We start from the raw sequence: 57,135 nt of genomic DNA on the forward strand, positions 1-57,135 counted from the left end.
TGGTATGTCGGGCAATGCAAGACGTTGCATTTTCAAGCGTACGATCAAGTCGTCAGTTTGTGCCTCAGCGCCCAGCGCGCCCTGCAACTGGAGACGGCCGAGTTCAGTCTTTCCCACATACGCACCGATGCCTGGTTGGACAATCACTACGGCTTGACCGCTGGGGATGCGCTGCGGCTCGATCTGTTGCGCATGGAAGCCGACTATTTGCTGCGTTATGAGCGACGTCTTGAACTGGTCAAGACCGTGTCCCTGCGCAAGCTATTCGATAGTAGAACCCAGTTGGCCTTCGAGAGTTGGGAGGAGGCCCGGGAAGATTTGCAAAAAAAAGGCACACTGGAGTTCGAGCTTTCGCAGGTGTTGTTTGACCGAGATTATCACGACCATTATTGCCGCCAGATCAGCGCCGTGGATGTCACCTTGCCGACACTTCTCGGCCCTCATGAAAACATCTGCGCAACGCTGACCCAGATCAGCAGCGCCACGGCCATCGAGCCTTCGCTTCAGTCCCTTGAGTACCTGTATGGAAATGGCACTGCGATCGCTCCGCCCGATGTGTTGCTGAACATCGGCAGCGGCGAGCAGATGGCTATTTCCCTGGGCATCGATGATTTCGGCCTGAACGCAATGAAACCTGACGAGGGGTTGCGCAACCCATTTGAACATACCGGTGCTGTTTCCCGCTGGACGCTGGCCTTTCCCTGGCCTGGCGAATCACGTCAAGAGCAGCAACTGGAGGCGTTGAGCGACATCATCCTGAGGGTCCGGTACACGGCGAAGGTGGGAGGGCCAGCGTTCTCCAGAATGGTTCAAGGCAAAGTAACCAGCGCCCCTGGCGCCCGTCCTAGGAGGTCATGATGAACATCGAACCTGTCGATATCCGGACCAATGTCCTGCCCAACGGACGTTTCGATTTGGGAACCCGCTTTTGGGAGTTCACCGGCCCGTCAAATGGCTGGGCGTTGAAAGGCGACACTTGGGAAAACGCCCCCATACAATATATGTCGCTTTACCAGGGGGCGGGTATTACCCAACAGGTGGCCGCTCCCGCGCCACGATCGGACCGGGCGCGTTACCGCTTGAGTTTTCTGTACAACAACCGAAGTGCAGAAACCGTCACGTTTAGCTTGCGTCTGCTTGGATCCGAAGACAGTCTCGAAATAGAGTTGCCAGGCACAGGTGCCGTGGCGGAGGAAGGAGAAAGGGCTCTGAGCCTGACGCCCTACTCGGCACTGATTGAGTTCGATGTCACGCAAGAAGACATTTTCGACTTCGTCATCCTGAGCCCAAGCGAGGCGACACGCACCAGGGACTTCCAGATTGCCCGAATTGATTTCCACCTGGAATTGGATGACCTGGAGCTGACGGCAATCGTCAACGATGGCCAGACCCACTCCATAACCGCAGATCCAGTGCTTTACCTGTGTCATGGTGCGACCGGCGAAGCCGCCCACAGGGTTTCTTTCACGCCCGCTACGGGCAGCCCCTGGGCTGGAACCGAGGCGTTGCTGTGGAGCCAGGACAATCCGCAGGAAAGGGTCGTCGTGACGCCTGCGTGGGGCGAGAACCAACTGATCGATGATCAGTGGGAAATCGATTGCCCGGCTCTCGTCCAGGACGAAACACTGTTGTTCAACCTGTCGATCTACAGCAAGTACCACGCTGACCCTTATCCGATTGCGGTGTCGCTGGGGCATCATCGGTTGGTGGTCGAGACTGTGCTGCAGCCTGCCTATGAACCGGTGATCGAGTACGACCAGTCGGTCAAGTTGGGCGTTCAGGTGAAGTCGCATTATCTCGGCATCCCCATGGCCGGCGTGTCGGTTTCCTGGACGCGGGGCAGTACGGCGCTCGGGGTCACCGAGACCGATGGGAATGGCTATGCCGAGTTTGTCTTTACCCCCGACGCCGCGGGATCGCTGCAGATAGACGCCCGTGTCGACAGCCCGTTTTATGCCTCGGGCAATATTGCGGGTTCGTTTGCCGTGAAAGCTCATGCGTTGGATCCGTTGAAGGCTGTGCGGGTCAAGTTCCCCGACATGGAGGCGGCCCCATGGGGAGAAAAAACCGGCTATCCCGATCGGGGCGCGACGTATCGGTTAAGCGTGATATTGACCGATGACAGCCCTCTGCTAAGCGGTAACGTTTGCCTGGCGTGGGAAGGCAAGGATCCCGATGAGTTGGGCGTCACGGCCTCCCCCGATTTCTTGCAACCGGTACCGGTCAATGGGACAACGCTGAACTGGACGCTCGATTGTGCGGATATCATCGATGGTGAGTTCAACTTGCGCCTTGTCAGTGCCGATTTGTTGGAGCCAACCGTCAGCAACGTCATGTCCCTGGCTCGCCACAAACTGAAAATCGGGGACGTGCGCGAAGCCAATCGGGTCCCGGTGGTGGATGAAGAGGATTACGTCTGGTGCATGCTGCAGGTGACGAGCCTGAGTGACGAGCCGATTGCGGGCGTGCCGGTGGAGTGGGAATCACCGGGAGGTACCCAGCAAACCTTTACCGGTCTGGACGGCTGGGCCAGCGTGATTGATCGGCCTGAGGAGCATGGGGATTACAGCCTGGTGGCGCGGGTCAATCCGCGGGAGGATGGGCAGGTTCTGTCGCACGAATTTGCCATCCAGACGCTGCCGACCAGTGCATGGAAAACGGCCAGCTTCAAGCTCGATGAGATTGCGATCGATCGGGTCGGGGCGGGTGCGGTGTGCCGCATGGGGCAGCAGTATGTTCTTCACTTGATGGTCGAGTCCGGCAGTTTACTAATAGGCAAAGATGTTTCCCTGCGATGGCAGGACCCGGCCGGTACAGGTTTAATCGACATCGCCGACATGGAAACCCCGATCACCGTCACGCCCGACGGGGTGCAATGGAACGTCGACGCGAAGGTGGCTGAAACCAGCGATGTGTTTGACTTGCAAGTGATGTCGAGCGGGATGGAACCGCTCGACCTGGCGTTTCGCCTGCTGCCCGAAGACCTGTCCGCCGAAGTGGAGCTGCTGTTCGACCAGATGCCGAAGAACTGGGACGTCGATGTCGAGTTGTTCCCCTGCCTTGGCGCGACCCACGACCTGACGGTACGGCCCGTCAACAACTTGGGCGGCTTGCATGGCTTATTGCTCGAGGCCGCTTCGACGCCGGCGTTGCCGTCGGATTGGGTCATCAGCCCTTCGTTGTCGGAACGTCCCGCCATGACGGCGGGCGGCGTTCGCTATCGCTGCGATTTCAGTGAGGCGACCACCGCTGCGCAACGAAACTGGACCATCAGTTTTTCGGACATTGGCGCGTTCACCCAACCACCTGCATTCGGATTGCAACTGGCCCACAACAAAGTGACCGGTACACCGTACGAGGTGGCGACCGATCCGGTGCTGAGCAAAGGCGAAAGCGCGCGGCTGGCCTTGCGATATGTGTCGGCGTTCACTGGCCAACCGGCGAACCAGGTCGACGTGGAATGGGATGATGGAGACCGTTCCACCAGCGGAGCAGAGGGTATTGCCCAGCGCAGTTACCTGCCCGTGGCTGCGGGCGATAATGCCGTTCAGGCACTGGTCCGCAATTTCTATGATTCCACTCAGGTCGAGCACACGTTTGCCGTGCATGCTTATGAAAATAGTCCTTGGGATGACCTGAAGGTAAAAAACAGTCGGGGAGAAGAACAGCCTTGGGGTGGACAAACTTTTTTCCCCCGGCGAGCAGACAGCTTGGAATTGGAACTCTGTGCTGCGCCGGATAGCTCGTTGCTCGGCCAGACGTTGACGCTCGGGCTCAGTGGCGCCCATGAGCTGGACACGAAGGTCATTTTTTCGCCGGTATTGGGTGTGTCGCAGCCATTGACCGACGACGGTTTGCCGATTCGCCTTGTTGCAGGTGATCAGACCGACGCAGCCTTTCACCTGCAGTTGTCAGCCTCGCGCCTGCTGGAGCGCTCACCGCTGAACGCTTTTTCTCTGGGGAGCTATGTTCCAGTGGATGTCGCGGCCAGTACCCATGAGGAGATGGTCGCCGATTGGGGCGAATCGCTGTCATTTGAAGTCACCCTGACCAATGTCCTGACCGGCCAACCCGCCAGGAATGTTCAGGTGACATGGGAGGGGACGGATGAGGCCATCGAGCCGGTGGCCACGGTCACCAATTTCTACGGTGTAGCTCGTTTCAGTTTCGTTGCGACACTTCCCGGTCCGGGAAAATTGACTGCCCGCGCCGTGGGCACAACGCAGGTCATCACGTTCGATTACCTTGTGCATGAGGCCTGCAGAATCGACAGCCTGACTTCCGACAAGCTTGAAGGTTTTCCAGGGGAAACACTCAACGTGGAGGTTGCGGTGGTCAGCGTTGCGACCGATGAGCCGGTTGAAGGGGTGCGGGTAGACTGGTATTTAAAAGGCGTGGTGTCAGAACCGGTTTTCACCGATGCGCAGGGCAAGGCGTTGATTGTATTTGAATTGCCAACGCGGATTGGCAGTTACACGCTGAGTGCATCGGTGCGCGGGGAGCGTGGATGGGAATCGGATTGGCTATCGGTGAGGGTGTTGGGGACTCAAGATAGCTGGTGGCAGGAATTTACGCTTTTGCTGGGTGATGAGCCAATCATCGGAGCAGGTTACATAAGGGAGGTGAAACTGCCGGCTCTTAGCGATCATTTCTCATACTTGAAGTTAAAAGCCAAGAAAGACAGTAGTTTGATCGGTCAGGCCTCGGTTCATATTAATGGGGACCCAGGGGTGAGCTTGGGTGTACGTTTTTCACCTGGATTTCTTCAGCAACGGCCAATAACGAAGGATGAACTGGAGTGGGCCATTTCAACTGTAACCGGCGCTTTCGGCAATTTCACATTATGGTTTTACGTGCCTGGGTTGCCGGACCTGGAACTCCGTGCCTCCACGAACGCACCCTCTTGACAGCCCGCTACAAATCTCCCGCCTTCTTCCACCCCAGATACAACGTCACCAGCTCGGCCCCCAACTCCCCGGGCCGGGCTTGCAACACGACCACCCCATGGGCGTTCAGCCGCTCATGCAACGTCGCCCGCGCATTCAAATAATCCACCGTCCCGCAATAGGCCAGCGCCTCGGGCAAGGTCTGTACCGGCGCCTGGCGCAATCGATCGAGGGCTTCTTCGCGCAGGCTCGCTACCAGCACCCGATGCCGTTGGCCCAGGCGCTTGACGGCGACCAGCAGTTCTTCATCGTCCTCGTCCCGCAGGTTGGTCACCAGCACCACCAGGGCCCGGCGTTTCTGTCGGGCCAGCAATTGGGTGACGGCGGCCGGGTAGTCGGCGGGGTGTTGGCTGCTGTCGAGGTCGTAGACGCTGTTGAGCAGCACATTGAGCTGATTGGTGCCCTTGACCGGGGCGAGGTAGCGCGGCTGTTCGCTGGCGAAGGTGCTCAGGCCCACGGCATCGCCCTGGCGAAGCGCGGTGTAGCTGAGCAGCAGGCAAGCGTTGAGGGCGTGATCGAAATGCGACAGCTCGTCGTCCTGGCTGCGCATGCGTCGACCGCAGTCGAGCATGAATATGATCTGCTGGTCGCGTTCGTCTTCGTATTCCCGGGCGATGGGCGTGCGGTGGCGTGCGGTGGCTTTCCAGTCGATCTGGCGCAGGCTGTCGCCTTCGCGGAATTCGCGCAGTTGATGGAATTCCTGGCCCTGGCCGCGGCGTTGCCGCTGGCGGATGCCAAGTTGGCTGAGCCAGTTGTCCACGGCCAGCAATTGACCGTCGTAGAGCCTGGCGAAATCCGGGTAGACGCGGGTGCTGTCGAGAGCCGTCAGCAGGCGTTTGTCGGTCCAGAGGCCCATCGGGCTGGGCAGGTTGATTTCGCAGTGTTCGAAGCTGAAGTGTCCGCGCTTGAGCGGGCGCACTCGGTAACCGAGCCGGGTGAGCTGGCCGGGTTGCAGTTCGGCTGACAGCGGCAGGTGTTCGAAATCCAGGCCGTCGGGTACGTGGTCGAAGAGCTGGCTCTCCAATGGCTGGGCGAGATCATGGCTGATTTCCAATCGCACTTCGCTCCAGCGGCCGAGGGCCAGGCTGCCGGGCAGCTGTCGTTGGACTCGGGGCGAGGGCAGGCGGCGGGCGCGTACGGCATCGAGAATCGACAAGGCCAGCAGGGCGAGCAATAACCCCCAGTTGACCGACAACAGCGCCTGGGGCACTGCGAGGCCCAGCGCGCGCAAGGCGCCCAGGACGATGCCGACGGCCAGCAAAATGGCGAGCCAGATCAAGAGCAGGCGGGAGGGTTTCATCGGTGCAGTTTCCCCGTGGCGAGGGTGCTTGCCCCCGCTGGAGGCACAGCCTCCCCTTGCGGTGTGCCAATCAAACCCAGGGGGCTACTGCGTAGCCCAGCGGGAGCAAGCTCCCTCGCCACGGAAAGCGCTTTCGTCAGGAAAAACTTCATCACAACCTTGGCGCCGACACTTGATCGAGCAACTGCCCCAGCACCTGATCCACCGAAAGCCCTTCGATGTCCAGCTCCGGCGCCAGCCGTACGCGATGGCGCAGCACGGCCAGGGCGCAGCCCTTGATGTCGTCCGGCACTACGAACTCGCCGCCGCGCAGCAATGCCCGGGCGCGGGCGCAACGGACCAGTGCAATCGAGGCGCGAGGCCCGGCGCCAATCGTCAGGCCTGGCCAGGTGCGGGTGGCCCGGGCCAGGCGCACCGCGTAGTCGAGCACCTGGTTGTCCATCGGCAGGTCGCTGGCGATGCGTTGCAGCGCTTGCACGTCCTTGGCTTGCAACACCGTGCGCAACGGTTGCACATCGAGCATGTCGGCGCGGGTCGAGCGGCTGACCTGGCGCACCATGTTCAGCTCCTGGTCGGCGTCGGGATAATCCATGCGCACCTTGAGCATGAAACGGTCGAGCTCGGCCTCCGGCAGCGGGTAGGTGCCTTCCTGTTCGATGGGGTTCTGGGTGGCGAGCACCATGAACGGCTGGGCGATCGGTAATGCGCGGCCTTCGAGGGTAACCTGGCGTTCCTGCATGGCTTCGAGCAGTGCCGCCTGGGTCTTGGCCGGCGCGCGGTTGATCTCGTCAGCCAGCAACAGGTTGGTGAACACCGGCCCCTTGCGCAGCTTGAATTGCTCGCTCTGCAAGTCGTACACCGCATGGCCGGTTACATCGCTGGGCATCAGGTCCGGAGTGAACTGAATGCGTGCGAACTCGCCCCCGAAACAGCGGGCCAGGGCGCGCACCAGCAGCGTCTTGCCCAGCCCGGGAACGCCTTCGAGCAGGACATGACCGCCCGCGATCAGTGCCGTAAGCACATCGTCGATCACCGCGACCTGGCCGACCACGGCCTTGTGCAGCTCGGTGCGAATTGCCTGGGCCAGTTGGCTGGCGCGCTGGCGTTGCTGGGCGGCATGGGCCTGGCTGTCTGAGGGTTCTTTCTGTTCAGTCATCAATTCTGGAACTCTTCTTAACGATTGAGTTTTAGGGCGCTGGAAAAATCGCGTCGACAGCTGAGTCGGTAAAACCTAGCCCATTTGGATATGCAGGTTCGTAAATATCAAGCCGGCAAAGTGTGCGGGCAAACCCGCTTCCACAGTGCGGGACCTCGGCGTACTACTGACCACAATTCCCGCTTCGATCAAGCGGCTCAATTCTTCCGTTGCAAGCCGATCCTTCAAGCCCGTGAACACCTTGAACTCCGCACGCGGCATAGCGCCTTGAGTCAGAAGGGCCAGCACGGCGCCGGCACTGGTGGGTCTGATCCCGGCACGGTGCAGGTCAGCATCCGTTGAGAACACATGACTGACCTGTTCGCGCAGCCTGGCTGGGTTCAGTGAGGTAGTCATGTACTCGATCTGGTCGTGACACACATCGAGCATGAACTCGATGAAGTTGAAGTAATGACGTTGTGAAAGTTGGCCACGCCCGTCGCAGTCACCCTCGCGAGGACGATCAGCCAAAGCCAGGAAACGATAGTATTCATCCTGTCTTCTAGCCAAACCACGGGACAGCGACCATAGATAAGGTTTTAGCCCAAGGTGAACAAGTTGCAGGTGGGTCAGCATCCGTATCACTCGTCCGTTGCCGTCAAGGAAAGGGTGGACAAGCGCCGCTCGATGATGACTAGCCAGTGCAGCGATCAGTTGGCGCCGAGGGTCCCTGATACGTCCGTAATGCAACTGCAAATGTTGAAGCATGGGCAATACCGCTGCAGCAGCTGGAGCAATATGTGCTCCGACCTGTACTTGTTCGTTCTCTTCGGCTCGCAGCCTGCCTGGCTCCATCAAGCGACCATCGCTCAGGGTCAATTCCTCGGTGGAGGCATTTTTGAATAGTCGACGATGAAGGGTGCTGACCAGTGTTGGATCGAACATGGCAGAGAAGCTTTCGGCTGGTCGCATTCGAAGCAGTCGCTCCATCACCTCCTGTTGCGTCATGTGCTGCACGGCCAGCTCTTTGAGCGCCTTTCTTTCCCGTTTTGGTGTCGTGCGAGCAACCTGAAGGTCGGCGATCTCGGTTCGATGCCCCTCGATCAGATTGGAGTAGTAGGTGTTGGTGATGCGCAATAGGCCCGCCAGTTGCCTCGATGTCTCATCGGCCAGCCGCCCGGCGAGAAACTCCGCTTTGCGCGGCAACCGATCCGCCGCCTGAATGATCGACTCGGGCAGATTTTCTGGCAGTACTGGGTCCAAGTATGTCTTTGAGGTAATCATCGTTTGCTTCCAGCTACGAACACTGCCTTTATTTCTTTGCAGTATCTGCGAAAATTTCTGCGGAAAAAAATCAGCATTGAAATGCCCGGGATCATTAGCTTTTGTCGCGCTACACGATAGGCGCTATTGAGTATTTCTGCGGATTTTTCTGCGAATAAATCTATAAGGCATTCCTGAGGGTTTGCAAAAGGGCGACCTGGCGGCAGAAGTCGGCGCTGGACAAGCGTTGTTTCGGTCGAGGGCTGAGGGCCTGGCTGATGGTTCGCGTGGGTTGGCGCGTCAGGCGGGCAAGCACCTGCCATTGTTCGGCAACGACCAATTGTTCGAAACCTGGATGAAGCTGGCGCGCCCGGCGCAGCACGTCCTGTTGGAGGCTGTGCAGCAGGTGTTGCTGGCCGTCGTGACGCAACTGGAAGGCGGCGCTGGCTTGCAGGTGCTCTTGCAGTTGGCGTCGCGCCTTGGGCGCGGGTTGTTGCAACGGGCCCTGGCGCACCGCCGACCGCCACAGCCACAGCCCGATCAAGGCCAGCAGCGCCACCAACGCCTGGGGGAAGTAGCGCAGCAGCAGGGCCAGCAGGTTGTCGTGGTCGGTATTGAACAGCAAGGTGACGTCGGAATCGGCGCTCAGGTACCAGAGCAGCCAGGCGTTGTCGTACTGGTCGATCTGGTCGTTTTTCCACAGCTCGGCGTCGGTGAGCACGGTGATCGTGCCCAGGCCGTGGTTCAGTTGCATCAAGTGGGTCGCCACCGCACTGTTGGCCCAGGCCTGGGCGAGGTTCAGCGGGTCTTCGAGGTGGAAGTCAGTGTCGAAACCGATATAGGCCGGGGCCTCTTCGTCCTCCAGGTAAAGCTTGGTCAGTTTGGGATAGGGATCCTTGATGAGCTTGGGATCCGGTTCCTGGAGGTCTTTGCTCAGCAGTTGGCGCAGGCGCACGCGGTCCAGCAGCAGGTCGCCGCTGCTCCCCGTGCTGTCGTCCCACAGGGCTTCGGCGACGAACAGCAGGCGCCCGCCGGCGCGGGTCCAGTTCATCAGTTGGTCGACGTCCCGTGGCGTCATGTTGCTGCGTTCGCCCAACAGCAACAGGCTGCGCTGGTGCGGTTCGAGGGTGGGCAGGACGTCCAGGCCGTTGGCGTGTTCGACGTTGAGGCCTTGCTGGCGCAGGAATTGTTCGGCGGCCAAATAAGGGTTTGCTTGCGCTTCGGGAGAGGGGCCGTGCTCGATGGTTTCCTGATAGGGCACGGCCTTCAGGTACAGGTAGATCGCCAATGCGCAGGTCAGCGCGGCGCCGACTGCACCCATCACCCATCCGGTGCTGCGGCTCATCGGGGCGCTCCCTGGCCGAACAGTTCACGCCAACCATCGCACAGTTCCTGCTGCAGATGGGCGGGCGGAGGGCGGTGTCCATAGGCGATGTTCTGCCAGTGCAGGGTCAGGTTCCTGCTGAACGTCATCAGTGATTCGCGCTGGAGCTGCTCAACCCGTTGCAACACCTGGCCTTCGGTGTCGGCGGGTTTGAGGGCCATGTTGAATTCATGGTGCAAACGGCTGAGCAGCGCTCGGTATAACAGGCCCAACGCTTCTCGCGGCGCGCTCGACCATAACTGTTCGGCGCTGGCCGCGACATCGTCCGGCAGGCTCTCTTCGCGAATATCCAGGCCGAACATCCGTGCCGGCACGGAGCGCTCCACCGGCAGGCGTTTGGTTGGCCGGTAGTTGGCGAGCGCCTTGAGCCTTTCACGATAGTGCCAGGCCAGCCAGGCAATCGCGCCCAGCAGGGCGGCCCAGAGCAGCGCCTGGATGATGGCTGCGATCGTTTCGAAGCGTTTCGCGCTCCAGTTGAACATCGATTTGAGCCAGCCGGGGGCTTCCTCGGTTCTGGCCGGCTCGGGGGCTTCTTCGCCGAAACGATAGCGCGTCACGGTTTCCTGGTTCTTGAAGGGCGGTGCGTCGAGGATCGCCTTGATGCGCTCGCGGGAGGCTTCGCTGGTGACGGGTTGGTTGAGCAGTCGAGGACTGTCGGGGGCGCTGCTGTCTGCGGCGGCCCAGGCGGGCGGCGACAGCGGCAGGAGGGTCAGGACAAGCAGCGCCAGGGCCGGCACCACGGCGCCCAGGCGTTGGCGCAGGCGTCGGAATACCAGCTCGATGTCCCAGGCTTCGAGCAGAGTGCGCCGATTCAGGTAGAGGCTGAAGCCGCAGGCGACGTAGATCGGCTCCCAGACAATCAACAACAGCGGATAGAGGAAATTAAGCAGGTGCTCAAGCCACAGCCACTCGTGCTCGGCGACGGCGATCAGGGTCTGCCAGTCCCATTCCAGTTCGACTTGTTGCGGCACGAATAGATAGAACAGGGCCATCAGGCCGAACCACAAGACTGTTTCCAAGTGAACACCGAGGATGGTCAACCATTGCGCCGCGCCGCCGTTGCGTTGCAGCAACACCCGCAGGCGCTGCTGCCGCTCCTCGCCGGCCAGCCCTTCGAGTTGCACGACGGGCATCAGGAAGCTGCGGCTCAGGCTCAGCCGGCGCCAGGTCAGGCTGGCCAGCAACTGTGGCCTGAGCAGCGCCGGCCATTGGCGCAAGGCCTGTTTCAAGGTGGGCGTCTCGCCAAACAGCGCCTTGGACAAGATAAACAGCGGCAGACGCTCGAACGCTGGTTTCAGCCACCAGAACAAAAACACCACCAGCGAGGGCGAGTCCCACAGCAACAGGGTCAGCAGTGCATACACCGGCAGCGTGACGATGGCCCAACTGGTCATCAGCAGCCGTCGGTGCCGTTGGGTCATCAGCACGCCGAGGTCCATGGCTTCCCAGGTGGTGCGTGGGCGGATCGCTACCGTGACGTCACTCAGGCGCATGCTGGCCTCGCCCGGCGAACAGCAGGTAACCGAGCACCAGCAGCCACAGCAATGTGCCGACGGTGTATTTGGTGGCCGGTGTCACGGCGCTGGAGGACCAATAGGCTTCGATGAATGCGGCGATCAGCAGGAAAAGGATAACGCCGCCGATGATCAATACGCTTTTGCCCGCGGCGAGTCGCAAGGCTTCGCCCCGGGTGAGGCGTCCGGGGGCAATCAGCGACCAGCCCAGTTGCAGGCCCGCCGCACCGGCCAGGGTAATGGCGGTGAGTTCGAAGGCACCATGGCCGATCACGAATGACCAGAACGTCCCGCCGGAGCCGATCTGGGTCAGGTGCCCGGCTACCGCGCCGATGGTCAGGCCGTTGAAGAACAGGAAGAACGCACTGCCCAGGCCAAACAACAAGCCACTGGCGAAGGTCTGAAAGGCGATGCCGATGTTGTGCATGATGTAATAGCCGAACATGACCCAATCCTCACTGGCGGCCCGCTCGACCGAGCGTCCCAGGTGTCCGGCCGCCGGGTCGTACATGCTGCGCATCTGGCTGACTTCATCGACGCCCAGCAGGCTGTAGACCAGTTCGGGATACAGGTAGACCAGCAACCCGATGCCGGCCAGGCTGCCGAGGAACATCAGGCCGGACGCGAGTACGAATCGCCATTGCTCCCGAACCAGGCGTGGGAAACCGGCGAGGATGAACGCTGACAAGCTCGCCGTCGGCCGACTCCGGTCCCGGTAGAGTTGCTGGTGGCCGCGTAGCGCCAGTTGCTGCAAGGTGTCCACCAGCAAGCTGCTGTAGCCCCGTGCCTGGGCCAGCGCCAAATGATGGCAAAGCCGTCGATAGGCCTGTGGGAAGTCGCCGCTCTGGGCAACGTTGCGGCGGCGCTCCAGTTGGTCGAGCAGACGGGAAAGGTGCTCCCATTCCCCTTGGTGGCGAGTTTCGAATTGGCTTTGCTTCATGTCGGCCCCAGCAGGCCGCGCGCGATGCCATTGAGTTCAGCAACGGCTCCGGTGGGGTGAACCTTTAATGGCGCGGCCAGGATCGCCGCCAGTTCGGTGGCCCTGGCGTCCGACAATTGTGCCTGGCGCTCGGCGAAACCCAGCACGGCGCGCTGTTCGACCAAGGTGAGGGCAAAAGGTGAGTGCAGCGGCCGGGCCATGGGCAGCTCGGGACGCTTGACCGGTTGCTCGCGATAAACCACCAGGGTGCCTGCGGCCAAGTCGCCCAGGCGCTTGAAGGTCGGATGTTGCAGGCAGCAGATCGCTCCGAAGGTGTAGCCGAACGGCAGCATGTCGACGAAGCGCAGCAGGTTGCGGATCAATGAGGCGGACCACCCGATCGGCCTGCCGTCGTCCTGCACCACGCGCAACCCCATCATTTGCTTGCCGGGGGAGCGGCCTTGGTTCAGCACCTCGAACAGCACCATGTACCACCAACTGACGATGAACAGCAGGATCGAGCCCAGGCCGATCCCAAGTTTGCCGAAGAACGCCAGGATCAGGAAGAACAGGCCGAGCACCAGCCCACGTATTCCCAAGTCGATGGCGAAGGCCAGCGCACGGGGCATCAGGCCCGCCGGGCGCAGCGGAAGGTCGATGCCTTCGGGCGTCTCGACCTGGTAGCGCGTGTCCAGTGGCGGCGGCAGCGGCGCGTTCCTTTGCAGTGCTGGTGTCTCGAGCATGGGCAACCTGTGATGGGCCGTTCGAACGTTCGATCTCGGCGCAGATGCTAGCAGTCTTCGGGCGGGCGCACGATATGGCCGAGTGTGTCATTTCATGGCCTGCAACATGATTCAAGGCCAGAATGCTGGCGGGGGCGGGGTTCGCCCCCCTAGACTTCGCCAGTCCCCAACCCAGGAACACCCCGTGACTTCCATCTTCTGGTACGACTACGAAACCACCGGCATCAACCCGCGGTGCGACCGCCCCTTGCAAGTGGCGGGGATCCGCACCGATTTCGAGCTCAACGAGATCGACGAGCCGGTGAACCTTTATTGCCGGCCCAGCGATGACGTCCTGCCTCATCCGGCGGCCTGCGCGATCACCGGCATCACTCCGGCGCAACTGGCGGAAAAGGGCTTGAGCGAAGCTGATTTCATGACCCGCGTCCACGCGCAATTGGCTGCCCCCGGGACCTGTGGCGCGGGTTACAACACGTTGCGCTTCGACGATGAAATGACCCGCTACAGCCTGTATCGGAATTTTTTCGATCCCTATGCACGGGAATGGCAGGGCGGAAACAGCCGTTGGGACCTGATCGACCTGGTGCGCGCCGCTTACGCGTTGCGCCCCGAGGGCATCGTCTGGCCGCAGGAGGAGGGTCGCGTCACCCTCAAGCTCGAACGCCTGACGGCGGCCAACGGCATCGACCATGGCCAGGCCCACGACGCGCTGTCGGATGTGCGCGCGACGATCGCCCTGGCCCGGTTGATCCGCGAGAAACAACCCCGGCTCTATGATTGGTTGTTCCAGCTGCGCAGCAAACAGAAAGTGATGGATCAGATTCGCCTTTTGCAACCGATGGTGCACATCTCCGGGCGCTTCTCGGCGGCGCGAAACTACATCGGCGTGGTGTTGCCGCTGGCCTGGCATCCGAAGAACCGCAATGCCCTGATTGTCTGCGACTTGCACCTGGATCCCCAGGGCTTGCTCGATCATGACGCGCAAATGCTGCGTCAACGCTTGTACACCCGTCGCGAGGACCTGCTCGACGGTGAGCTGCCGGTGCCCCTCAAACTCATCCACATCAACAAATGCCCGGTGGTTGCGCCATTGGCCGTCTTGCGCGCCGAAGACCAACTACGGCTGCAGCTGGACATGGAGGGCGTGCGTGAGCGAGCGCTGCGGCTAAGTGACGCACAGCAGGTGTGGCAAGACAAACTTCACATCATTTATGGGCAGGAAGACTTCGCGGCCAGCGCGGATCCCGAGCAGCAATTATATGCAGGGTTCCTGGGCGACCGTGACCGTCGTTTATGTGAACAAGTTCGCATGGCGGACCCGGCTCAATTGGCGCAAGGACAATGGCCTTTCGACGATGAACGACTGCCGGAATTATTGTTTCGATATCGTGCGCGCAACTTTCCGGAGACCTTGGATCCAGAAGAACAGGAACGCTGGAAACTATTTTGCCAGCAGCGCCTGTCATCCTCGGAGTGGGGCGCACCTAATACGCTGAACAATTTTGATGAGGCGATGACTGAGTGGATGGGGCTATCTACGTCTTTGCAGCAAGACGTACTGATGCAATGGCAGGCCTACAGCCAACAATTGCGCAAACGTTTTAGCCTCTGAGCCGCGCCAGTGTGATTCAAGCGGCTAGATAAAAACCAAGGTATAAAAAAACGCCAGCAATTGCTGGCGTTTTTTTGCTTGCAAGCTCCGTGCGTAAACGCGGTGCCGGCGGGCGAGGCTTAGCCCAGCAGGGTTGCCCAGCCTTCTACTACGTCACCGCCCCACTTGGCTTTCCACTCTTTCAGCGTCTTGTGGTTGCCACCTTTGGTTTCGATGACTTCGCCATTGTGCGGGTTTTTGTATTGCTTAACTTTACGGGCGCGCTTGGTGCCGGTGGTCTTTACGGCGCCACGAGGGGCTTTGCCCGACTTGGCTTCCGGATCCAGCAGGGCAATGATATCGCGCAGGGACTTGGAGTATTCGCCCATCAGAGTGCGCAGTTTGCCTTCGAATTCCAGTTCTTTTTGCAGTTTGTCGTCTTCGGACAGATTTTTCAGGCGGGCTTGCAGTTCTTTGATTGCTTCTTCTGTAGCACGGTATTCGTTGATCAGGGACATGGGGACTACCTTATGTAGGACACGGATGACAAGGAGACAGTGAAGCAATAGTAATCAGACAGTTTCATCAAGTAAACATTTAAGCCGTGTTTCTTTAATTAAATAGTGCAGTGCCACAAAATTGGCGGCGCAATAACTAAGGGGTGCGCCCTGACATCTGTTCAAACATATAGCGGTGCCGCCGCAGTCCGGGCCATTTTCCAGCCTCGGCTGATCACGCGGGGGGGCGGGTGTGTCATCAGTACTGCAGTTTTGCCGCGCAGTGGCTAGAATGGCGGCCTTTGCGAAAGTTCTGGAGTTCCCCTAATGCGCACTTTTCGGCTGGTGATCGCTTGCCCGGACCGCGTCGGTATCGTTGCTAAAGTCAGTAACTTTCTGGCGTCCCATAACGGTTGGATCACTGAAGCAAGCCATCACTCGGACAATCAGAGTGGCTGGTTTTTCATGCGTCACGAGATCCGCGCCGACTCGCTGCCCTTCGGCATAGAAGCCTTTCGCGAGGCCTTCGCCCCGATTGCCGAAGAGTTCTCGATGGACTGGCGCATCACCGATACCGCGCAGAAAAAACGCGTCGTTCTGATGGCCAGTCGCGAGTCCCATTGCCTGGCTGACTTGCTGCACCGCTGGCACAGCGATGAGCTCGATTGCGACATCGCCTGCGTGATTTCCAACCATGACGACCTGCGCAGCATGGTCGAATGGCACGGCATTCCTTACTATCACGTACCGGTCAATCCGCAGGACAAGCAACCGGCGTTCGCCGAAGTCTCGCGCCTGGTCAAGCAGCATGGTGCCGAGGTGGTGGTGCTGGCCCGCTACATGCAAATCCTGCCGCCATCCCTGTGCAGCGAATACGCGCACAAAGTCATCAACATCCACCACAGCTTCCTGCCGTCTTTCGTCGGCGCAAAGCCATACCACCAGGCTTCGATGCGGGGTGTGAAGCTGATCGGCGCGACTTGCCACTACGTGACCGAAGAGTTGGACGCCGGCCCGATCATCGAGCAGGATGTGGTGCGTGTGAGCCACAGCGACAGTATCGAAGACATGGTGCGATTCGGTCGCGACGTGGAGAAGATGGTGCTGGCGCGCGGCTTGCGTTATCACCTTGAAGACCGCGTATTGGTGCATGGCAACAAGACCGTCGTATTCTGATCCAACGCAAAATCCTGTGGCGAGGGAGCGAGTTCCCTCGCCACGATCAGCCTTGAGGAACACGTAAAACCATGGCCGATCCCTTGGACAAAGCTACCGCCAAAGCGCCGCCAACCGTGGGCGAGGGCTGCCTGAGCCGTTTCGATCCCGACGCGCTGAGCCCCGAGGATGGCACGGAGTTTCCCGACGCCGCGAAACTCTGGAAAGAGCTGAACGAGAAGCCTCAAGACGACTCCGAGCCCAAGCGGTAAAGCGGTCAGGCCTGCCTGAGCCTGATCAGCTTCCTGATCAACGGTCGCCCGACCATCAGGAAAAATACCGGCCCGCCGGCCAGCAGATAGAAGTAATAAGTCACCGCTCGCCAGATCAGGATCGCCGCCGCTGCGGTGGATTTCCCCACCATGGGCGCCAGCAGCGCCGCCGAGGTCAATTCCGCCGCTCCGGCGCCGCCCGGCAGCAGGCTGAACTGCCCTGCGCTCAGGGAGAGCATCTGGATCAGAAAACTCCAGGCCCATTGCAGATCCGCCCCCAACCCTTTCAACGCCAGGTAAAGCACGCTGTAGCGAAGAGCCCAGTGCAGGCAAGTCAGGCCGAACACCTGGAAAAGTGTCATTCGAGGCAACTTCAACGTATCGGTGAACGCCGCCAGGAAGTTGAGGATCTTGCGCCCCCACCGCCGCCGGGTGCTGGCTTTCACTCGCAGATGGCACAGCAGCCGGGCACCCAGCAGAATCAGCCGGCGATGGTAGCGGGCGACCATGGCGCAGCAGATCAGGCCGCCAAACAACGAAATCGCGCTCAACGCCAGCATCCACTCCATACGCTGGCTGAGATTCTGGAACAGCGCGTAGAACAGGATGCCCAGCAACGCACACAAGAAAAACAGCAGGTCGCTCAACTGATCCATCGCGAACACTGCGCTACCGTGGGCCGGGCGCACGCCGTTGCGCGCCAGCAGGGCCATCAGCGTCAACGGTCCACCGCTGCCGCCGGGCGTCGCGCACATGGCGAACTCGGTGGACATCACCACGCCCATGCTTTTGATCGCGCCGATGCGCCCGCGGTGTTCACCCAGCAGCAAACGCAACCGCACCGAGTTCAGCCCCCAGCACAGTACGATCATGCCCAGCATGACCAACAACAGCGACAACGGAAAACGCTGCACCCGCGACCACATTTCCCCGCCACCCACCAGCATTGGCACCAGCAGCGCGATGAGCAGGGCGGCGGCCAGCCAGATCAATCGTTTCATGCGGCGCTGCTGACCCGCAGGCCCTGGGTCGCCAGCCATCCGGCCTTGGTCATCGGCACGCGTCCGTCCTCGAGCAGGCGCTCCAGGGTACGCAGCCAATAATCCCGCGAATAGCCATGGCGCATGTCCACCGGATGCAGCCCCAGGCGAATCACCGAGGCCTGGCGCCAGCGTTGCTCGCGCTGGTCGCTGATGATTTTCGACAGGCCCCGGCGCCAGGCGCTGCGCGCGCTCCACACGAGGCCTGGCGCATCGATCCGGGTGAAATCAGGCAAGCGGTAGAGGTGCTGCGTATCGCTCGTGTAGCTCAAGGGCAACTGGCGCAAGGCTTGCCGGGTGCCTTCGCTCATCAGCCAGGCGGGCGCGACAAAACCCTCCAGCGGCCATTGATACCGCTGGAACATGTCGATACCGGCCCGCAGGCGGGTGAAGGCGGCGTCCTGCGACAACCCATAGAACTCGCCTTCATGGGTGTAGACCCGGCGCATGAACCAGTCCTTGGGATGGATAGCGGGCGGGCCGTCGTCGCAGTGGTAGTAGCCGTGCAAGACCAATTCATCGCCGCGCTCGACCCGGCTGTCGAGCAGGCGCCTGAAGCCGGGATGATCGTCCAGCGCATTGGCATGATGGAAATCCGGCACCACCAGCCAAGTCATCGGGATCTGGCCAAGGGCGTCGACGGCTTCGACGAAGGGTTGGTAATCCGGCCAGGTCTGGGGCGCGACGTCATGCAGCACCAACAGCAGGCTGGGGGCATGGTTCATTGCCATGGGTGTCGCCTCAACCATTGGCCAGCAGCGGCATTTCTGCGCCGAGCACGCTGTAGTAATGGCCCAGCAGGCTATTGACCACCGAGTCCCAGGCGTAATGCCGCTCCACATGCCGGCGTGCCCTGGCGCCGCGCTGCTCACACCCTTCGGCGAACAACTGCCGCACGGCGTTGGCCATGGCTTGTGGGTTGTCTGGCGTGCACAGCAGGCCGCAGTCTTCCTGGACGATTTCGCTGAACGCGCCCGCAGCGACCGCCACTACCGGAATGCCGCTGGCCATCGCTTCGAGGATCACCAAACCAAAGGTTTCCTGGTCGCCGGCATGCAGCAGCGCATCGGCGCTGGCCATCAGCCGGGCGACCTGGGGCGCCGGGCAGAATTCGTCGATGACCGTGACGTTGTCCGGCACCAGGGCCGGCATCGAAGAGCCGACCAGCAATAAGTGGTAGCGCTCGCCCAGGCGTTTCATGCACTTGAGCAGCACCGGCAGGTTTTTCTCCTTGGAACCACGGCCGGCGAAAATCAGCAGCCGCGCGTCTTCTGCGATGCCGAGCTCTGCCCGCAGTTCAGGGTCGCGGGCGGCGGGGTTGAAGGTTTGTAGGTCTACACCCAAGGGTTGTACATAGACATTCTTCACGCCCAGCCCGGTCAGCTTGTCTGCCATCACCTGGCTCGGCGCCAGGACTCGGTCGAAGTTGCCGTATAACTTGCTGACGTAGGCTTCGATATTAGGGGTGAACCAACTTCCCATCCGGTTGCTGACCAGCAATGGCAAGTCTGAGTGATAGAAACCGATGACGGGGACATCGAGCTGTCGTCGGGCATCGAGGGCGGCCCAGGCGGTCAGATACGGGTCGCCGACTTCAATAAGATCGGGCTGCAGATCGCGCAGGACGTTACGCCAGGGAGCCAGGCGCAGCGGAAAGCGATAGCCCTTGCCGAAGGGCAGCGGAGGGGCGGGTACCTTGTAGATGCCGTCCTGTTCACTCAAGTGCGCACCGGGAACCAACAGGCTATGGCGAATGCCGGGCCGATTGCCCAGGCGCCGATGCTTGGCATCCAGGTAGGTGCGCACGCCGCCGCTGGCGGGGGCGTAGAACATGGTGATGTCCGCTATGTGCACGATGAACGTCCCTCCGGTCTGTGTTCTCCTGTGTTGACCTTTAGTAAGAATAGATGTTCGGTTGGGGTTGTGGGGCGCGAAGAGGCCTGTCCCGGGTCGCAGACTATTATTCCTGGCGCCAGGGTCTTGAAGCGCTGGGCATGCTTTTATATAAGCGCGCAAAATAGCCTCATCTCGCAAACACCACGGGTGACGAAATGCCTGACTCATCGCAACTCATTATCGGGGCCGACCTTGCTGGCCAGCCTGTCGCCCAGGCCATGCGCCTGGCGAACCGCCATGGATTGGTGGCGGGTGCCACCGGCACCGGCAAGACCGTCACCCTGCAACGCCTGGCCGAGATGTTCAGCGACGCCGGCGTGGCCGTGTTCGCGGCAGACATCAAGGGCGACCTGTGCGGCCTGGGCGCGGCTGGCGCGCCCCAGGGCAAGATTGCCGAGCGCATTGCCGGCATGCCTTGGCTCGGCCACAAACCTCAAGCGTATCCGGTGACCTTGTGGGACATCCATGGCCAATCGGGCCATCCGCTGCGCACGACCCTGAGTGAAATGGGCCCGTTGCTGCTCGGCAGCCTGCTGGAACTCACGGACAGCCAGCAATCGGCGTTGTATGCGGCGTTCAAGGTTGCCGATCGCGAGGGGCTGTTGTTGCTGGATCTGAAAGACTTGAAGGCATTGCTCAATCACCTCAAGGACAACCCTGAACTGCTTGGCGACGACGCGGCCCTGATGACCACCGGTTCCAGCCAGGCGCTGATGCGACGCTTGTCCACCCTGGAACGGCAGGGCGCCGACGCTTTGTTCGGTGAGCCGGCGTTGCAGCTCGAAGACATCCTGCAGCCGGCGAGCGATGGCCGCGGCCGTATTCATCTGCTGGACGCCAGCCGCCTGGTCCATGAGGCACCGAAGGTCTACGCGACGTTTTTGCTGTGGCTGCTGGCCGAGCTGTTCGAACAGTTGCCTGAGCGCGGCGATGCGGACAAACCTTTGCTCGCATTGTTTTTCGACGAGGCACACTTGCTGTTTGCCGATACACCCAAGGCTCTGCAGGATCGCCTGGAACAGGTGGTGCGGTTGATTCGCTCCAAGGGTGTCGGAGTGTATTTCGTGACCCAGTCGCCAGGCGATTTGCCTGACGATGTGCTGGCGCAGTTGGGGTTGCGCATCCAGCATGGCCTGCGGGCGTTTACCGCCAAGGAACAGAAATCCTTGCGGGCAGTGGCGGAAGGTTTCCGACCGAACCCGCAATTCGATGCCTTGTCGGTACTTACCGAACTGGGCATCGGCGAAGCCCTGGTCGGCACCCTGCAGGAAAAAGGCACGCCGGAAATCGTCCAGCGCGTGCTGGTGGCGCCGCCGCAGTCGCGTATCGGGCCGTTGAGTGACGCCGAGCGCGCCGGGTTGATTGCCAGTTCGCCTTTGCAGGGGCGCTACGAAAAGCCTATCGACCGTGAGTCGGCCTATGAAGTGTTGATGGGCCGCAAGGGGTTGGAACCGCAAGTTGAAACGGCACCGGGCAAACCGGCGGCGGACGAGCCGAGCTTCACCGAACAGGCTGGGGAATTCCTCGGCACCGCAGCCGGCCAGGCGTTGAAATCAGCGATGCGCCAGGCGGCCAATCAATTGGGCCGGCAATTGGTGCGGGGGTTGATGGGGTCTTTATTGGGGGGCAGCAAGCGCCGGTAGTCGAGACCGAGTCGCCCCCATCGCGAGCAAGCTCGCTCCCACAGGAGATCTTCAGCGGACACAGATTTTGTATCCACCACGAATCCACTGTGGGAGCGAGCTTGCTCGCGATAGCCAGTTAACAGGCGACGAAAATCTCAACCCTTGGGCCGCGCATGCGCCGCCAATCGCTCCAGCGCCGCCCGCAGGTTGGGGTCGCTGATGCCTTCGGCGGTGGCCTGGATGGTTGCGGCTGCGTCGGTCGACAGGTCCAGGGTATGTCCCTTGGCGCCGCCTTGTACGGTCGGCGGCTGGACCTTGAACAGGATGCGCGTCAGGTTGGCGAATTCTTCGAACGCCTGGAGTTGGCGCAGCAGGCGCTTCTGCTGGTAGCGCAGGCGCGTGGCCCAGTGTCCGTCGGTGACGATCAGCAACAAGCTGCCTTCGCGCCACGAGGCAACGTGGCAATGCTCGCGCGCGGCGGGCTGCAATTGGCTGTCCAACAGGCGTTGCAGATGGCCGAGGCGCCGGGCGTGGCCGAAGATGGCTTTCAGCGGCTTGGCTTCGCGCAGCAGAACGGCGGGCGCCTTGGCTGGAAGAGGGCGGAAGGCCATGGATGAAATACCGCGAAATGACAGAGGCGCCATGGTAGCAGAAAGCGCTGGATGCGCCGCGGCCCTGTCGCCCAGCGGCTTTGATCCACACAATCATTAAGTAACTTATGCGCTTTGTGGGTTGAAGTTCGCGCAAAAGCCCTTATTTTAATGGGGCCCCGTCACAGCGCTGTGCCAGCATCGTGGAATAACGCCACTTTCCTCACCATCGTTTCCGGGTAGAATGCTCGTTCGCATGCGGCCATGAGGGCTGCACGGGCGACTCACGGGGCCGCCCTCCATCCCTTTAGTGTGGAAGATCCTGCCGATATGTTTGCGCCTTTGTTAAAGAAACTTTTTGGAAGCAAGAATGAGCGTGAAGTCAAGCGCATGCTCAAGACGGTACAGATCGTCAATGCCTTCGAAGAGCAAATGGTGGCCCTTTCGGACGATCAGTTACGCGCCAAGACTGCCGAATTCAAGGACCGCATCGCCAAGGGCGAAACCCTTGACCAGATCCTGCCCGAAGCCTTTGCGGTCTGCCGCGAGGCCGGCAAGCGGGTCATGGGCATGCGCCACTTCGACGTCCAGTTGATCGGCGGCATGACCTTGCACGAAGGCAAGATCGCCGAGATGCGCACCGGTGAGGGCAAGACTCTCGTGGCTACCCTGGCGGTGTATCTCAATGCATTGTCCGGCAAGGGCGTGCACGTGGTAACGGTCAACGACTACCTGGCCCGTCGCGACGCCAACTGGATGCGCCCGCTCTACGAATTCCTCGGCTTGACCGTCGGTGTCGTCACGCCGTTCCAGCCGCCGGAAGAGAAGCGCGCCGCCTACGCCTCGGACATCACCTACGGCACCAACAACGAATTCGGTTTCGACTACCTGCGCGACAACATGGCGTTCAGCATGGAAGAAAAATTCCAGCGTGAACTCAACTTTTCCGTGATCGACGAAGTCGACTCCATCCTCATCGACGAAGCCCGTACCCCGCTGATCATTTCCGGTCAGGCCGAGGACAGCTCCAAGCTGTACATCGAGATCAACAAGCTGATCCCACAGCTCACGTTGCACGTCGAAGAAGTGGAAGGCGAAGTCACCCAGCCCGGCCACTACACCGTCGACGAGAAGACCCGCCAGGTCGAACTCAACGAATCCGGCCACCAGTTCATCGAAGAGATGCTGACCCGCGTTGGGCTGCTGGCTGAAGGCGAAAGCCTCTACTCGGCCCATAACCTGGGCCTGCTGACCCACGTCTATGCCGGCCTGCGCGCCCACAAGCTGTTCCATCGCAACGTCGAATACATCGTGCAGGACGGTCAGGTCGTGCTGGTGGACGAACACACCGGCCGCACCATGCCGGGCCGTCGCCTGTCCGAAGGCCTGCACCAGGCCATCGAAGCCAAGGAAGGCCTGAACATCCAGGCCGAGAGCCAGACGCTGGCCTCGACCACCTTCCAGAACTACTTCCGCCTGTACAACAAGCTGTCCGGCATGACCGGTACCGCCGACACCGAAGCGTTCGAATTCCACCAGATCTACGGTCTGCAAGTGGTAGTGATCCCGCCGAACAAGCCTTTGGCGCGCAAAGACTACAACGACCTGGTGTTCCTGACCGCCGAAGAAAAATACGCGGCGATCATCAACGACATCAAGGAAGGCATGGCCCAGGGCCGTCCGATCCTGGTGGGTACCGCCACTATCGAGACCTCCGAGCACATGTCCAACCTGCTCACCAAGGAAGGCATCGAGCACAAGGTCCTGAACGCCAAGTTCCACGAGAAGGAAGCCGAGATCATCGCCCAGGCCGGTCGCCCGGGTGCATTGACCATCGCCACCAACATGGCCGGCCGCGGTACCGACATCCTGCTGGGCGGCAACTGGGAAGTGGAAGTCGCTTCCCTGGAAAACCCGACCCCTGAGCAAATCGCGCAAATCAAGGCTGACTGGCAGAAGCGTCACCAGCAAGTACTCGAATCCGGCGGCTTGCAGGTGATCGCTTCCGAGCGTCACGAATCCCGTCGTATCGACAATCAGCTGCGCGGCCGTGCCGGTCGCCAGGGTGACGCCGGCTCCAGCCGCTTCTACCTGTCGCTGGAAGACAGCCTGATGCGCATCTTCGCCTCTGACCGGGTGAAAAACTTCATGAAGGCGCTGGGCATGCAGCCGGGCGAGGCAATCGAGCACCGCATGGTGACCAATGCCATCGAAAAGGCCCAGCGCAAGGTCGAAGGTCGCAACTTCGATATCCGCAAGCAGTTGCTGGAGTTCGACGACGTCAACAACGAGCAGCGTAAAGTGATCTATCACATGCGCAACAGCCTGTTGGCCGCCGACGACATTGGCGAAACCATCGCCGATTTCCGCCGCGAAGTGCTCGACGCGACCGTCAGCGCCCACATCCCTCCCCAGTCGCTGCCGGAACAGTGGGACGTCGCCGGGTTGGAAGCTGCCCTGCGCAGCGATTTTGGTGTGTCGTTGCCGATCCAGCAGTGGCTCGACGAAGACGATCACCTCTACGAGGAAACCCTGCGCGAGAAACTGCTGGCCGAACTGATTGCCGCGTACAACGAAAAAGAAGACCAGGCCGGCGCCGAGGCGCTGCGCTCCTTCGAGAAGCAGATCGTGCTGCGCGTGCTGGACGACCTGTGGAAAGACCACCTGTCGACCATGGATCACCTGCGCCACGGTATCCACCTGCGCGGCTACGCCCAGAAGAACCCGAAGCAAGAGTACAAGCGCGAGTCCTTCACACTGTTCTCCGAACTGCTGGATTCGATCAAGCGCGACTCGATTCGTGTCCTGTCCCACGTTCAGGTACGCCGCGAAGATCCGGCCGAAGAAGAAGCTCGCCTGCGCCAGGAAGCCGAAGCCCTGGCCGCGCGGATGCAATTCGAACACGCCGAAGCCCCAGGCTTGGAAGTGGCCCAGACGATGGAAGAGGGCGTCGATGTGGACGTGGCCCTGGCCACCGCGCCGGTGCGCAACGAGCAGAAGCTGGGCCGTAACGAGCTGTGCTATTGCGGCTCGGGCAAGAAATACAAGCATTGCCACGGGCAGATCCAATAACCCCGTTTCAACGCTGAACGACCCGCGCCGCGACAGGACACTCCTGTCGCGGCGTTTTGCCATTTGATCCGCCGTCTTGATGAAGGCGGTGCTGAAATAATTTTATAAGGAGCGCATTCATGGCTGTTGGTCTTGGTCCGTTGCCAACGTTGCACCCGGTTGCCGGTTTTGAACTCGGTATCGCTTCGGCGGGCATCAAGCGTCCTGGGCGCAAGGATGTCGTGGTCATGCGTTGCGCCGAAGGCTCGACGGTGGCAGGCGTGTTCACCCTCAACGCGTTTTGTGCCGCGCCGGTCATCCTCGCCAAGCAACGCGTGCAGGGGCCGGTGCGTTACCTGCTGACCAACACCGGTAACGCCAACGCCGGCACCGGCGCGCCAGGCCTGGCCGCCGCCGAGCGTACCTGCGCCAAGCTGGCCGAACTGACCGGCGTCGATGCCAGCCAGGTGCTGCCTTACTCCACCGGCGTGATTGGCGAACCGCTGCCAGTCGAGAAGATCGAAGGCGCCCTGCAAGCCGCCCTCGATGACCTCTCGGAAAACAACTGGGCCGCCGCCGCCACCGGCATCATGACCACAGACACGCTGCCCAAGGGCGCGAGCCGTCAGTTCCAGCACGACGGCGTCACCATCACCGTCACCGGGATCAGCAAAGGCGCCGGCATGATCCGCCCGAACATGGCGACCATGCTCGGCTACATCGCCACCGACGCCAAGGTATCGCGCCAGGTGCTGCAAGACCTGATGCTCGACGGCGCCAACAAGTCGTTCAACCGCATCACCATCGACGGCGACACGTCCACCAACGATTGCTGCATGCTGATCGCCACTGGCAAGGCCAACCTGCCGGAAATCACCGAAGCCAGCGGCCCGCTGTTCGCGGCCCTGAAGCAGGCCGTATTCGAAGTGTGCATGGAAGTGGCCCAGGCCATCGTCCGTGACGGCGAAGGCGCGACCAAGTTCGTCACCGTGCAGGTCAACGGCGGTGGCAACCATCAGGAATGCCTGGATGTCGGCTACACCGTGGCCCACTCGCCGCTGATCAAGACCGCGCTGTTCGCCTCCGACCCGAACTGGGGCCGGATCCTCGCCGCTGTCGGCCGTGCCGGCGTGCCTGAGCTGGACGTGAGCAAGATCGACGTGTTCCTCGGTGAAGTCTGCATCGCCAGCCAGGGCGCCCGCGCCGCGACCTACACCGAAGTCCAAGGCGCGGCGGTGATGCAGCAGGAGGAAATCACCATCCGTATCGAGCTGGGACGGGGTGATTGCAGCGAAACCATCTGGACGACCGACCTGTCCCACGAGTACGTCAAGATCAACGCTGAATACCGGACTTAATACGCTCGGGACCGAGCTGCTCCAATCGCGAGCAAGCTCGCTCCCACAGTGGATCTGTTGGGTGATATCGATAGTGTTCACACCACAAGCCCCCCTGTGGGAGCGAGCTTGCTCGCGATGGCAACAGAACAGACACCTCAGAACCACAAGAAAGGAATCCACATGAGCCTGCACCTGATCATCGGCGACAAAGATCTCTCTTCCTGGTCCATGCGCGGCGCGCTCGCCCTGGCGCTGACCGGCGCGAAGTACACCGAAGAGTTGGTCAGGCTCGGCCAGCCGGATACCCGTGAAAAGCTGCTCAAGTATTCGGCCACGGCCAAGGTCCCGTTGCTCAAGACCGAATTCGGCGTGATCGCCGATTCCCTGGCGATCGGTGAGTACTTGGCTGAACAGTTCCCGGATGCCGGACTCTGGCCCAAGGATGTCGCCGCCCGGGCCCAGGCGCGTTCGGCCTGTGCACAAATGCACAGCGGCTTCTTCGCTATACGCAGCAATATGCCCATGGACCTGCTGCACGATGCGCCGCTGTCACCGATGCCGGCGGACGTCCAGGCGGAAATCCAGCGGATGCTGGCGCTGTGGGCCGAGTGCCGCGCGGCGGCGACCGAAGCCGGTCCTTACCTGTTTGGCCGGGTCAGCCTGGCCGACGCATTTTTTGCCCCTGTTGCCGTGCGCTTGCGCACTTATCAGGTGACGCTGCCGGAGGTCGATGAGGCCTACGTCGAAACCCTGTATCAATGGCCGGCATTCAAGACGTGGCAACAGGCTGGCCTGAAGGAGACTACGCGGTGAAACGAGTCCATGTGGCGGCGGCGGTCATCCGCGACGCCGCCGGCAAGATCCTGATTGCTCGGCGGGCCGACACCCAACACCAGGGTGGCCTGTGGGAATTTCCCGGCGGCAAGGTCGAGGCCGAAGAGTCCGTCGAAACCGCCCTGGCCCGTGAACTGAATGAGGAACTGGGCATTGTCGTCGACGCTGCCCGGCCATTGATCAAGGTGCGTCACGATTACCCGGACAAACAGGTGTTGCTGGATGTCTGGGAAGTCTCGGCGTTCAGTGGCGAGCCCCACGGTGCCGAAGGCCAGCCGTTGGCTTGGGTGACGGCCCGTGAGTTGGCGAACTATGACTTTCCGGCGGCCAACCAACCGATCGTCGCGGCGGCGCGTTTGCCGGGTGAATACCTGATCACACCTGATGGCCTGGAAAGCCCAGCCTTGCTGCGCGGTTTGCAAAAGGCAATTGCGGGCGGGATCAAGTTGGTCCAACTGCGTGCGCCCAACGGCTACGACCCGCAATACCGCGACCTGGCGGTGGATGCGGTGGGGTTGTGTGCCGGCAAGGCCCAACTGATGCTCAAGGGGCCGTTCGAATGGCTGGGGGATTTTCCCTCCGCCGGCTGGCACATCACTGCCGCGCAACTGCGCAAGCACGCGGCGGCCGGTCGACCGTTCGGCAAGGATCGCTGGCTCGCGGCCTCGTGCCATGACGCCGAGGAATTGGCCCTGGCGCAGCAGATGGACGTGGATTTCGTGACGCTGTCACCGGTGCAGCCGACCCAGACCCACCCCGATGCACAGCCGCTGGGCTGGGCGGAGGCAGTGCGGTTGATCGAGGGCTTCGACAGGCCGGTTTACCTGTTGGGCGGGGTAGGGCCTGCCGAGCAGCAAAAAGCCTGGGAAGCCGGGGCCCAGGGTGTGGCGGGGATTCGGGCGTTTTGGCCTGAGGCTTGATTTTGTGGTGTAACCGCTGACGCCATCGCGAGCAAGCTCGCTCCCACACGGGATCTTCGGCGCTCACAAAACCCCTGTGGGAGCGAGCTTGCTCGCGATGGCGGCCTCAAGAACGATTAGTCCCCAGGCTTCGCCGCCGCCTCCCAAAGCACCTCGGCCACCCCTTGCCGCCGGGCAATGACCCGCGCGGCCACGAACAACAAATCCGACAGCCGATTGATATAGGCCAGCCCCGGCCCGGCCAGAGGCTCCACCGCGTTCAACTGTTGGCAACGACGCTCGGCACCACGGGCCAGGGCTCGGCAGACGTGAGCTTGCGCGATCAAGGAAGAGCCACCGGGCAGGATGAAATTCTCCAAGGGCCCCAGTTCTTCGTTCCACAGGTCAATCGCCGCTTCCAGCCGCTCGACTTCCGCGACGTTCAAGGCTTGGTACGCCGGCATCGCCAGTTCACCACCCAGGTCGAACAACCGGTGCTGACAAGGGGCCAGCACTGCGATGACTTCCTCCAGCGCCGGATGCCGGGTCTTTTCTTCGGCCAGGCCGGCCAACAACAAGCCCAGTTGGCTGTTCAGTGTATCCACTTCGCCAATCGCCTCGACCCGTGGATGATCCTTCGCCACGCGGCGACCATCCCCCAGCCCGGTTTCACCTTTGTCACCGGTGCGGGTGTAAATCTTCGACAGGCGAAAACCCATTGTTCAGCGCTCCACTTGCTTATGTTCCTGGGCCACGACCGAAGTGCCCGCCAGGGGCAGGCGCAGGGTGAAGCAAGTGCCCTGGCCTGGCGCGGATTGCACTTCCATCTGGCCCTTGTGATTGTTGGTGATGATGAAGTACGACACCGACAGCCCGAGGCCCGTGCCCTGGCCGATTTCCTTGGTGGTGAAAAACGGCTCGAAGGTGCGTTTGCGCACGTTCTCGCTCATGCCGATGCCGTTGTCCTCGACCTGGATTTCCGCCCACGGTGGGTTCAACCGCGTGCGCAGGATAATGCGCCCGGGTTCGCTATCGTCCTGCCGTTGGTGGATCGCTTGGGCGGCATTTTTCAAGAGGTTGAGCAATACCTGTTCCAGCTCGTTGGCAGTGCCTGGCACCGGGCCCAGGTTCGGGTCGAACTGGCGGATGATTGCCTGGCCCTTGAAGTCGAAACCGATCGCAAGGTCGAAGTCGTTCCCTGCGATTTCCACGGCTTGGTCGATCAAGGCTGGCAAGTCGCAGGGGGCCATCTGCCGGGTGCTGCGTCGGCTGAAGCTGAGCATGTGGGTGACGATTTTTGCGGCTCGCGCGCCGGCCTGCTGGATGCCGTCGAGCAGTTGCGGGATCTCCCGGCTTTGCAGGTAACGGTTGACCACCGGCAATTCGATGCCCAACTGCTCGGCCTGTTCGAGGTTCTTGGGCAGCTCGGCGGACAGGCGTCGACGAATGTTCTGCACGTTGTGCAGGATCGCCCCCAGCGGGTTGTTGATTTCATGGGCCATGCCCGCCGCAAGGCCGCCGACCGAGAGCATCTTTTCCGATTGCACCATCATTTCCTCCAGCGACAGGCGCTGGGTGATGTCGTCGATGCGGATCACCACGCCACGCCCGGCGCCGCCCATCAGCGGGTAGAAGGTGAGGGCGTAATGCCGCGCTTCGTCGTCCTTGGTCCAGGTCACGCGCTCGATCTTCGCCACCGTGTGCTGCTCGACGGTTTGTTTGAGCTGCGGTAGGTACGGCTTCAGCGGTTCGAAGGCGAGGAAGATCGGCTGGTTCAGCGCTTCGTCCAATCGTGTGCCCGAGAGCGCGCTGGCTTCCTGGTTCCATTGGGTGACGTAGAGCTGTTCGTCGAGGGCGATCAGGGCCGACGGCATGGAGTCGATGATGCTGTTGAGGTAGTTCTGGAAACCGGTGAGTTTTTTCTCGATTTTGCTGCGCACCTGGACTTCCAGTTCCAGCTTGCGGTTGGTGTGGCGGGTTTCTTCGGCCAGGCCCTGGGCCTGGTCATAAGCGGCCTGGGAGTCGTCGCGGGCGCGCTTGAGTTGCTGCTCGCGGGCTTCGATCCGCGACAGCATGGTGTTGAACGCTTCGGCCAGGCTGCCGATTTCGTCGTGGTTGCCCCGGGCGGCGCGCAGGGAATAGTTTTCCTCGCGGGTCACCTGGCGCGACAGCTCTTCGAGCTGGTGGATCGGTTGGGTGATCAGTCGCTTGATCTGCTGGGCAATGACCAGCCACAGCAGCACGCTGAAGATCAGGATGCCGAGGCTCGCGGTGAGGGTGCCGGTGTAGAACGCGGTGGGTAACTCGCTGCTGGCGACCAGCAACAGGTGGCCCGGTGTCGTCCCGGGACGGGGCAGGGTGATGACTTGATTGCTGCGGAACTCGCCGGCCTGCCAGGTTTGCATGTGGCGAAAATGCTCCGGCAGCTTGAGCTTTTCGCCCTGTTGCAGTTGGGCCAGGCGCTCGCCTTGGCCGTCATACAAAGCCGCCGCCCGCAGCGGTGCGTAACTGTTGAGTTCGTCGAGCAGGCGCTGGGCGCTTTGTGGCGATTGCAGCGCGTCGGCGATCAGGCTCGGGTTGGCCACCAGCCGGCCAATGGTCTGCAAGGCCTGGGGAGCCATGCTTTCCTGGGAAATGTAGTAGGCCGCGCTGATGAAGGTCAGGTTGGCCACCAGCAAAACCGTGGTCAACAACACCAACAGGGCCGCCAGCAGTTTCTGGCCGACCGGGAGATTTTCAAGGCGCTGGCGCAATGGCATCGGACTCGTCGCTAACAAGGAACACGAGGGCCAGCGTAGCTGCTGCTCAGTCGCTGGGCAATCCAAGGTTGTCCAAGTGGGCAATCAGTCGCTGGCGCATTTGTCCGAGATGCGGCGCCGCCACGCCATGCCGCTGAGCAACCGCGCAGGCATGGCCAAGCAGGTAGCTGATTTCGGTGCGCCGCTGGTTGGCGACGTCCTGGTACATCGAGGAGTAATTGGCGGCCGTGGCCTGGATCACCCGTTCGACTTCCATCTGCAAGTCTTCGGCTGCCGCTGGCTGGCCGCAGCGTTCGAGCAGGTCAGTGAGTTCGGCGCAGAGGGTTGCCACCTCGCAGCGGTGTTCCTGCAGGCCGCCATTCTTGCAATGGTGCAGCACGGTGAGTGGGTTGATCGCACAATTGAGGGCCAGCTTGCGCCACAGGCGAGTGAGGATATCGGCGCTCCATTCGTGGGGAATGCCCGCGGCACTCAAGTCGTCCAGCCAGATCGGCGCCACCGGCCGCGCCGGGTCGCCCAGCCAGGTGAAGCCGTGGCCGGCGAACACCACACGCCAGTCACCGTCGCGAAATGCGCCTTCAGTGCTGGAGGCGCTGATGCAGCGCGCCTGGGGCACGCGGTTCGCCACGGCGTCCTGGCTGCCGAGGCCGTTCTGCAACAGGATCAGTTCCGAGTCGGCACCCAGCCGATGGGCCACCGAGGCCACGGCCGCTTCCGCGTCGTAGGCCTTGCACGCCAGCAACAACCGTTTGATGGGCTCGGGGCCTTGGGCCGTTTCGCCGGGCACCGGATAACACTGCGCCTGGCCTTGTTCCACCAGCGTCAGGCCCCCGACCTCGCGATAAGCCTGCAGGCGTTGTTCATTGCGCAGTACCAGCCGCACCGGCAGCCCGGCCCGGGCCAGGCGCGTCGCCCATAACGTGCCGAGGCTGCCGGCTCCCAAGACATGCCAGGTGGTGGACATCAGTTTTTTACTCGGTTTGGCGCAGGCATCTGAAGGGCTCGCGGTAACGGCGGGAAAAGACCCGTTATAATGAGCCCGATTTTAACCACAAGCCAAGTGCGCGCCGTTGTCATGAGCGCGCCTTTTTATTTGGAGAACACTACATGCCGTCTTTCGACGTGGTATCCGAACTGGACAAGCACGAAGTCACCAACGCCGTTGAAAACGCCGTCAAGGAACTCGACCGTCGGTATGACCTCAAGGGCAAGGGCAGTTTCGAGTTCAAGGAAAAGGACCTGACCGTCAACCTGACCGCCGAGGCCGACTTCCAGCTCGAGGCGATGATCGAAATCCTCAAGCTGGCGCTGGTCAAGCGCAAGATCGACGTGCAGTGCCTTGAAGTGAAGGACGCCTATGCCTCGGGCAAGGTGATGAAGCAGGAAGCCGTACTCAAGGAAGGCATCGACAAGGAACTGGCGAAGAAGATCGTTGCCCACATCAAGGACGCCAAGCTCAAGGTCCAGGCCGCCATCCAGGGCGAGCAGGTGCGGGTCACCGGCAAGAAGCGTGACGACTTGCAGGAAGCCATCGCCGCATTGCGCGGCAAGGAATTCGGCATGCCGCTGCAGTTCAATAACTTCCGCGATTGATCCTGAGCTGTAAAAAAACACTGTGGCGAGGGGATAAATCCCCTCGCCACAAAATGCCGCGTGCAACAGGAATAAGGAGAATACGATGGACTTGAACGCTGAAGTGGACCATCTGGTCAAGGCTTCCCAGGCCTGGATACCGATGATCATGGAGTACGGTAGCCGTGTGCTGCTGGCGATCGTCACCCTCGCCATCGGTTGGTGGTTGATCAACAAGGTCACGAAAAAGGTTGGTGCGCTACTGGCCTTGCGCAACGCCGACCTGGCGCTGCAAGGGTTTATCAGCACCCTGGCGAACGTCATTCTGAAAATACTGTTGATCGTCAGCGTCGCGTCGATGATCGGCGTGGAAACCACCTCGTTCGTCGCGGCTATCGGTGCCGCAGGCTTGGCGATTGGTTTGGCATTGCAGGGCAGCCTGGCGAACTTCGCCGGCGGCGTGCTGATCCTGCTGTTTCGTCCGTTTCGCATCGGTGACTGGATCGAGGCCCAAGGCGTGGCCGGTACCGTCGACAGCATCCAGATTTTCCACACGATCATCCGTACCGGTGACAACAAGACTGTCATCGTGCCCAACGGCAACTTGTCCAACGGCATCATCACCAACACCAACCGCCAGCCAACCCGCAAAGTGGTTTTTGATGTGGGAGTGGATTACCAGGCCGACCTGCAAAAGGCCCGGGAAGTCCTGCTGGAGCTGGCCAAGGATGAGCGCGTATTGACCGACCCGGCACCTGAAGCGGTGATTTCCACCTTGGGTGACAGCGCAATCACGGTGTCGCTGCGGATTTGGGTCAAGACAGCGGACTATTGGAGCGTAATGTTCATGCTCAACGAACTGGCGCGGGATCGCCTGAAGGATGCGGGTATTGATATTCCGTTTCCGCAACGTGTGATTCGGGTTGTTCAGGAAGGGCCGGCGCAATAACACTTGGACTATAACCTGGCGCTTGAGTCAGGTTATGTTTAGTTAGCTTACTAATTAACAGGCTGTGTTAAAGCAAGCGCTGCAATTAGGTATAAAAAAACCGCTCACCTGGATCAGGTGAGCGGTTTTTGTTTGCTGCGGGTGAAGCTATCGAACTTGCACTGAATTACAAGATGCTCAGTGGGTATTCGACGATTACGCGGAAGTCGTTGTTGCTGGTGTAATCCGTGTTGGATCTGTCGGTCCGATAGATGGCGCTACGCAGACGGAAAGACAGGTCTTTTGCGGGACCGCTTTGCAGAACGTATTTGCTTTCAAAGTCCCATTCGTGGGCTTTGGCTTCGCCTGTAGCGGTAGTGATATTATCACTGGTGATATAGCGGGTCATGAAGCTCAGCCCAGGGATACCGTAGCTTTTCATGTTCAGGTCGTAGCGGGCCTGCCAGGAAACTTCATCTTCGCTGTTGAAGTCGGAATATTGGACGGAGTTGGCAACGTAAACAGTACCGCCGCCGTCAACGCCGTAGGCGTAGCCGCTATCACCGGACGAGCGCTGGTGAGCCAAGGTGAATTTGTGCGCACCGAGGCTGTAGGCTGCCGCCAGCGACCAGATGCGGTTATCAATGTCACCGCTCAGCTCTTGGCCCTGACTTTTGCTGTCATAGCCGTTGAAATCGAAGTTCAAGGACTGATCTTCGTTGATCGGCAGGGTGTAGTTCACGTTGAGGTATTTCTTCTTGAAGTAGTCTTCAATATCCGAAGCCGCAACGCCTGCTACCAAATTGTCAGTGAACTGATAGGTCGCGCCAGCAATGTTGGCGGATGGAAGGCCTGGGCTGTGCCGACCATTGATGCTGTCACGGCCGGTGTAGTTCTGGGCGTTCATCGCGGTGAAGCGGCCAGCGGTCAGTTCCAGACCCTTGATTTCCTTGCTGGTGATGAGCGTGCCGGTAGCGACTTCAGGATTCAGACGGCTGTCATCCGTGGAGAACACCGGGCTAGTGGTGTATTGGTTACCGTACTTCAGAACGGTGTCGGACAAGCGGAATTTGATAGCGCCGCCAACTTCAGACTGGGTGTCTTCTGGGCTACCGTCGTCACCTGTGCCGAAGATGCCGTTACCGGTGCGACCTGGGCCGCTATCCAGTTTGACTTGGCCATTGAACAGGGCGTCCACACCTACACCAACGGTGCCTTGAGTGAAGCCTGATTCATAAACAGCCTGTACGCCAAGACCGGTTTCTTCGCGGTAGCCAGTGCTACGTGCCTTGCCTATGTTCTGGTTGTTGGAGGCACCTTTTTTGAAGTCACGGTTCATGTACAGCATACGACTTTTAACGGTCAGGCTCTGATCTTCAAAAAAGCCCTTGGATTCTTCCTGGGAAGAGGCCACTGCGAACTGCGAAACGCTGGCCGATACAGCCAGTGCGATCATGCTCCACTTCATCACGCGCATCGTGATTTGCTCCTTTGGTTTTTAGAAGAGTACTGCCGTCCCACCTGTTTTTTTATCTGGGCGGCTCTTTCTTTTTGTGTCGGCGCAAACTTATATCACGCTGACATTCTTTGGCGATACTTGCCCATCCAACCTTTCAGCTTCTTTACGACCATGTCGCCAATGGCTCGATCCATGTCGTATTCCAGCCGCTCCGGCGCAATCGGACCTGCAACTTGAATGTTGCTATTTTTCTCCGGCGTCGGTGTAAAGAGTCCTTGGTTACTGCGCTTGAAGCTCCTTGAGGGCAACCTTGCCACTTTTATTCATAGGCCCGTGGGTTTTCGCGTCCGGCGATCCCCTGCAGGCGATGTGGGGATGAATGCAACAAGTATGCTCAAATCCGATTTTTGTTCACGTTTTTTTCACATTTTTCATTTTCGAGCGGTGAAACCTCATGAAACCGGCCTCCAAAGGCCTTGTTTTAATTAAGGTTGACTGCCGATGCAGTCTCATGTTTGACGCTTGAAAAGACCGCGAGACAACCAAAAACGTTACCGGTTCACCCCATAAGTGAGTAGATCACGGATGCTTCGTGCACTGAGCGTAGACGCGTTGTGCGATTTTGGTGCAAAAAAACTGTTGGCTGTACGAAAAATTTACAGCTCAAGAAAAACCTGCGGCGTCTCTGGTGCGCGCCAGGCACCGTTGCAAATCCCTTGCGCTGAATTGGTGCGCGGCGGCGAAAGCGGGCCCTGGGTCGGTTCATCATTCGCGGTGAACCCTTCGCCGTTCACAGGTATGCTGGACACCTGTGCCGGGGCGCAGGCCTGCGGGTCGAACCGGGCTCAATTGACCATGAGTAAGGAGTAGACACGGTGTTTGCCTTAGATCCACGACTGCAACAAGACACATTGCCCATCGGCGATTTTCCGCTGTGCCGTTTGCTGCTCTCCAACGACTCGAATTACCCGTGGTTCATCCTCGTGCCGCGACGGGAAAATATCAGCGAATTGTTTCAGTTGGATGACGATGATCAATTGCAGTTGTGGAAAGAAACCACGGCGCTGGCCGAAACGCTCAAGGACTCGTTCGACGCCGACAAGCTGAACGTTGCAACCTTGGGTAACGTCGTCAGTCAATTGCACATGCATGTGATCGTGCGCAAGCGAGAGGATGCCGCCTGGCCGGCGCCGGTCTGGGGGAAACATCCGGCCCGGCCTTATAATGCCGAGCAGGTAACCGCCATTTGCGAACGGTTGCGAGCGGTGCTTACCGATGATTTCAAGTTCCTGGAGGGCTGAACCATGAACCTTGAAGGCCGTGTAACCGATCTGGAAAGCCGCCTGGCATTCCAGGACGACACCATCCAGGCGTTGAACGACGTGCTGGTGGAACAGCAACGAATCGTCGAGCGTCTGCAGCTGCAGATGTCGGCGCTTCTCAAGCGCCAGGAGGAAATGGCCGGGCAGTTCGAATCCTTCGAGGAAGAGGCGCCACCCCCGCATTACTGACCGGCCCGAACGGCAGGCAATAAAAAACCGCGAGCAGCGAGGCTGCATCGCGGTTTTTTTACGCCCGGATCAGCGGCGCGGCAGCGCGGCGATCACGTCTTCGGCCTGTAGGCCCTTGTCGCGATGCATCACCGAGAACTCCACGCGCTGGCCTTCGACCAGGACGCGGTGGCCCTCGCCACGAATGGCCCGGAAATGCACGAAAATGTCATCGCCGGAGTCGCGGGAGATGAAACCGAACCCCTTGGAAGTGTTGAACCACTTCACGGTGCCGGTATCTCGGTTGGACATGTCGTAGTTCTGCGGGGCGGCGCTCGGCGACGACTTCTTGTAGAAGCTGACGGCCAGGTGCAGCAACACAGCGAGCAAGGCTGCGGCCAGGCTGGAGAGAATGGCGGGTTGGCCGCCGATTTCCGGCATGGGTGCCAGCAGGGTCAAGGTTTGCAAGGCAACAGCCAGCACGAGCAAGGCGCTGACAAGGTTTTGCAGTTGATGACGTGGACCTTTGTTCCAGTAAGGGATGACGGGTGCCAGGGTCAGGTTGAGCAGGCCGAAAAAGGCCAGGTACAGCGCGTCGGGGTGTTGCAGGTAAGGTGTGGCTTCGGAACCCAGGCTAGGGATGAAGGACAGCAGCAGGGCAGCTGCGCCCATTAGCAAGTGGACGATTTTCAACATTTTGATTGGCTCACGGTTAAGACAGATCACAAGGAAGAGCTGGTCGGGGGCGGTTCGCTCCAGAAATGAGAGGCGTAGGAACACGTACCCGAATCAGCCTATGCGCGACGCCCCGGAAAATAGGCGTAGCGACACACTGCCTATTTAACAGCAAAGCCCGGGCCTTCTCAAACTCGTTACAGGCGCGCAGCACGCTGTTCGTCGGCCCGAAGCATGGGCAGGGCGCTTGCAGGCGACTGGCAATGGAGGTTGAATTTCCAACGTTTGCCGGAACCGTCCGGCGCCCCGGCTTGTCGGTTCAGGATGGCTGGCGATATGTCGCACGCTATCGAGGGCGATACCCGCTAGAGTGAATTCACCACCGTCAGGAGAACAACCCATGGCAATTGATATCGGTATCAGCGAAGAAGATCGCAAGTCCATCGTCGACGGGCTTTCGCGGCTGTTGTCGGACACCTACGTGCTGTACCTCAAGACCCACAACTTCCATTGGAACGTTACCGGGCCGATGTTCCGTACCCTGCACTTGATGTTCGAGGAGCAATACAACGAGCTGGCGCTGGCGGTGGATCTGATCGCCGAGCGCATCCGTGCGCTTGGCTTCCCGGCGCCGGGCGCTTACTCGGTGTATGCGCGCCTGTCCTCTATAAAGGAAGAGGAGGGGGTGCCTGCCGCCGAGGACATGATCCGGCAATTGGTCGACGGCCAGGAGGCGGTGACGCGTACCGCGCGCGGCATCTTTCCTTTATTGGACAAGGTCAGTGACGAGCCCACCGCCGATCTGCTGACCCAGCGCATGCAGGTTCACGAAAAAACCGCCTGGATGTTGCGTTCGTTGCTGGAAGATCGCTAAGCCCCGAGCAGGCGATGCTGCTGCCGTTGGCATCATCGCCTGTCGCTGCGTGTAGGAACATATGATTCGTCGCCAGCTCCCTGTTGGCTTGTCCTACGTTGATGGTCAAAAAGTCATCTGGAACTGGCGGTCCAGTTGAGCTTCCATAGGACCACAGATCGGTTGTTCCGACTGAGGCTCGTATGGCAAAGGAGTGTCAACGGTATGATTCAAGGAAAAGACCCCAGGGAAAATATGCGCGGATGTCCGCAGTCCGTGAAGATCGACCCGTTCGTCAGTGGTTTCGACATGCAACTGGCCCGCCCGCTGGCGCGCTCCATCCGGCTCAATGGGTTCGCCACCTGTCTGCGGCTGGAGCAGGTCTATTGGGATATCCTCGGTGACATGGCCCAGCTCAACTGTTGTTCCGTCAGTGCCTTGCTGTCCCATGTGGATCGGGAGGTGCACCTGCGTCATGGCGGCGTGCGCAATTTCAGTGGCCTGGTGCGTGTTGTCTGCGTGGTCCACAGCCTGAAGGAAATGAACATGGGTCATGCAAGTCTCGATTGACCTGTTTATCGGCAATGACTGTGCGGTCTTACGGCTGCACAGGCCGCATTTAATGGATATAATCCCGCTCTTTGCCGCAAAGCCGGGCTTTGCGTGAATAACCTGATTGCCGAGACAACCCCCATGCCGATGTACGACTATCAATGTGCTTCCTGTGGTCATCAGATGGAAGCCATTCAAAAAATCAGCGCGGCACCGCTGGTCGATTGCCCCGCCTGCCAGGCGCCAGAGCTGAAAAAGATGCTGTCCATGCCAGGATTCCGCCTCGGCGGCACGGGCTGGTATGAGACCGACTTCAAGACCGGCGCCAAGAAGAACCTGGCCGGTGGCGACAAAGCTGACTAAGTTGAACACGCGCGAGTTCTTGCACGGGCAGGGCCTCCAACCGAATGTCGAATTACGAGAAGTGAAACCACTACCATGATGCGCAGCCATTATTGCGGCCAACTGAACGAAAGCCTGGAAGGCCAGGAAGTTACTCTTTGCGGATGGGTTCATCGTCGCCGTGACCATGGCGGGGTGATTTTCCTCGATATCCGTGATCGTGAAGGCCTGGCCCAGGTAGTGTTCGATCCTGACCGCGCTGAAACCTTCGCCACCGCCGACCGCGTGCGTAGCGAATACGTCGTCAAGATCACCGGCAAGGTGCGCCTGCGCCCGGCCGGCGCCGGCAACGCCAACATGGCGTCCGGCATGATCGAAGTGCTGGGCTACGAGCTGGAAGTGCTCAACGAAGCGGAAACCCCGCCGTTCCCACTCAACGAATATTCCGACGTCGGCGAGGAAACCCGCCTGCGCTATCGCTTCATCGACCTGCGTCGCCCGGAAATGGCCGAGAAGCTGCGCCTGCGTTCGCGCATGACCACCAGCATCCGTCGTTACCTGGATGAAAACGGTTTCCTTGACGTCGAGACACCGATCCTGACCCGCGCCACGCCGGAAGGCGCCCGCGATTACCTGGTGCCGAGCCGTACCCACCCCGGCAGCTTTTTCGCCTTGCCGCAATCGCCGCAGCTGTTCAAGCAACTGCTGATGGTGGCCGGGTTCGATCGCTACTACCAGATCGCCAAGTGCTTCCGCGACGAAGACCTGCGTGCCGATCGTCAGCCTGAGTTCACTCAGATCGACATCGAGACCAGCTTCCTCGACGAAAAAGACATCATGGGCCTGACCGAAGGCATGATCCGCAACCTGTTCAAGGAAGTGCTGGACCTGGAATTCGGCGAGTTCCCGCACATGACCTTCGAAGAGGCCATGCGCCGCTACGGTTCCGACAAGCCGGACCTGCGTAACCCGCTTGAGCTGGTGGACGTGGCCGACCAGCTCAAGGAAGTCGAGTTCAAGGTGTTCAGCGGCCCGGCCAACGACCCGAAATGCCGTATCGCTGCCCTGCGCGTGCCAGGCGGCGCGAGCATGCCGCGCAAGCAGATCGACGACTACACCAAGTTCGTCGGCATCTACGGCGCCAAGGGCCTGGCCTACATCAAGGTCAACGAGCGTGCCGCAGGCGTTGATGGCCTGCAATCGCCGATCGTCAAGAACATCCCGGAAGCCAACCTCAACGTGATCCTCGATCGCGTCGGCGCAGTCGATGGCGACATCGTGTTCTTCGGCGCCGACAAGGCCAAGATCGTCAGCGAAGCGCTGGGTGCGCTGCGCATCAAGCTGGGCCACGACCTCAAGCTGCTGACCTGCGAGTGGGCCCCGATGTGGGTCGTCGACTTCCCGATGTTCGAAGAAAACGACGACGGCAGCTTCTCCGCGCTGCACCACCCCTTCACCGCGCCGAAGTGCTCGCCTGAAGAGTTGGAGGCCAACCCGGCCGGCGCGCTTTCCCGTGCGTATGACATGGTCCTGAACGGCACCGAACTGGGTGGCGGCTCGATCCGTATCCACCGCAAGGAAATGCAGCAGGCGGTGTTCCGCCTGTTGGGTATCGATGAAGCTGAGCAGGAAGAGAAGTTCGGCTTCCTGCTGGACGCCCTGAAGTTCGGTGCGCCGCCCCACGGTGGCCTGGCCTTCGGCCTGGATCGCCTGGTGATGCTGATGACCGGCGCCCAGTCGATCCGCGAAGTGATCGCGTTCCCGAAAACCCAGAGCGCGGCCGATGTCATGACCCAGGCGCCTGGCGTGGTGGATGCCAAGGCGTTGCGCGAGTTGCACATTCGTCTGCGTGAACAGCCAAAGGCTGAGTAAGGCTGGCACCTGAGAGGGCGCATCTTCGGATGCGCCTTTTCATTGGGGTCGATATTTCTGATTGCCGGCCACTGCGTACGCGCTGGGCGGGCAATGTTCCAAAGAGAAACGGAGCGAGTTATGGCAGGTCATTCCAAGTGGGCGAACATCAAGCACCGCAAAGAACGTCAGGATGCCAAGAGAGGCAAGATCTTCACCAAGTGGATCCGTGAGCTGACGGTCGCGGCCCGCCAGGGTGGCGGCGATCCGGGTTCCAACCCGCGCCTGCGCCTGGCCCTGGACAAGGCGCTCGGCGCGAACATGAGTCGCGACATCATCGACCGGGCCATTGCTCGTGGCGCCGGTGCCACCGAGGCCGACAACGTCGAAGAGCTGACCTATGAAGGTTACGGCCCGGGCGGCGTGGCGGTGATGGTCGAGTGCATGACCGACAACCGCAACCGTACCGCTGCGGCCGTGCGCCATGCGTTCAGCAAGTGCGGCGGCAACCTGGGCACCGACGGTTCGGTGGCTTATCTGTTCGAGCGCAAGGGCCAGATCAGCTTCGCGCCGGGCCTCGACGAAGATGCCCTGACAGAGGCGGCGCTGGAAGCCGACGCCGATGATGTGGTCGGTCACGAGGACGGTTCGTTTGACGTGTTCACGTCGTTCGCCAGCTTCTACGCCGTGCGCAACGCCCTGGAAGCCGCAGGGTTCAAGCCGGCCGACGCGGAAATCGTCATGCAGCCGACCACCAGCGCCGAACTCGACCTGGAAGGCGCCGAGAAGGTGCTCAAGCTGATCGACATGCTGGAAGACCTGGATGACGTGCAGAACGTGTATTCCAACGCCGATATTCCGGAGTCGGTGGCTGAACAGCTGGGCTGACAGGCCTGATGCTGCACTTAGGGTTTGTTTGAAATCATCGTGGCGAGGGAGCTTGCTCCCGCTTGACCGGGCTGGCGCTCCAGTGCGAAGCGCTCCTAAAAAGATCTGCTGCGCAGCCCAGCGGGAGCAAGCTCCCTCGCCACGGATTCACTGCAAGCCTTTGATGAGCTGTATCCTCTTGCAACCGCATCACCTTTCGCAGGCGTTATGACTTTAATCCTTGGTATCGACCCCGGTTCGCGCATCACCGGCTACGGTGTGGTTCGCGATACCGGGCGCGGCTGCGTGTACGTCGCCTCCGGTTGCATTCGCACCGGCGCGGGTGAGCTGCACGAGCGCTTGCAGATCGTTTACCGCGGCGTGCGCGAGGTCATCCAGACCTACGGCCCGGTGACCATGGGCATTGAAAAAGTCTTCATGGCCCGTAATGCCGATTCGGCCCTGAAGCTGGGGCAGGCCCGGGGCGCGGCGATCGTGGCGGGCGCCGAGGAGAGCCTGGAGATCGCCGAGTACACCGCGACCCAGGTCAAGCAGGCGGTCGTCGGCACCGGCGCGGCGAACAAGGAGCAGGTGCAGATGATGGTGATGCACCTGTTGAAATTGGTCAGCAAGCCGCAGATCGACGCCTCCGACGCCCTGGCCATCGCCATTTGCCATGCCCATACCCGCTCCAGCCTGTTGCCCCATGGCCTGGGAACCGCACGCAGTCGTGGCGGGCGCCTGCGTCTCTGATAGCATCAGCGCTTCATTCATGAACCCGAGTCAATTGCGCCTGTGTCGTCGGCCTTGAAGCTCGTGTTGTAATTCGCCAGCCAGCGGCTGGCCAACGCCCAAGGATCTGAAACGTGATTGGACGCTTGCGCGGCACCCTGGCTGAAAAACAGCCGCCGCACCTGATTCTGGATGTAAACGGCCTGGGCTATGAGCTCGAAGTGCCGATGACCACCCTGTATCGCCTGCCGTCGGTCGGCGAGCCGCTGACCCTGCACACCCATTTGGTCGTGCGCGAGGATGCGCAGTTACTCTATGGCTTCGTCGGCAAGCGCGAGCGGGATTTCTTCCGTGAGCTGATCCGTCTCAATGGCGTCGGCCCAAAGCTGGCCCTGGCCTTGATGTCCAGCCTGGAAGTTGACGAGTTGATCCGTTGCGTGCAGTCCCAGGACACCTCGGCGCTGACCAAGGTGCCCGGTGTCGGCAAGAAAACCGCCGAGCGCCTGCTGGTGGAACTCAAGGACCGCTTCAAGGCCTGGGAGGCGGTGCCGGCGATGTTCGCGCTCGTTCCGAACCAGCCGGATGCGCCAGCGCCTGCGGTCAGCGCTGAAAACGATGCGGTCACCGCGCTGATATCCCTGGGCTACAAACCCCAGGAAGCCAGCAAGGCGATCTCCGCCATCAAGGAAAAAGGCTTGAGTACCGAAGACATGATTCGCCGTGCCCTGAAGGGAATGATTTAAGTGATTGAAGCTGACCGTCTGATCGCCGCCACGGGCGCGCCCCGTGACCGCGAGGAAATCCAGGATCGCGCGATTCGTCCTGTCAGCCTGGCCGACTACATCGGCCAGCCGACCGTGCGCGAGCAGATGGAGCTGTTCATCCAGGCCGCCCGTGGGCGCAGCGAGTCGCTGGACCACACCTTGATCTTCGGCCCGCCAGGCCTGGGCAAGACTACCCTGGCCAACATCATTGCCCAGGAAATGGGCGTGTCGATCAAGAGCACGTCCGGGCCGGTGCTTGAACGGCCGGGCGACCTGGCGGCGCTGCTGACCAACCTTGAACCCCATGACGTGCTGTTCATCGACGAAATCCACCGGCTGTCGCCGATCGTCGAGGAAGTGCTGTACCCGGCCATGGAAGACTTCCAGCTCGACATCATGATCGGCGAAGGGCCGGCGGCGCGCTCCATCAAGCTCGACCTGCCACCGTTTACCCTGGTGGGCGCCACCACCCGCGCCGGCATGCTGACCAACCCGTTGCGCGACCGTTTCGGCATCGTCCAGCGCCTGGAGTTCTACAACAACGCCGACCTGGCCACGATCGTCAGCCGCTCGGCGGGCATCCTCGGTTTGCCGCTGGATCCGGACGGCGCCTATGAAGTCGCCCGCCGGGCACGGGGCACGCCACGGATCGCCAACCGCTTGTTGCGACGGGTGCGGGATTTTGCCGAAGTCCGGGCAAAAGGTCATATCACCAAGCCGATTGCCGACCTGGCCCTGAACCTGCTGGACATCGACGAGCGCGGCTTCGACCATCAGGACCGGCGGCTGCTGTTGACCATGATCGAGAAATTCGACGGTGGCCCGGTGGGCGTGGACAGCCTGGCTGCCGCTATCAGCGAAGAACGCCACACCATCGAGGATGTGCTGGAGCCCTACCTGATCCAGCAGGGCTACATCATGCGTACCCCGCGCGGACGGGTGGTGACGCGGCATGCTTATCTGCACTTCGGCTTAAACATCCCGACACGAATGGGGGAGATGCCGGTGGTAGACGAGTTCCTCGATGCGGTAGACGATTGAACGCGCTCTGTACGACGACTTTTTTTCGGTTCGTGCTGTCCCAGACCACGCCTGGAGCGTCAATGCGTTCAAGAATGAAAAAACAGTTGCCTGGCCGGATTGGCAACCTGAGGAGTAAGCACTAGAGTATGCGCGCGCAAAACGGGCTGGAGTCGTTCGCACATCGCTGTCGCGTTTATTACGAGGACACCGATGCCGGCGGCATCGTTTACTACGTCAATTACCTCAAGTTTATGGAACGGGCTCGAACCGAACGGCTGCGGGAACTGGGTTTTGCCCAATCCGCGCTGGCAGGAGAGGACCTGTTATTCGTCGTGCATTCCAGCGAAGCGCGCTACCACGCGCCGGCGCGACTGGACGACGAGCTTGTGGTGACTGCCGATGTCATCGAGTTGAACCGCGTCAGCCTGCGCTTCAAGCAGCAGGTCAGGCGCGCTGCGGATAATGTGCTGCTCTGCGAAGGGCAGTTTTTGGTGGCCTGTGTGCGCACCCATAGTTTGAAACCCCGGGCCATTCCCGAAGCTCTACGCGCGGCCTTTGCCGGCGTGAGCGGCGCGGGTACACACTCAGAGCAGGAGATAAAGCGTGGAAGCTAACGTCGTCGACCATTCCTCCATGTGGAGCCTGGTCAGCAATGCCAGCGTCGTGGTGCAACTGGTAATGCTGACCCTGGTAGCCGCATCGGTGACCTCATGGATCATGATTTTTCAGCGCAGCAACATGCTGCGCGCCGGTCGCCGTGCCCTGGAGAGCTTCGAAGAGCGCTTCTGGTCCGGTATCGACCTGTCCAAGCTGTACCGCCAGGCCGGCAGCAACCCGGACCCGGATTCGGGCGTCGAGCAAATCTTCCGCGCCGGTTTCAAGGAATTTTCCCGTCTGCGCCAGCAACCAGGTGTCGACCCTGAAGCGGTGATGGAGGGCGTGGCCCGTGCCATGCGCGTTGCCATCTCGCGGGAAGAGGAAAAACTCGAACAAGGCTTGCCGTTCCTCGCGACCGTCGGTTCGGTCAGCCCGTACATCGGCCTGTTCGGTACCGTCTGGGGGATCATGAACTCCTTCCGAGGCCTGGCATCTGCCCAGCAAGCGACCCTGGCCACCGTGGCCCCCGGCATCGCCGAGGCTCTCATCGCCACGGCCATCGGCCTGTTTGCGGCGATCCCGGCCGTTATTGCCTACAACCGCTTCGCTGCCCGCAGCGAAACGTTGACCAGCCGTTACTACACCTTCGCCGATGAATTCCAGGCGATCCTGCACCGCAAAGTGCACACCAGCGAAGAATAAGCAGGTATTTCCCGATGGCTTTAATCGCTCGAGCCCGAAACAAGCGCAAGCCGGTTGCCGAGATGAACGTGGTGCCCTACATCGACGTGATGCTGGTGCTGTTGGTCATCTTCATGGTGACCGCGCCGATGCTCAATCAGGGCGTGAAGGTCGATCTGCCCAAGGTTTCCAGCGAAGCCTTGCCGCAGGACAACAACACCCAGGTCCTGACCATCTCGATCAAGGCTGACAAAACCTATTACTGGAACCTTGGCAGCGAAGTCGATACCGAGAAGCAGCAGGACCGGGCCATGACCTTGCCGCAGATGACCGATGCGGTGACCAAGATCATCAACGCCGGCAACGGCAACGGCAAGCGCACCCAGGTCTTCATTCGTGGCGACAAGACCGTCGACTACGGTGCCGTGATGGGCGCCATGGGCGGCCTGCAGAAAGCCGGGGTCGGTAATGTTGGCTTGATCACTGAGGCGCCCTGATGCAGCAACAGCGAGAGCCGTCCGCCTCGGAAAGCTACTTCTGGCCCAGTGTTTTGGCTATTGGCCTGCATGTACTGGTGTTCGGCATGCTGTTCGTCAGCTTTGCCATGACCCCTGAGCTGCCGCCAGCCAAGCCGATCGTCCAGGCGACGCTGTACCAGCTCAAGTCGAAAAGCCAGGCCACGACGCAGACCAACCAGAAGCTTGCCGGCGAGGCGAAGAAATCCGCTGCGCGCCAGACCGAAGTCGAGCAGATGGAGCAGAAGAAGGTCGAGCAGGAAGCCGTGAGGGCAGCGGAACAAAAGAAAGAGGAAGCTGCTCAAAAGGCCGAAGAAGCGAAGAAGGCCGATGAGGCGAAGAAAGCGGACGAGGCTAAAAAGGCTGACGAAGCCAAGAAGGCCGACGACGCGAAGAAAGCCGAAGCCAAAAAGGCAGAAGAGAAACAATTGGCTGATATAGCCAAGAAGAAAGCCGAAGAAGAAGCCAAGAAAGCCGCTGAAGAAGAGGCCAAGAAAGCGGCCGCTGAAGAAGCGAAGAAAAAGATTGTCGAGGACGCGAAGAAAAAAGCGGCCGAGGACGCCAAGAAGAAAGCTGAAGCTGAAGAGGCGAAGAAAAAAGTCGCCGAAGACGCGAAGAAGAAGGCCGCCGCCGACGCCGCCAAGAAAAAGGCCCAGGACGCAGCGCGTAAATCCGCCGAAGAGAAAAAGGCCCAGGCCTTGGCAGATTTGCTTTCCGACACGCCGGAACGACAGCAGGCATTGGCCGACGAGCAGGGCGATGAGGTCGCTGGCAGCTTCGACGATCTGATTCGTGCCCGGGCGGCGGAAGGCTGGGCTCGTCCACCTTCGGCGCGCAAAGGCATGACAGTTGTATTGCAAATCGGCATGTTGCCCGACGGTACGGTTACCTCGGTCAGCGTGGCCAAGTCCAGTGGCGATGGTCCGTTCGACGCTTCGGCGGTCGCGGCGGTCAAGAACATTGGGCGGTTGACGGAAATGCAAGGAATGAAGCCGAGCGATTTTGCTCCCTATCGTTCGTTCAAGATGACATTCACACCTGAGGATCTAGCCTTGTGAGAAACCTTCTTCGATCAATGCTTGTCGTTATCTGCTGCTTGGCAGGGATAGCGGTAGCAGAGGAAAAGAACATCCTGGTCACCAGCGGCAGCGACCGGGCGACGCCAATCGCCGTCGTTCCGTTCGGTTGGCAGGGCGGCAGCGTCCTGCCGGACGACATGGCTGAAATCATCGGCAACGACCTGCGTAACTCCGGTTACTACGCGCCGATTCCGAAGCAGAACATGATCAGCCTGCCGACCCAGGCCAGCGAAGTCATCTACCGTGACTGGAAGGCGCTGGGTGCCCAGTACATCATGGTCGGCAGCATCGTTCCGGCCGGCGGTCGCCTGCAGGTGCAGTACGCTCTGTTCAACGTCGCTACCGAGCAGCAAGTGCTGACCGGCAGCGTGTCGGGCAGTGTCGACCAACTGCGCGACATGGCCCACTACATCTCCGACCAGTCATTCGAAAAGCTCACCGGCATCAAGGGTGCGTTCTCTACGCGCATGCTTTACGTGACGGCTGAGCGCTTCTCCGAGAACAACACCCGCTACACCCTGCAGCGTTCCGACTATGACGGCGCCCGCGCAGTGACCCTGCTGCAATCGCGCGAGCCGATCCTGTCGCCGCGTTTTGCGCCTGACGGCAAGCGTATCGCTTACGTCTCGTTCGAGCAGAAGCGTCCACGTATCTTCGTGCAGCACATCGACACCGGTCGCCGTGAGCAGATCACCAACTTCGAAGGACTGAACGGCGCGCCAGCCTGGTCGCCGGATGGTTCGCGCCTGGCGTTCGTGCTGTCCAAGGACGGCAACCCGGACATCTACGTGATGAACCTGGCTTCACGTTCGATCTCGCGCGTGACCAACGGCCCGGGTATCAACACCGAACCGTTCTGGGGCAAGGATGGCTCGACCATCTACTTCACCTCCGACCGCGGCGGCAAGCCACAGATCTACAAGACCAGTGCCGGTGGCGGCGGTGCCGAGCGCGTGACTTTCGTTGGTAACTACAACGCCAACCCTAAGCTGTCGGCGGACGAAAAGACCTTGGTGATGATCCATCGCCAGGACGGTTTCACCAATTTCAAGGTGGCGGCCCAGGATTTGCAGCGCGGTAGCGTAAAAATCCTCACTGATAGCACTCTGGACGAGTCACCTACTGTTGCGCCCAACGGCACCATGGTAATCTACGCCACCCGCCAGCAGGGCCGGGGAGTCTTGATGCTCGTGTCCATTAATGGACGCGTGAGGCTCCCGCTTCCTACCGCTCAAGGCGAAGTCAGAGAACCGTCCTGGTCCCCTTACCTGAACTGACGCGGCGCAATACGTTTTACTTAACACACTGGGGTTCATTAGGAGTTTCACGATGGAAATGCTGAAGTTTGGTAAATTTGCTGCGCTGGCTCTGGCCATGGCTGTAGCTGTAGGTTGCTCGTCCAAAGGCGGCGACAATGCCGGTGAAGGCGCTGTTGATCCAAACGCTGGTTACGGCGCTAACACCGGTGCAGTTGACGGCTCCCTGAGCGAAGAAGCTGCTCTGCGCGCAATCACCACCTTCTACTTCGAATACGACAGCTCGGACCTGAAGCCAGAAGCCATGCGCGCTCTGGACGTTCACGCCAAAGACCTGAAAGGTAACGGCGCTCGCGTTGTTCTGGAAGGCAACACCGACGAACGTGGTACTCGTGAGTACAACATGGCACTGGGCGAGCGTCGTGCGAAAGCCGTTCAACGCTACCTGGTACTGCAAGGTGTTTCCCCAGCTCAGCTGGAACTGGTTTCCTACGGCGAAGAGCGTCCAGTTGCTACCGGCAACGACGAGCAGTCCTGGGCTCAGAACCGTCGCGTCGAACTGCGTAAGTAATTCGTCATGCGAACGTGCCGTCGTGCTGTAACTGTCCTGGCTCTCAGCCTCGCGCCGCTTGCGGCGTGGGCTGCGGTTCCTGTGGTCGATAACGACTCTGGCTATAACAATAGCGGGAGCAGCTATCCGCCTGCAGGTTACGGTACGAACGGCGCCTATGCCGGGGGAGGGGTTTCGACCCCTGTCTCGGCACAGGGCCAGCTGTTCAACCAACTGCAGCAAATGCAGGATCAGATCTCGCGCCAACAGGGTGTGATCGAAGAACTGCAAAATGATATTTCGCGCATGAAGCAGGAAAGCCTGGAGCGATACCAGGATCTTGATCGGCGCATAGGAACCGGCGTTGCACCTGCCGCGACTCCTGAGAATTCTCCAGCCGGTGGCGACTTGAACGCCCCCGGTGCAGCCGCAGGCGCCGGGGCAAGTGCTCCAGCAGCACCTGCCGCCGGTGGCGAGCCGGCAGATCCGGCGAAGGAAAAGCTCTATTACGATGCTGCCTTCGACCTGATCAAAGCGAAGGATTTCGACAAGGCCAGCCAGGCCTTTACCGCTTTCCTGCGCAAATACCCCAACAGCCAATACTCGGGTAATGCCCAGTACTGGCTCGGTGAGGTGAACCTGGCCAAGGGTGACCTGCAAGGCGCCGGCCAGGCATTCGCCAAGGTCTCGCAGCTGTATCCCAAGCATGCCAAAGTGCCGGATTCGCTGTACAAGCTTGCTGACGTAGAGCGCCGCCTCGGTCACACCGACAAGGTCAAGGGCATTCTGCAACAGGTGGTCGCCCAATACCCGGGTACCTCCGCCGCCCAATTGGCCCAGCGTGATCTGCAGCGCATGTAAGGCTGTTTGACCGGTTCTGAAGAAACCCGCGCCTGCCGCGGGTTTTTTCGTTAGAATTCACGCCCTTTTTATGAAACACGCTTTTTGGGATCTACGCGTTGGCGGGGTTCCTTGAAGTGCCTGACGGAGGCGGACAGCCTGTTTAGCTGTTACGCCCGTGGCGACTATGCAAGACACATTGAGAATTACCGAAGTTTTTTACTCGTTGCAGGGTGAAACGCGAACGGCCGGGCTGCCCACTGTTTTTGTGCGCCTCACCGGTTGTCCGTTGCGTTGCCAATACTGCGACAGCGCCTATGCCTTCAGCGGCGGCACCTTGCGAACCCTCGACGATCTTCTCGAACAAGTGGCCGGCTTCCGTCCGCGCTATGTTTGCGTCACGGGGGGCGAGCCATTGGCGCAGCCCAATGCCATCCCTTTGCTCAAGCAGTTGTGCGACGCCGGCTATGAGGTTTCCCTGGAAACCAGTGGTGCGCTGGATATTTCCGCGGTTGATCCGCGTGTCAGTCGTGTCGTGGACCTGAAGACCCCAGGTTCGAAGGAGGCCCATCGCAACCGTTACGAAAACATCGAGCTGCTGACCCCCAACGACCAGGTCAAGTTTGTCATCTGCTCGCGGGAAGACTATGACTGGGCGGTGTCCAAGCTGATCCAGCATGGCCTCGACCAGCGGGCCGGCGAGGTATTGTTTTCACCAAGTCATCACGACTTGAATGCCCGGGACCTGGCGGATTGGGTGGTGGCGGACAACTTGCCGGTCCGCTTGCAACTGCAGCTGCATAAATATCTTTGGAACGACGAGCCGGGGCGCTGACATGACTGAACAATCAACCACCGCCGAAAAACGCGCGGTCATCCTGCTGTCGGGCGGCCTGGACTCGGCGACCGTCGTGGCCATGGCGCGGGCCGAGGGTTATCGCTGCTACACCATGAGCTTCGATTATGGCCAGCGCCACCGTGTCGAATTGCACGCCGCTGAACGGGTCGCCCGGGACTTGGGCGTGGTCGAGCACAAGGTCATTGGCTTGAACCTCAACGGCATCGGCGGTTCGGCCCTGACCGACAGTTCCATCGACGTCCCCGAAGCGCCGAGCGAAGGCATTCCGGTGACCTACGTGCCGGCGCGCAACACCGTGTTCTTGTCCCTCGCGCTGGGCTGGGCCGAGGTGCTGGAGGCGCGGGACATTTTCATTGGCGTCAATGCGGTGGATTATTCCGGCTACCCGGATTGCCGTCCGGAGTTCGTCGAAGCGTTCGAGCGCATGGCCAACCTCGCGACCAAGGCCGGTGTAGAGGGACAGGGTTTCCGCATCCTTGCGCCGCTGCAAAACCTCAGCAAGGCCGACATCGTCAAGGCGGGCGTGAAGCTTGGCGTCAATTACGGGCTGACCGTTTCGTGCTACCAGGCCGACGATCAGGGGCGCGCTTGCGGCAAGTGCGACAGCTGCCGCCTGCGTGCCGAAGGCTTCGCGGCGGCGGGTGTGAGCGATCCAACACCTTATTTTTGATTTATTTCAAATTGGGTGTTGAATAGTCCTTAAAAATCAGTATTATACGCGCCACCACACAGAGGGTCGTTAGCTCAGTTGGTAGAGCAGTTGGCTTTTAACCAATTGGTCGTAGGTTCGAATCCCACACGACCCACCATTTTCTGTAGTTTTAAAAGTCTGGAAGGCCCACGCAAGTGAGGATTTCCGGATTTTTTTTTGCCTGCGAAAAAGTTGTTGTTCGATGCCGGGCTCAGGACAGGCGGATCTCGGCGCAAACGTCCATGATCTGCTGGCTTAGCCAGGTGTTGCCGTTGTCCTGGCTCGCTTTCTCGCTCCACATCATGTCGAGCGTAAAGTCCGGCAGCCCTGGGGGCGGTTGGCGCACGCCGAATCGCTCGTCGCAAATCAGCGCCTGGATGCGCTTGGGCAGGGTCAGGATATAGTCGGTTCCAGTGACCAGGGCCAATGCGGCCACGTAACTGTTGGCTCGCGCGACGATCTGTCGCTTATAGCCCTGTCGAGCGAGCCAGCCATCGATCATGTTGGTATCGGACGTCCAGGGAGTTGGAAAGACATGCTGGCCCGTAGCGAACGCTTCGAGGCTGAAGTCCTGCCCGGCACCCGGAAATTTCCTATCGACTACGCACACCAGCTCATCCGCCAGCAGTACCTGTGATTGCAATCCGTTGGTATCGCCATGGAAATGCGGGCCGAAACCCACGACAAGATCGAAGCGTTCATCCTTCAGCGCATCAACCGGAATATCGCGGTGCAGCTTCGTGGTGTTGATGACTACGGGAGAACGGTTGCCGATGAAGCGCTTGACCAGTTTCGGAAGGATCAGGAGTTCGAAGTATTCCGGCGCGCAAAGGTTGAACGTCATTTCTTGCTGATTCGGATCGAACGTCAGGGTGCCGGAATGGCAATGGTTGATGGTCTTGATTATCCCAAGTATCTGGCCATACATGACAATGGCTTTGTGGGTGGGGCTCATGCCGCTGCGGGTGTTGGTGAACAGTTCGTCTTCGAAGCTCGTGCGCAATTTTTTCAGGCAGTAGCTAACGGTCGACTGGCTGACACATAACGCTTCGGAAACCTGGGTGACGCTGCGCTGTTCATACACCGCGACGAACACCGTCAGGTCTTGCATGTCCAGCTTTCGGAGCAGGTTACTAATGAGCATCAGCCAGTCTCGTCGCCATCCTTGCGTAAGATCCCATTCCCACGAAGGCGTCCTTTATACAGGAGCATCGGCGTTTTAGCCTACGACAGTGGTGCCTGGCCAAGATGCCGAGCGTATTGCCTGGGGTTGAAGCGCAACGCCATCAGCATCATCAGTCCCATCGCCGCAGTCAGCGACCACCAGGCCCATTCGAAACTGCCCAGTTGGTCACGTATCACTCCGGCGGCCAGTGGCGAAAGGCCGGCGATCAGGTAGCCGATACCTTGCACGAATGCGGTCAACGCACCGGCCCTGCGCGGGTTGTCCAAGTGATCGAGGGATACGATCAGGCTCATCGGGAACAGGCCTCCGATGCCCAATCCCAGCAGGCAGGGCCACAGTAGACCGAAGCGACCTGGGCTGAGGATCAAGCCACAGAAGCCAGCCATGATCAGCGTCAGCAGTGCGATCAGTACCCAGCGTTTGTCCCGGCTGCGGTTGGCGAGCGCCGGGGTGATCAGGCCGGAGATCACTTCCATCGCCGTGAGGAACCCCAGCACCAGCCCAGCCTGCTGTTCACTCCAGCCTTTTTCCAGGTAATAAGGCGCCAACCAGGCCAGCACGCAGGTGTAGGACGCGGTGCCCAGGCCAAAAAAGAGCGCCAGCAGCCAGGCCCGACGGTTACCGAAGAATGACGCCTGCGGCCGTCCCGGTGCTTCGGGCAAGGGGCTGACGGCCGAGCGCTGGGCGTGCCAGCCACCGAGCGCGACCAGCGCCAGCAGCGCCCAGATCGCCAGGCCGATGCGCCAACTGCCAGTCTCAGCCAGGACAAAGGGCGAGAGCGATGCGGCGATGGCCGCCCCACCCATGATCGAAGTGACGTACAGCCCCATGAACAACGAGACGTTGTCGCGTAAGCGCGATTTGATCAGCGCCGGCAGCACGGCCTGGATCAGGGCAATGCCGACTCCGGCCAAAATGGCGCTGATGATCAGCGCTGCGGCACTGTCCAGATAAAGCCGCGAGGCCGTGGCGAGGCCGATGATCACCAGCGACAGGAGGATGGTGCGGTGCTCGCCGATGCGCAGCGCCACGCGGATACCCAGGAACATCGCCAGGCCCATCGCCATGACCGGCAACATGGTCAGCAGCGATGCCGTGCTGAAACTCAGGGGCACTTCGCCGCGAATCGCTGACAGCAACGGTCCGATCGCCGCCATCGATGGTCGCAGGTTCAGCGCCACGCACACGATGCTGACCATTAGCCAGACGGCATGGGTGCTTGAGGTTCGAACGTTTTCCATAACAGAGCCTTGGCTAAAGCAAAGCGCCATTTAGGCTGGAGCAGCCTGATTTGGGCAAACTGAAAACTGGCGGGGCTTATTGAATAATTAAATACCGCTCACCCGGCCTGCGTGGCGAAGGAGCAAGTTCCCTCGCCACGGGCTCAGCGGGGCGCCAGCCGGTCAGCCCATCCCTGGACTCAACGTTCCCAACCAAGCCACCAGTCCGAGGATGGTGACCACCACGCAAAACTCCAGGATCATGCTGCGGCGCAGGGCATTCACCGCCACGTGATGCTCGCCGGTCTGTCGGGCCTGCTCCAGCAGAGGGCTCAGCTGAAAACGATTCAGCGCGGCGAACACCAGCATGGCCATGAACAAGATGAGTTTGAGCGCCAGCAATTGGCCGTAGGTACTCTGGAGCATTCCGTCGACGCTTGGTCCGACGATGAACAGGTAGTTGATCACCCCCGTCACACTGATGACCACCACGAACACCGTCCCGGCGGTCTCGAAACCGGTCAATGTCCGGGCCAGTACCGCCAGCCGATGTTCGGCCCTGCGCAGCAGCAGGGCAAATGCGGCCAAGGCACCGACCCAGCCACCCGCGGCCCACAGGTGCAGGAAGTCGGTGATGAAGTGCCAGTTCCGGCGGGTGCCTTCGTCCATGGCACCGTGGCCTGTCCAGGCCAGCGTCGCCAACGCCACGGCCCCGCCCAGCGCGACCAGGGCCAGGCTGGCGGTCGGCCAACGGTGGCTGAGCGTCGCGGCGACACCGGCCAGCAGCAGCGCCGCCATGCGCACCGTCCACGTCAGGCCGACATCGGTCTCCGATACCATCATTTCAACGTGCGGCCGCAGTTCGGCCCACTCGGAAACACCACTCATCGCCCAGGCCATGCACGCCATCGCCGCCAGGGAGAGCAACCCGCCCAGCACCGCCGTGATCCCCAACAGCGGTGCGAAAGGCAACACCGCGCCCGACATGCGTTCCTTGCCGCGCAGGCTGTAGAGGCCGAAGGCGGCCAGGCCGAACAGCAACATCAGATCCAGGTACAGGGCAAAGCGCAGCGCAACGTTGATCGAGTCGCTCATCAACTCACTTCACCTTGAACGTAACGTTGCCGGTGATCGGGTGAGTGTCGGACGACACCGCGCGCCATTGCACCTGGTAGGTGCCGGTGGCGAGTGGCGTGTTTGGGGTGATGACCATGGTTTTCGGATCGTCGCTCCCGGACACCTTGGCCGACATCGGCATCGGCGCATGGTCCGCCATGCCGGGCATACCGGTCATCATCAGCTTGGCGCCGGAAAATCTGGTGATCAGGTTCTCGGAAAAGTGCAGCTCGATCTTCGCCGGTGCCGCGCCCTCGGCCCCTTCGGCCGGCGTTGACGACAGCAGTTTCGGGTGGGCCTGGGCCAAGCCACTGACCAACAGGCCGGTGGACAAGGCGACGGTGATAACAGCGGTTTTGATGAATGACATGCAAGGACTCCTACAGCTCGGTTTTAGTTTTTAGTGAAGCAGATCAGCGGCTCAGAACCACATGCGCACGCCCAGCACCAGGCGTGCTTCGCTGCGGTCCTCGCCTTCTTCCCGGGCGTAGTCGGCAGTGTTGCCGTAGACCCGATTCCAGGTGACGCCAATGTAGGGCGCGAATTCGCGGCGTATTTCGTAGCGCAGGCGCACGCCGAGTTCGGTGTCCGACAACCCCGAGCCGACGCCACGGGCAGGATCGTTCTTGCCATAGAAGTTGGCTTCGGCGGTGGGCTGCAGGATCAGGCGATTGGTCAGCAGGATGTCGTAGTCACCCTCAAGGCGCGCCGCGCTCTGGCCACCCTCACCGATAAAGGCAGTGGCTTCGGCCTCGAAGTTGTACAGCGCCATGCCTTGTACGCCGAGTGCCGCCCAAGTCTGTGAATCGCCAGGCTTGAAATCCTGGCGCACGCCGGCCACGACGTCCCACCAGGGGCTGACGGCATGGCCCCACAGTGCTTGGAGTTCAGCTTCTTCGGTCTTGCCATTGGAGCGCTCGCCTTCGGAGCGCAGCCACAAGCGATCGATGTCGCCGCCGATCCACCCAGAGGCATCCCAGCTCAGGGCGCTGCCGTCGTCGGCGTCTTGCCATTCCAGTTGGTCGATCAGGAAAAACGAGTTGATGGCGCTGTCATGCACCGCGTGTCCACCGTGATCCTCGTAGACGACGGCGCGGTCGGCGGCGGTCAGTTCCGGGATGGGCGTGCGGCTGCGGGTGGGGGCCGACTGCATGGACTCCATGCCTTGCATCGAGTCCATGCCTTGCATCTGGCTGTGGTCCATACCCTGCATCTGGCTGTGATCCATGCCTGGCATGTCATTGCTCGCGGCCCAGGCCGAGATACTGGTGCCGAGGGCAAGCATGGCCACGGGCAGGGCGGGGTATTTCATGATAGTGGTCATGGTTGCTTCCTCATTCCTGCACCCGAACTTCACGGAACATGCCCATCTCCATGTGATACAGCAGATGGCAGTGATACGCCCAGCGCCCGAGGGCATCGGCGGTGACCCGGTAGCTGCGCCTGGAGCCCGGTGGCACGTCGATGGTGTGCTTGCGGACCATGAATTGGCCGTTTGCGTCCTCCAGGTCGCTCCACATGCCGTGCAGGTGGATGGGGTGGGTCATCATGGTGTCGTTGATCAACACGATGCGCAGACGCTCGCCGTACTTGAGCAGCAGCGGCGCGGCGTCGGAGAATTTCACGCCGTCGAACGACCAGGCGAATTTCTCCATGTGCCCGGTCAGGTGCAGCTCGATGGTGCGGCTCGGTTCGCGGCCGTCGGGGTCGGGGAAGGTGCTGCGCAGGTCCGCATAGGTCAGCACTTTGCGGCCATTGTCACGCAGGCCCATGCCGGGGTCGTCGAGCTTGGGCTTGACGCTCATGGCCTGCATGTCCACCAGCGGATTGTCTTTCTCCGAATCGGGGTGGGCCTGCATGCCGCCCATGCCTGGCATGGCGCTGTGATCCATGCCGGACATGTCATCCATGCCCTGCATGCCTGCGTCCATGCCTTGCATCTGGCTGTGGTCCATGCCCGCCATGCCCTGCATCGATCCGTGATCCATTTCTTTCATTTCACCCATTTTGCCGTGATCCATACCGCCCATGCCCATGTCATCCATGGTCACCAATGGCCTGGGGTCGACGGGCGGAACCGGCGCCGACAACCCGGCCCTGGTGGCGAGAGTGCCGCGGGCATAGCCGGTGCGGTCCATCGATTGGGCGAACAGCGTATAGGCTTCCTGCGTCGGCTCGACGATGACATCGTAGGTTTCCGCCACGGCGATTCGGAACTCATCGACGCTCACCGGTTTGACGTACTGGCCATCGGAGGCGACGACGGTCATTTTCAGGCCGGGAATGCGCACATCGAAATACGTCATGGACGAGCCGTTGATGAAGCGCAGGCGGATGCGCTCGCCAGGCTTGAACAGGCCGGTCCAGTTCATGTCTGGCGCCTGGCCATTCATGAGGTAGGTGTACGTGGCGCCACTGACGTCAGCAAGATCCGTGGGATTCATTTTCATCTCGGCCCACATCTTGCGATCGGCCACGGTGGCGGCCCAGCCGTTCTTGCCCACGTCGTTGATGAAATCGCCGACGGTGCGCTTGTTGTAGTTGTAGTAGTCCGACTGTTTCTTGAGCTTGCGAAGCACGTCGGTGGGGTCTTCGTCGGTCCAGTCGGTGAGCATCACCACGTAGTCACGTTCGTACTGGAAGGGCTCGGGCTCCTTGGCGTCGATGACCAATGGCCCATAGAC

The 57,135-nt window shown here is 60.6% G+C and carries 54 protein-coding genes and 1 tRNA gene (2 of these 55 running past the window's edge); 32 read left to right on the forward strand and 23 right to left on the reverse strand.

The genetic code is table 11. The annotated features are described in order from the left end of the window. Window positions 1–858, forward strand: partial view of a neuraminidase-like domain-containing protein gene (locus J3P79_RS06020; protein ID WP_434608968.1) — the 3' portion only. 3,240 nt of this gene lie to the left of the window's left edge; the window shows 858 of its 4,098 coding nt (coding positions 3,241–4,098); its start codon lies off the left edge, out of view; its stop codon occupies window positions 856–858. Then, window positions 858–4,907, forward strand: a complete 4,050-nt coding sequence (locus J3P79_RS06025; RefSeq protein ID WP_434608970.1) for a hypothetical protein — start codon at window positions 858–860, stop codon at window positions 4,905–4,907. Before J3P79_RS06020 ends, J3P79_RS06025 begins: the two co-directional genes overlap by 1 nt. A gap of 7 nt (window positions 4,908–4,914) precedes the next feature. Here the strand turns inward: J3P79_RS06025 and J3P79_RS06030 are convergent, their stop codons facing one another. From J3P79_RS06030 to J3P79_RS06060, 7 genes are all read right to left on the reverse strand, one after another. Next, window positions 4,915–6,246 carry a DUF58 domain-containing protein gene (locus J3P79_RS06030; protein ID WP_434608971.1) on the reverse strand — a complete coding sequence of 444 codons (1,332 nt, stop codon included), beginning with the start codon at window positions 6,244–6,246 and terminating at the stop codon, window positions 4,915–4,917. A gap of 151 nt (window positions 6,247–6,397) precedes the next feature. Next, complete coding sequence (locus J3P79_RS06035) at window positions 6,398–7,402, reverse strand: AAA family ATPase (protein WP_434608974.1); 1,005 nt, start codon at window positions 7,400–7,402, stop codon at window positions 6,398–6,400. A gap of 75 nt (window positions 7,403–7,477) precedes the next feature. Next, window positions 7,478–8,665 carry a Fic family protein gene (locus J3P79_RS06040; protein ID WP_434608977.1) on the reverse strand — a complete coding sequence of 396 codons (1,188 nt, stop codon included), beginning with the start codon at window positions 8,663–8,665 and terminating at the stop codon, window positions 7,478–7,480. Window positions 8,666–8,825: 160 nt separating this feature from the next. Further along, complete coding sequence (locus J3P79_RS06045; protein WP_434608979.1) at window positions 8,826–9,989, reverse strand: DUF4350 domain-containing protein; 1,164 nt, start codon at window positions 9,987–9,989, stop codon at window positions 8,826–8,828. Continuing rightward, window positions 9,986–11,521, reverse strand: a complete 1,536-nt coding sequence (locus J3P79_RS06050) for a DUF4129 domain-containing protein (protein WP_434608981.1) — start codon at window positions 11,519–11,521, stop codon at window positions 9,986–9,988. The genes J3P79_RS06045 and J3P79_RS06050 overlap by 4 nt, the downstream gene beginning before the upstream one ends. Continuing rightward, window positions 11,508–12,482, reverse strand: a complete 975-nt coding sequence (locus J3P79_RS06055) for a stage II sporulation protein M (RefSeq protein ID WP_434608982.1) — start codon at window positions 12,480–12,482, stop codon at window positions 11,508–11,510. The genes J3P79_RS06050 and J3P79_RS06055 overlap by 14 nt, the downstream gene beginning before the upstream one ends. Further along, window positions 12,479–13,204, reverse strand: coding sequence for an RDD family protein (locus J3P79_RS06060; RefSeq protein ID WP_434608984.1), 726 nt, complete (start codon window positions 13,202–13,204; stop codon window positions 12,479–12,481). Before J3P79_RS06060 ends, J3P79_RS06055 begins: the two co-directional genes overlap by 4 nt. A gap of 184 nt (window positions 13,205–13,388) precedes the next feature. On the opposite strand from J3P79_RS06060, the gene sbcB reads away from it, so the two are divergent. Continuing rightward, entirely contained in the window at window positions 13,389–14,816 is a 1,428-nt protein-coding gene (gene sbcB / locus J3P79_RS06065) for an exodeoxyribonuclease I (RefSeq protein ID WP_434608985.1), read from the forward strand. A gap of 119 nt (window positions 14,817–14,935) precedes the next feature. Here sbcB and mvaT read toward each other — a convergent pair whose 3' ends face one another. After that, a complete protein-coding gene (mvaT, locus tag J3P79_RS06070; RefSeq protein ID WP_039591672.1) occupies window positions 14,936–15,313 on the reverse strand; it encodes a histone-like nucleoid-structuring protein MvaT in 378 nt (125 codons plus the stop codon). A 306-nt stretch (window positions 15,314–15,619) separates the two neighbouring features. Here mvaT and purU point away from each other — a divergent pair, with 306 nt between their 5' ends. Then, window positions 15,620–16,468, forward strand: a complete 849-nt coding sequence (gene purU / locus J3P79_RS06075) for a formyltetrahydrofolate deformylase (RefSeq protein WP_434608987.1) — start codon at window positions 15,620–15,622, stop codon at window positions 16,466–16,468. A gap of 71 nt (window positions 16,469–16,539) precedes the next feature. Next, window positions 16,540–16,719 (forward strand): hypothetical protein, encoded by a 180-nt coding sequence (locus J3P79_RS06080; protein WP_434608989.1) that lies wholly within the window; start codon window positions 16,540–16,542, stop codon window positions 16,717–16,719. A gap of 5 nt (window positions 16,720–16,724) precedes the next feature. On the opposite strand, the gene J3P79_RS06085 is transcribed toward J3P79_RS06080, so the two are convergent. The 3 genes from J3P79_RS06085 to J3P79_RS06095 are packed head-to-tail and all read right to left on the reverse strand — an operon-like array spanning window position 16,725 to window position 19,592. Next, a complete protein-coding gene (locus J3P79_RS06085; RefSeq protein WP_434608991.1) occupies window positions 16,725–17,720 on the reverse strand; it encodes a lysylphosphatidylglycerol synthase transmembrane domain-containing protein in 996 nt (331 codons plus the stop codon). Beyond that, window positions 17,717–18,490, reverse strand: coding sequence for a DUF2334 domain-containing protein (locus J3P79_RS06090; RefSeq protein ID WP_434608992.1), 774 nt, complete (start codon window positions 18,488–18,490; stop codon window positions 17,717–17,719). Before J3P79_RS06090 ends, J3P79_RS06085 begins: the two co-directional genes overlap by 4 nt. Window positions 18,491–18,500: 10 nt before the next feature. Further along, window positions 18,501–19,592 (reverse strand): glycosyltransferase family 4 protein, encoded by a 1,092-nt coding sequence (locus tag J3P79_RS06095; protein ID WP_434608995.1) that lies wholly within the window; start codon window positions 19,590–19,592, stop codon window positions 18,501–18,503. A gap of 218 nt (window positions 19,593–19,810) precedes the next feature. On the opposite strand from J3P79_RS06095, the gene J3P79_RS06100 reads away from it, so the two are divergent. Then, a complete protein-coding gene (locus J3P79_RS06100) occupies window positions 19,811–21,298 on the forward strand; it encodes a helicase HerA-like domain-containing protein (protein ID WP_434608998.1) in 1,488 nt (495 codons plus the stop codon). A gap of 137 nt (window positions 21,299–21,435) precedes the next feature. On the opposite strand, the gene J3P79_RS06105 is transcribed toward J3P79_RS06100, so the two are convergent. After that, the gene (locus tag J3P79_RS06105) at window positions 21,436–21,891 is read right to left on the reverse strand and encodes a DUF721 domain-containing protein (protein ID WP_434609000.1); all 456 of its coding nucleotides are present in this window, start codon (window positions 21,889–21,891) and stop codon (window positions 21,436–21,438) included. Between the two features lie 309 nt (window positions 21,892–22,200). On the opposite strand from J3P79_RS06105, the gene secA reads away from it, so the two are divergent. From secA to J3P79_RS06125, 4 genes are all read left to right on the forward strand, one after another. Next, a complete protein-coding gene (secA, locus tag J3P79_RS06110; protein WP_434609002.1) occupies window positions 22,201–24,942 on the forward strand; it encodes a preprotein translocase subunit SecA in 2,742 nt (913 codons plus the stop codon). A gap of 119 nt (window positions 24,943–25,061) precedes the next feature. After that, on the forward strand, window positions 25,062–26,279 hold the full coding sequence (argJ, locus tag J3P79_RS06115) for a bifunctional glutamate N-acetyltransferase/amino-acid acetyltransferase ArgJ (RefSeq protein WP_434609004.1): 1,218 nt from the start codon (window positions 25,062–25,064) through the stop codon (window positions 26,277–26,279). Between the two features lie 162 nt (window positions 26,280–26,441). Continuing rightward, window positions 26,442–27,074, forward strand: coding sequence for a glutathione S-transferase family protein (locus J3P79_RS06120; RefSeq protein ID WP_434609006.1), 633 nt, complete (start codon window positions 26,442–26,444; stop codon window positions 27,072–27,074). Further along, window positions 27,071–28,015 carry a Nudix family hydrolase gene (locus J3P79_RS06125; protein ID WP_434609008.1) on the forward strand — a complete coding sequence of 315 codons (945 nt, stop codon included), beginning with the start codon at window positions 27,071–27,073 and terminating at the stop codon, window positions 28,013–28,015. Before J3P79_RS06120 ends, J3P79_RS06125 begins: the two co-directional genes overlap by 4 nt. Before the next feature lie 116 nt (window positions 28,016–28,131). On the opposite strand, the gene J3P79_RS06130 is transcribed toward J3P79_RS06125, so the two are convergent. The 3 genes from J3P79_RS06130 to J3P79_RS06140 are packed head-to-tail and all read right to left on the reverse strand — an operon-like array spanning window position 28,132 to window position 31,717. Further along, complete coding sequence (locus J3P79_RS06130) at window positions 28,132–28,713, reverse strand: cob(I)yrinic acid a,c-diamide adenosyltransferase (protein WP_434609010.1); 582 nt, start codon at window positions 28,711–28,713, stop codon at window positions 28,132–28,134. Between the two features lie 3 nt (window positions 28,714–28,716). Then, on the reverse strand, window positions 28,717–30,753 hold the full coding sequence (locus tag J3P79_RS06135) for a sensor histidine kinase (RefSeq protein ID WP_434609012.1): 2,037 nt from the start codon (window positions 30,751–30,753) through the stop codon (window positions 28,717–28,719). 46 nt (window positions 30,754–30,799) lie between these two features. Then, a complete protein-coding gene (locus tag J3P79_RS06140) occupies window positions 30,800–31,717 on the reverse strand; it encodes a putative 2-dehydropantoate 2-reductase (protein ID WP_434609014.1) in 918 nt (305 codons plus the stop codon). A 143-nt stretch (window positions 31,718–31,860) separates the two neighbouring features. On the opposite strand from J3P79_RS06140, the gene J3P79_RS06145 reads away from it, so the two are divergent. Beyond that, window positions 31,861–32,346, forward strand: a complete 486-nt coding sequence (locus J3P79_RS06145) for a YajQ family cyclic di-GMP-binding protein (RefSeq protein ID WP_030140812.1) — start codon at window positions 31,861–31,863, stop codon at window positions 32,344–32,346. Between the two features lie 85 nt (window positions 32,347–32,431). Next, window positions 32,432–33,274 carry a mechanosensitive ion channel family protein gene (locus J3P79_RS06150; RefSeq protein ID WP_434609015.1) on the forward strand — a complete coding sequence of 281 codons (843 nt, stop codon included), beginning with the start codon at window positions 32,432–32,434 and terminating at the stop codon, window positions 33,272–33,274. Between the two features lie 166 nt (window positions 33,275–33,440). On the opposite strand, the gene J3P79_RS06155 is transcribed toward J3P79_RS06150, so the two are convergent. Beyond that, entirely contained in the window at window positions 33,441–34,730 is a 1,290-nt protein-coding gene (locus tag J3P79_RS06155) for an OprD family porin (RefSeq protein ID WP_434609017.1), read from the reverse strand. A gap of 857 nt (window positions 34,731–35,587) precedes the next feature. On the opposite strand from J3P79_RS06155, the gene J3P79_RS06160 reads away from it, so the two are divergent. Both J3P79_RS06160 and J3P79_RS06165 read left to right on the forward strand, forming a co-directional pair. After that, on the forward strand, window positions 35,588–36,013 hold the full coding sequence (locus tag J3P79_RS06160) for an HIT domain-containing protein (protein WP_434609019.1): 426 nt from the start codon (window positions 35,588–35,590) through the stop codon (window positions 36,011–36,013). A 3-nt stretch (window positions 36,014–36,016) separates the two neighbouring features. Beyond that, window positions 36,017–36,223 (forward strand): SlyX family protein, encoded by a 207-nt coding sequence (locus J3P79_RS06165; RefSeq protein WP_434609021.1) that lies wholly within the window; start codon window positions 36,017–36,019, stop codon window positions 36,221–36,223. 69 nt (window positions 36,224–36,292) lie between these two features. On the opposite strand, the gene J3P79_RS06170 is transcribed toward J3P79_RS06165, so the two are convergent. Next, complete coding sequence (locus tag J3P79_RS06170) at window positions 36,293–36,898, reverse strand: cold-shock protein (protein ID WP_030140807.1); 606 nt, start codon at window positions 36,896–36,898, stop codon at window positions 36,293–36,295. Between the two features lie 379 nt (window positions 36,899–37,277). Between J3P79_RS06170 and J3P79_RS06175 the strand changes: the two genes are divergently transcribed. The 18 genes from J3P79_RS06175 (at window position 37,278) to J3P79_RS06260 (ending at window position 51,047) form a co-directional block, all read left to right on the forward strand. After that, window positions 37,278–37,751: a Dps family protein gene (locus tag J3P79_RS06175; RefSeq protein ID WP_434609024.1), complete on the forward strand. Its 474-nt coding sequence runs from the start codon at window positions 37,278–37,280 to the stop codon at window positions 37,749–37,751. A gap of 204 nt (window positions 37,752–37,955) precedes the next feature. Then, complete coding sequence (locus tag J3P79_RS06180) at window positions 37,956–38,300, forward strand: ribbon-helix-helix domain-containing protein (protein WP_434609026.1); 345 nt, start codon at window positions 37,956–37,958, stop codon at window positions 38,298–38,300. 123 nt (window positions 38,301–38,423) lie between these two features. Next, window positions 38,424–38,645 (forward strand): FmdB family zinc ribbon protein, encoded by a 222-nt coding sequence (locus J3P79_RS06185; protein ID WP_003178589.1) that lies wholly within the window; start codon window positions 38,424–38,426, stop codon window positions 38,643–38,645. A gap of 75 nt (window positions 38,646–38,720) precedes the next feature. After that, window positions 38,721–40,496, forward strand: coding sequence for an aspartate--tRNA ligase (gene aspS / locus J3P79_RS06190; RefSeq protein ID WP_039591692.1), 1,776 nt, complete (start codon window positions 38,721–38,723; stop codon window positions 40,494–40,496). 120 nt (window positions 40,497–40,616) lie between these two features. Then, complete coding sequence (locus J3P79_RS06195) at window positions 40,617–41,363, forward strand: YebC/PmpR family DNA-binding transcriptional regulator (RefSeq protein ID WP_039591693.1); 747 nt, start codon at window positions 40,617–40,619, stop codon at window positions 41,361–41,363. Window positions 41,364–41,570: 207 nt separating this feature from the next. Further along, window positions 41,571–42,095: a crossover junction endodeoxyribonuclease RuvC gene (gene ruvC / locus J3P79_RS06200; RefSeq protein ID WP_024776477.1), complete on the forward strand. Its 525-nt coding sequence runs from the start codon at window positions 41,571–41,573 to the stop codon at window positions 42,093–42,095. A gap of 113 nt (window positions 42,096–42,208) precedes the next feature. Further along, complete coding sequence (gene ruvA, locus J3P79_RS06205; protein WP_030140801.1) at window positions 42,209–42,817, forward strand: Holliday junction branch migration protein RuvA; 609 nt, start codon at window positions 42,209–42,211, stop codon at window positions 42,815–42,817. After that, the gene (gene ruvB, locus J3P79_RS06210) at window positions 42,818–43,879 is read left to right on the forward strand and encodes a Holliday junction branch migration DNA helicase RuvB (RefSeq protein WP_030140800.1); all 1,062 of its coding nucleotides are present in this window, start codon (window positions 42,818–42,820) and stop codon (window positions 43,877–43,879) included. A 128-nt stretch (window positions 43,880–44,007) separates the two neighbouring features. After that, window positions 44,008–44,475: a tol-pal system-associated acyl-CoA thioesterase gene (gene ybgC / locus J3P79_RS06215; protein WP_030140799.1), complete on the forward strand. Its 468-nt coding sequence runs from the start codon at window positions 44,008–44,010 to the stop codon at window positions 44,473–44,475. Next, on the forward strand, window positions 44,465–45,160 hold the full coding sequence (tolQ, locus tag J3P79_RS06220; protein WP_030140798.1) for a protein TolQ: 696 nt from the start codon (window positions 44,465–44,467) through the stop codon (window positions 45,158–45,160). The genes ybgC and tolQ overlap by 11 nt, the downstream gene beginning before the upstream one ends. 23 nt (window positions 45,161–45,183) lie before the next feature. Beyond that, window positions 45,184–45,636 (forward strand): protein TolR, encoded by a 453-nt coding sequence (gene tolR / locus J3P79_RS06225; protein WP_162488970.1) that lies wholly within the window; start codon window positions 45,184–45,186, stop codon window positions 45,634–45,636. Next, window positions 45,636–46,712: a cell envelope integrity protein TolA gene (gene tolA, locus J3P79_RS06230; protein WP_434609028.1), complete on the forward strand. Its 1,077-nt coding sequence runs from the start codon at window positions 45,636–45,638 to the stop codon at window positions 46,710–46,712. The genes tolR and tolA overlap by 1 nt, the downstream gene beginning before the upstream one ends. Further along, window positions 46,709–48,010 carry a Tol-Pal system beta propeller repeat protein TolB gene (tolB, locus tag J3P79_RS06235; RefSeq protein ID WP_434609030.1) on the forward strand — a complete coding sequence of 434 codons (1,302 nt, stop codon included), beginning with the start codon at window positions 46,709–46,711 and terminating at the stop codon, window positions 48,008–48,010. The genes tolA and tolB overlap by 4 nt, the downstream gene beginning before the upstream one ends. Window positions 48,011–48,062: 52 nt before the next feature. Further along, entirely contained in the window at window positions 48,063–48,560 is a 498-nt protein-coding gene (pal, locus tag J3P79_RS06240) for a peptidoglycan-associated lipoprotein Pal (protein WP_042121796.1), read from the forward strand. A 6-nt stretch (window positions 48,561–48,566) separates the two neighbouring features. Beyond that, the gene (gene ybgF / locus J3P79_RS06245) at window positions 48,567–49,400 is read left to right on the forward strand and encodes a tol-pal system protein YbgF (RefSeq protein WP_045156746.1); all 834 of its coding nucleotides are present in this window, start codon (window positions 48,567–48,569) and stop codon (window positions 49,398–49,400) included. Between the two features lie 166 nt (window positions 49,401–49,566). After that, the gene (queE, locus tag J3P79_RS06250) at window positions 49,567–50,214 is read left to right on the forward strand and encodes a 7-carboxy-7-deazaguanine synthase QueE (protein ID WP_434609032.1); all 648 of its coding nucleotides are present in this window, start codon (window positions 49,567–49,569) and stop codon (window positions 50,212–50,214) included. 1 nt (window position 50,215) lies between these two features. Beyond that, window positions 50,216–50,908, forward strand: coding sequence for a 7-cyano-7-deazaguanine synthase QueC (gene queC, locus J3P79_RS06255; protein WP_434609035.1), 693 nt, complete (start codon window positions 50,216–50,218; stop codon window positions 50,906–50,908). Between the two features lie 63 nt (window positions 50,909–50,971). Beyond that, a tRNA-Lys gene (locus J3P79_RS06260) sits at window positions 50,972–51,047 on the forward strand. A gap of 93 nt (window positions 51,048–51,140) precedes the next feature. On the opposite strand, the gene J3P79_RS06265 is transcribed toward J3P79_RS06260, so the two are convergent. The 6 genes from J3P79_RS06265 to J3P79_RS06290 all read right to left on the reverse strand — a co-directional run. After that, window positions 51,141–52,073 (reverse strand): LysR substrate-binding domain-containing protein, encoded by a 933-nt coding sequence (locus J3P79_RS06265; RefSeq protein ID WP_434609037.1) that lies wholly within the window; start codon window positions 52,071–52,073, stop codon window positions 51,141–51,143. Between the two features lie 80 nt (window positions 52,074–52,153). After that, window positions 52,154–53,356, reverse strand: a complete 1,203-nt coding sequence (locus J3P79_RS06270) for a cyanate transporter (RefSeq protein WP_434609039.1) — start codon at window positions 53,354–53,356, stop codon at window positions 52,154–52,156. Between the two features lie 162 nt (window positions 53,357–53,518). Beyond that, a complete protein-coding gene (gene copD / locus J3P79_RS06275) occupies window positions 53,519–54,430 on the reverse strand; it encodes a copper homeostasis membrane protein CopD (RefSeq protein WP_434609040.1) in 912 nt (303 codons plus the stop codon). Between the two features lie 4 nt (window positions 54,431–54,434). Then, a complete protein-coding gene (copC, locus tag J3P79_RS06280; protein WP_434609043.1) occupies window positions 54,435–54,821 on the reverse strand; it encodes a copper homeostasis periplasmic binding protein CopC in 387 nt (128 codons plus the stop codon). Between the two features lie 51 nt (window positions 54,822–54,872). Further along, a complete protein-coding gene (locus J3P79_RS06285; RefSeq protein ID WP_434611376.1) occupies window positions 54,873–55,736 on the reverse strand; it encodes a copper resistance protein B in 864 nt (287 codons plus the stop codon). A gap of 49 nt (window positions 55,737–55,785) precedes the next feature. Beyond that, a protein-coding gene (locus J3P79_RS06290; RefSeq protein WP_434609045.1) for a copper resistance system multicopper oxidase crosses the window boundary here: on the reverse strand, window positions 55,786–57,135 show its 3' portion. 456 nt of this gene lie beyond the right edge of the window; the window shows 1,350 of its 1,806 coding nt (coding positions 457–1,806); the start codon falls outside the window, past its right edge; the stop codon is at window positions 55,786–55,788.

Origin of the sequence: Pseudomonas sp. R1-7, from assembly GCF_051132105.1 — a bacterium.
Classification (GTDB): Bacteria; Pseudomonadota; Gammaproteobacteria; order Pseudomonadales; family Pseudomonadaceae; genus Aquipseudomonas.

Coding starts and splice junctions, on each gene's coding strand:
- J3P79_RS06025 (WP_434608970.1), top strand. CDS start 858: ATGAACATCGAACCTGTCGATATCCGGACCAATGTCCTGCCCAACGGA.
- J3P79_RS06030 (WP_434608971.1), bottom strand. CDS start 6,246: ATGAAACCCTCCCGCCTGCTCTTGATCTGGCTCGCCATTTTGCTGGCC.
- J3P79_RS06035 (WP_434608974.1), bottom strand. CDS start 7,402: ATGACTGAACAGAAAGAACCCTCAGACAGCCAGGCCCATGCCGCCCAG.
- J3P79_RS06040 (WP_434608977.1), bottom strand. CDS start 8,665: ATGATTACCTCAAAGACATACTTGGACCCAGTACTGCCAGAAAATCTG.
- J3P79_RS06045 (WP_434608979.1), bottom strand. CDS start 9,989: ATGAGCCGCAGCACCGGATGGGTGATGGGTGCAGTCGGCGCCGCGCTG.
- J3P79_RS06050 (WP_434608981.1), bottom strand. CDS start 11,521: ATGCGCCTGAGTGACGTCACGGTAGCGATCCGCCCACGCACCACCTGG.
- J3P79_RS06055 (WP_434608982.1), bottom strand. CDS start 12,482: ATGAAGCAAAGCCAATTCGAAACTCGCCACCAAGGGGAATGGGAGCAC.
- J3P79_RS06060 (WP_434608984.1), bottom strand. CDS start 13,204: ATGCTCGAGACACCAGCACTGCAAAGGAACGCGCCGCTGCCGCCGCCA.
- mvaT (WP_039591672.1), bottom strand. CDS start 15,313: ATGTCCCTGATCAACGAATACCGTGCTACAGAAGAAGCAATCAAAGAA.
- purU (WP_434608987.1), top strand. CDS start 15,620: ATGCGCACTTTTCGGCTGGTGATCGCTTGCCCGGACCGCGTCGGTATC.
- J3P79_RS06080 (WP_434608989.1), top strand. CDS start 16,540: ATGGCCGATCCCTTGGACAAAGCTACCGCCAAAGCGCCGCCAACCGTG.
- J3P79_RS06085 (WP_434608991.1), bottom strand. CDS start 17,720: ATGAAACGATTGATCTGGCTGGCCGCCGCCCTGCTCATCGCGCTGCTG.
- J3P79_RS06090 (WP_434608992.1), bottom strand. CDS start 18,490: ATGGCAATGAACCATGCCCCCAGCCTGCTGTTGGTGCTGCATGACGTC.
- J3P79_RS06095 (WP_434608995.1), bottom strand. CDS start 19,592: ATGTTCTACGCCCCCGCCAGCGGCGGCGTGCGCACCTACCTGGATGCC.
- J3P79_RS06100 (WP_434608998.1), top strand. CDS start 19,811: ATGCCTGACTCATCGCAACTCATTATCGGGGCCGACCTTGCTGGCCAG.
- J3P79_RS06105 (WP_434609000.1), bottom strand. CDS start 21,891: ATGGCCTTCCGCCCTCTTCCAGCCAAGGCGCCCGCCGTTCTGCTGCGC.
- secA (WP_434609002.1), top strand. CDS start 22,201: ATGTTTGCGCCTTTGTTAAAGAAACTTTTTGGAAGCAAGAATGAGCGT.
- argJ (WP_434609004.1), top strand. CDS start 25,062: ATGGCTGTTGGTCTTGGTCCGTTGCCAACGTTGCACCCGGTTGCCGGT.
- J3P79_RS06120 (WP_434609006.1), top strand. CDS start 26,442: ATGAGCCTGCACCTGATCATCGGCGACAAAGATCTCTCTTCCTGGTCC.
- J3P79_RS06130 (WP_434609010.1), bottom strand. CDS start 28,713: ATGGGTTTTCGCCTGTCGAAGATTTACACCCGCACCGGTGACAAAGGT.
- J3P79_RS06135 (WP_434609012.1), bottom strand. CDS start 30,753: ATGCCATTGCGCCAGCGCCTTGAAAATCTCCCGGTCGGCCAGAAACTG.
- J3P79_RS06140 (WP_434609014.1), bottom strand. CDS start 31,717: ATGTCCACCACCTGGCATGTCTTGGGAGCCGGCAGCCTCGGCACGTTA.
- J3P79_RS06145 (WP_030140812.1), top strand. CDS start 31,861: ATGCCGTCTTTCGACGTGGTATCCGAACTGGACAAGCACGAAGTCACC.
- J3P79_RS06150 (WP_434609015.1), top strand. CDS start 32,432: ATGGACTTGAACGCTGAAGTGGACCATCTGGTCAAGGCTTCCCAGGCC.
- J3P79_RS06155 (WP_434609017.1), bottom strand. CDS start 34,730: ATGCGCGTGATGAAGTGGAGCATGATCGCACTGGCTGTATCGGCCAGC.
- J3P79_RS06165 (WP_434609021.1), top strand. CDS start 36,017: ATGAACCTTGAAGGCCGTGTAACCGATCTGGAAAGCCGCCTGGCATTC.
- J3P79_RS06170 (WP_030140807.1), bottom strand. CDS start 36,898: ATGTTGAAAATCGTCCACTTGCTAATGGGCGCAGCTGCCCTGCTGCTG.
- J3P79_RS06175 (WP_434609024.1), top strand. CDS start 37,278: ATGGCAATTGATATCGGTATCAGCGAAGAAGATCGCAAGTCCATCGTC.
- J3P79_RS06180 (WP_434609026.1), top strand. CDS start 37,956: ATGATTCAAGGAAAAGACCCCAGGGAAAATATGCGCGGATGTCCGCAG.
- J3P79_RS06185 (WP_003178589.1), top strand. CDS start 38,424: ATGCCGATGTACGACTATCAATGTGCTTCCTGTGGTCATCAGATGGAA.
- aspS (WP_039591692.1), top strand. CDS start 38,721: ATGATGCGCAGCCATTATTGCGGCCAACTGAACGAAAGCCTGGAAGGC.
- J3P79_RS06195 (WP_039591693.1), top strand. CDS start 40,617: ATGGCAGGTCATTCCAAGTGGGCGAACATCAAGCACCGCAAAGAACGT.
- ruvC (WP_024776477.1), top strand. CDS start 41,571: ATGACTTTAATCCTTGGTATCGACCCCGGTTCGCGCATCACCGGCTAC.
- ybgC (WP_030140799.1), top strand. CDS start 44,008: ATGCGCGCGCAAAACGGGCTGGAGTCGTTCGCACATCGCTGTCGCGTT.
- tolA (WP_434609028.1), top strand. CDS start 45,636: ATGCAGCAACAGCGAGAGCCGTCCGCCTCGGAAAGCTACTTCTGGCCC.
- pal (WP_042121796.1), top strand. CDS start 48,063: ATGGAAATGCTGAAGTTTGGTAAATTTGCTGCGCTGGCTCTGGCCATG.
- ybgF (WP_045156746.1), top strand. CDS start 48,567: ATGCGAACGTGCCGTCGTGCTGTAACTGTCCTGGCTCTCAGCCTCGCG.
- queE (WP_434609032.1), top strand. CDS start 49,567: ATGCAAGACACATTGAGAATTACCGAAGTTTTTTACTCGTTGCAGGGT.
- queC (WP_434609035.1), top strand. CDS start 50,216: ATGACTGAACAATCAACCACCGCCGAAAAACGCGCGGTCATCCTGCTG.
- J3P79_RS06265 (WP_434609037.1), bottom strand. CDS start 52,073: ATGCTCATTAGTAACCTGCTCCGAAAGCTGGACATGCAAGACCTGACG.
- J3P79_RS06270 (WP_434609039.1), bottom strand. CDS start 53,356: ATGGAAAACGTTCGAACCTCAAGCACCCATGCCGTCTGGCTAATGGTC.
- copD (WP_434609040.1), bottom strand. CDS start 54,430: ATGAGCGACTCGATCAACGTTGCGCTGCGCTTTGCCCTGTACCTGGAT.
- copC (WP_434609043.1), bottom strand. CDS start 54,821: ATGTCATTCATCAAAACCGCTGTTATCACCGTCGCCTTGTCCACCGGC.
- J3P79_RS06285 (WP_434611376.1), bottom strand. CDS start 55,736: ATGCTTGCCCTCGGCACCAGTATCTCGGCCTGGGCCGCGAGCAATGAC.